This window comes from Actinomadura sp. NPDC000600 (assembly GCF_040492135.1).
Classification (GTDB): domain Bacteria; phylum Actinomycetota; class Actinomycetes; order Streptosporangiales; family Streptosporangiaceae; genus Spirillospora.
Window position 1 is genome coordinate 57,672 of the sequence record NZ_JBEUPD010000031.1, and the last position, 56,560, is coordinate 114,231.

Here is a 56,560-nt window from a genome sequence, read left to right on the forward strand (position 1 = left end):
CAGGCTGCTGTTGCCGCCGCCGCCGTTCTCGCTCACCATCCCCTGAAGGTCGAGAAGCGCCATGTTCTTCACCTCCTTTCGGGCTGGATAGAGGTGGCCTCCGTGGGGGCTCCCACGGAGGGTCGGTGCGCCGTCCCGAAGAACGGCAGTCGTGGGGCCGGGTCGTGCAGGGCCGCGCCGAGCGCGAGCAGCACCCCGGCGGTGCCGGTCGCGAGGTCCATCGACAGCCGGTACATGTGCTCGCCGGGCATCGCCAGCCCGCCCGCGTACGGCAGCGCGTGCCAGGCGAGGTCGCGGACGTGCCCCGCCACGCGGGCCGCGTCCTCCGGGCGGCCCTGCCGGGCCAGGTGGAGCAGCATCCCGGCGCGCCCGCTGAACAGGCTCGGCTGGGCGTAGTAGCGGGACATCGCGGCCAGGCGGACGGCGCCGCGGGCCGCCTCGAAGCTCTCGTCCGGCCGGTGCGCCAGGTACTCGTCCAGGACGAGGCCGATGCCGACGCTGCCGCGGCCGAGGTAGGGCAGCACCCGGCTGCCCTGGTCGACGTGCAGGGCGCCGTTGTGGTCGGTGACGCAGGCGGCGAGGTCGCGGCGCAGCGCGGAGGCCGCCAGGTCGAGCAGTTCGGGGTCGCCTTCGCGCTCGTAGGCGCGGACGAACATCAGCGCCGCCCCGGCGCCGCCGTGCATGAGACCCGGGCGCGCGCCGCGCCCGGCGTCCGACCGCCCGGCCACGATCTCGACGCACCTGCGGGCCGCCCCGCGCAAGGACGCGTCGCCGGTCATGTCGGCGAGGTGGTCCAGGACCAGTGCGAAGCCCGGGAGGCCGCCGTAGAGGTCGTCGCCGAGACGCTCCCACCGTTCGCCAATGCAGTGCCGGGCGGCGGCGAGCGCCGCGTCCTCGCGGCCGAACCGGGACAGCACGTACGCGGCGCCCATCAGGCCGTCGTAGAGGCCGATCCCGGTCCCGCGCCGCGGGTTCGAGGCCCGCTCCGCCAGCCACTCCTCGTGGGCCGGGAAGCGGCCGGCGCCCGTGGCGTCCAGCGCGTACAGGACGCCGGCGGCGCCGTGCGCGAGCCCGAGGGACGCGCCGGAGAACTGCTCCACGTCGCCGGGGAAGAGCCGGTCGGCGCGCTCGGGGGTGGCGCTCTCCAGGATCGCCCTCGACAGGGCGTCCCTGGCGCGCTCCCAGCCGGGGGCGTCCGGGACGAACACGGGCGCGGGGACGGGCGCCGTGTCCCGGGCGATCCGCGCGACCGCCTCGTCCAGGAACTCGCGGGGCACCGGGAAGTTCTCGGCGATCAGGTCGGCGAGCTGCCGCGCCTTGCCCCGGTCGATCACGAACAGGGTGGTCAGCGGGGTGAACAGGGCGAGCCGCAGGCAGGCGAGGCTGTAGTGGTCCACCTCGGTGCCGCGCCGGTCGGGCGGGGCGAGGAACGCGGGGTTGGCGAGGGTCTGCCGGCCGCCGGCCGACGCGGGCGCCGCCGTCTCGAAGTCGATCAGTGCGACCGAGTCGTCCGGGCGCACCATCACGTTGAACATGTGCAGGTCGTTGAACACCACGCCGCGCTCGTGGATCGCGGCGACGACGCGTTCCACCCCCTCGTGGACGCGCAGCGCCCACTTCGTGTACTCGGCGGTCCTCGCCGGATCGGGCTCGGGGTCGAGCATCGGATGCCGCTCGGCGAAGAAGGTGTTGAGCGTGCGCCCCTCGACGAACTCCTGGACGAGGAAATGGTGCTCGCCGAGCGTGAACCAGTCGAGAACGGCCGGCACGCCGTCGATTCCGTCCAGCTTTTCCAGCATTTCCCGTTCGCGTCGGAGGCGGGTCACCGCGTCCGCGTCGTCGGCGGCGAGTCCCGCGTAAGGGCGGCCCTCTTTCAGTACCACCTTCGTCCCGGTGCGGGTGTCGGTCGCCGCGTAGACGCCGCCCCCGTTGGAGAAATGGAGGGCCTTGTCGATCCGGTACGGCAGGTCGGTCGTCGTTGTGGCGCCGCGTGCCTTGAGATGCGATTCCAGGCAGGCGGGAAGGCTCACCCAATCGGGGACGGAGAAGACCGGTTCGCGCCGGTCCGGCACCAGCTCCCCGGAGCCGTCGCGCAGCGCGGGGACGAGCCGGCCCTGCTCGTCCAGGCACCGGCGCTCGGCGAAGCCGCCGTACCGGACGTGCAGCGGGCCGCCGCCGATGCGCAGGTCACTGAGGATGTACGGGCCGGGGAGGCCGTCCAGCCGGGCGCCGAGCCCGGCGAGCACCTCCGCCAGCTCGCCCTCGTCCGCGGGGTAGATCGTGACGAGCTTTCCGCTCGCCCCGCGCGGCGCGTACTTGGCGTTGCGCCTGCGGAGTGTTCCCGGACCGCGCAGATGCTTGAACTCGATCCCGCGGGCGACGCAGTACTCCCATGTTCCGGCCAGCGCCTCGTCGGCGCTTTCCGGGCAGCCGCCGACATGCACTTTCCAGCCCTGTTCGGGGGCGCGCTGCGTCGGCGGAACATAGACGACCCATTCGTCCCCGAAGACCTTCTCCCAACCGTCCGGGAGTTCGCGCCGGGTGATTTCGAAGTCGGTTCGACGGGTCACCGGCGGAGCGTCGTAGAAGAGCTCGTCCGCGAGGCAGTAAAGCTCATACCCCTTGTCCACCGCCGATTTCCCCTTCCTCGTGCTCCGCTCACCGGAACGCACTCAGGAAAGAATTGCAGGCATGTCGGAAATGGACTAGTAGCGGACATCACGAATGACCCGTGAAGATGTACCGCCCGCCGGCGTGCGCCCCTCACGCACCGCCCGTCCCGGCGGTATTGAAACAGGTTCTAGTTCCTGCGTAGGCTGTGCGGACGGTGAGGCGACGGACCGGAGGTGACGCCGGTGATCTCGGACCGGTTCCGAATCGACGGCAGGGCGGCGGTGGTGACCGGCGCGGGGCGGGGCATCGGCGCGGCCACGGCGGTCGCGCTCGCCCAGGCGGGCGCCGACGTGCTGATCGCCTCCCGGACGCGCGAGCAGCTCGACGAGGTGGCCGCGCAGGTCGCGGCGGCCGGGCGGCGGGCCCATGTCGTCCCGTCCGACCTGTCCGACCTCGACGCCGCCGCCGGGCTGGCGGACATCGCCGCCGCCGAGTTCGGCCGCCTCGACATCGTGGTGAACAACATGGGCGGCGCCATGCCCGCCGCCTTCCTGGACACCTCGCCCCGGCACATGGAGAAGGCGTTCCGGTTCAACGTCGCCACCGCGCACGCGCTGACCCGGGCGGCCGTCCCGCACCTGCTGAAGGCGGACGGCGGCGGCAGCGTCGTCAACATCTCCTCGGCCATGGGGCGGCTCGCGGGCCGCGGCTACCTCGCCTACGGCAGCGCCAAGGCGGCCCTCGCCCACTACACCCGGCTCGCCGCGTTCGACCTGGCGCCGCGCGTGCGGGTCAACGGCATCGCCGTCGGCTCCGTCGCGACGTCCGCGCTCGACATCGTGATGACCGACGACGACCTGCGCACCGAGATGGAGCGCCGGACGCCGCTGCGCCGCGTCGGCGAGCCCGAGGACGTCGCCGCCGCCGTCCTCTATCTCGCCTCGCCCGCCGCCGCCTACGTCACCGGCAGCGTCCTGCGCGTGGACGGCGGCATCGACGCCCCGAACCTCGACCTCGGCCTGGAGGACCTGTGACCTACCGCGTCGTCCAGTGGAGCACCGGAAACGTCGGGCGGCACGCGATCGCCGGCATCGACGCCCGCCCCGACCTCGAACTCGCGGGCGTGTGGGTCTCCAACCCCGCCAAGCTCGGCCGTGACGCCGGGGACCTGGCGGGCCTCGGGCGCGACCTCGGCGTCACCGCCACCGGCGACGCCGACGCGCTGCTCGCCCTGCGGCCCGACTGCGTCGTCTACACCTCCATGGCGGACGTCAGGCTGATGGAGGCGATCGACGACCTGTGCCGCATCCTGCGCGCCGGGGTGAACGTGGTCTCCAGCAGCCCGGTGTTCCTGCAGTTCCCGGACGGCGTCGTCCCGCCGGAGATGTCCGACCCGGTGCGGGAGGCGGCCGCGGCGGGCGGCGCGTCCATCTTCGTCAACGGGATCGACCCGGGCTTCGCCAACGACGTGCTGCCGCTCGCCGTCACCGGCATCAGCGAGCGCATCGACCAGGTGCGCTGCATGGAGATCCTCAACTACAACACCTACGACCAGGCCACGGTCCTGTTCGACATCATGGGCTTCGGCCGCCCGCTGGACGACGTGCCGATGCTCCTGCAGCCCGGCGTCCTCACCATGGCGTGGGGGAGCGTCGTCCGGCAGATCGCCGCCGGCCTCGGCGTGGAGCTGGACGAGATCGCCGAGTGGCACACCCGCCTGCCCGCGCCCGAGACCTTCGCCGTCTCCGCCGGGACCATCGAGAAGGGCACCGCCGCCGCCCTGCGGTTCGAGGTGCGGGGCATGCGCGGCGGCGAGGCCGCCGTGGTCCTGGAGCACGTCACCCGGCTCCGCGACGACCTCGCCCCCGACTGGCCGCAGCCCGCCGGCGCGGGCTGCTACCGCGTCGAGGTCCGCGGCGAGCCGAACTACACGGTGGACCTGCGGCTCCTCGGCACCGACGGCGACCACAACACCGCGGGCCTGAAGGCGACCGCGATGCGCCTGGTCAACGCCGTCCCCGCCGTCGTCGAGGCGCCGCCCGGCCTGCTCACCGCCCTGGACCTGCCGCTGATCGCGGGCCGCGGCCTCCTCTAGGCCCCGAGCAGCCGCCCGAGACCCCTGATGATCTCGTCGCGGGCGCCGCGGGCCTCCGGGACGACCTCGACGAACTCCAGGAAGCCGTGCACCGTCGCCGGCACCGCGATCTCCCGCACCGCGACCCCGGCCGCGCGCAGCCGCTCCGCGTACTCGGCGCCCTCGTCGCGGAGCGGGTCGTACTCGGCTGTCACGACCAGGGCGGGGGCGAGCCCGGCCAGATCCGGCGCGTGCAGCGGGCCGGCGCCGGGCAGTGTCCGCGTCGCCGGATCAGGGAGGTAGGCGTCGATGAACCAGCGCATGGCGTCCGCGGTCAGGTAGTGCCCCTCGGCGAACTCCGCGTATGACGCGCGGCTCATCGTCGGATCCGTCACCGGGTAGACGAGCAGCTGCGCGCGCAGCCGCACGCCCGCGTCGCGGGCCGCCAGGGCGACCGCCGCGGCGAGGTTGCCGCCCGCGCTGTCCCCGGCGACCCCGAGCCGGCCGGCGTCGACGCCGAAGGCGGCGGGATCGCCGGCCACCCGCCGGGTGACCGCCCAGCAGTCCTCCAGGGCCGCCGGATACGGGTGCTCGGGCGCCAGCCGGTAGTCGGCGGAGACCACGACCGCGCCGAGCCCGGCCGCGATGGCGCGGGCGTGGGCGTCGTGCGTGTCGAGGTCGCCGATCACCCAGCCGCCGCCGTGGAAGAACACGATGCCGGGCGCGGGCCCGGTGCTCGCGGACGGCCGGTAGACGCGCACCGGCACCCCGTCCAGGACGGTGTCCTCGCGGTCCAGGCCGGGCGCGGCGGGATCCGGTTCGCCGAAGAGGTCCCGGATGCGGGCGGCGTAGGCCGCGCGGGCGCCGTCCGGCCCCAGTTCGGTGAACGGGGGCTCCCCGGCGAAGCGGTCGACGAGCCGTCTGACGTCGGGTGGGAGCGGCATCGAGGTCCCTCCGTGCACCGGGGTGAGATACGACGAGGGACGTTAACAGTCGGAATGTTAAGTAATCAAGCCTCCGGCCCCGATTCGTCCAGGAGCCCCCCGCCGCCACCGACTCCACCGTCCTTCCTGATCGGGTTTGGTCTCATCGGCTGAACCCGAACTGCTCGGTGGCCGGATCCATCGTGGACGGGTGGCGTCGTGGCTCTTCTCAGACTCACGCCGATGTGTTAACAATCACTCCAGCGATGTTGGAAACACATCCAGCGACGTGACGAACCGTCGGAGGTAACAGGTCATGTTCACATCAAACCTCGACGCATCGCGCCGGGATCTGCTCAGGTCCGGCGCCCTCGGCCTGACCGGCCTCGCCGCCGCGCCGCTCCTGAACGCCTGCTCGTCCGGCTCCGCCGGCGCGGCGGCCGGCCGCAAGACGCTCGCGTGGGAGACCGGCTACCTGTCGTTCTTCTTCTTCGTCGTCCTCCAGGAGACGGCCAGGCGGGAGTCGAAGAAGCGCGGCCTGGGATTCGTCGGCAAGAACGCCAACGGCGACTCCTCCGCCCAGGTCAACGACTGGAACAGCCTCATCCTCCAGCAGCCGCGCTACCTGATCTCCGACGCGCTGGACTCGGAGGTCCTCGTCCCGCTCACCAGGAAGGCCGACACCAAGAAGATCCCCGTCGGCATGGTCGACACGCCGCTCACCGGAGGCGAGGTCGACATCTCCGTCACGTTCGACAACCGCCAGTCCGGCGTCATGGCCGCGGAGAAGACCGCCGAACTGCTCAAGGCCAGGAACGGCTCGCCGCGCGGGACCGTCCTGAACGCCTACGGCAGCCTGACGGCCGTCGCGCTGCGCCAGCGGAAGGAGGGCTTCGAGCAGACGATCCAGTCCAAGTACCCCGGCATCAAGGTCGTCTCGCGCCCGCAGAACAACGACCACGCGCAGGCGCTGTCGGTGGTGAACACGACGCTGCGCGAGTACCCCGACCTCGACGCGATCCACCTGCCGACCGACATCTTCCTGCCGGACGCGAAGAAGGCCATGCAGTCGCAGAACCGGTTCTTCAAGGTCGGCGACGAGAAGCACATCGTGCTCACCAGCATCGACGGCTCGCCGAACGCCCACGAATGGATCCGCGCGGGCGACCTGGACGCCGACATCGCCCAGGACCCGGTCGCCTACGTGCAGATCTGCATCGAGATGCTGGAGAAGTACTCGGTCAAGGGCAAGGACGTCCCGCTCGGCCCGTACCAGAACAAGAAGTACTTCTGGGAGAACGCGGCGGTCGCCAAGGGGCCGTCCGGCCCGATCATGACGATCCCGCCGTACTTCGTGACCAAGGACAACTCCAAGGACCCGCGGCACTGGGCGAACATCGTCACCGACCAGTGGGGGCTCAAGGAGACCCAGTCGTGACGAGGCCGCTGCTGGAGGCCTCGGGCGTCGTCAAGACGTACGGGGCCGCCCGCGCGCTCGACGACGTCACCGTCACCGTCGACCGGGGCGCGATCCATGGGCTGCTGGGCAAGAACGGGGCCGGGAAGTCGACGCTGGCGGGGATCGTGGCGGGCCTGGTGCGGCCCGACGCGGGCACGCTGGCCCTCGACGGGCAGGACGTCACGCACGACTCCGCGATGTCCCGCCGGCGCGCCGGCATCCGGCTGCTCGACCAGCATTCGGAGGTGCTGCCCGACCTGACCGTGACGGAGAACCTCCTGCTGGGGGCGCTGCCGCGGCGGCGCGGGCTGGTCGACTGGCGGGCGGCGGACGATCGGGCCGCGGACCTGCTGGAGGCCCACCACCTGCACATCCCGCCGCGCCGCCGCGCCGGGGAGCTGTCGCTGGGCGAGCGGCGCCGGCTGAGCATCGTCAAGGCCCTGGTCGGGAACGGCCGCCTCGTCATCCTGGACGAGCCCACCACCGGCCTCACCATGGGCGAGCGGCGCGACCTGATGGGCTGGGTGCGGCGGCTGGCCGAGCAGGGCCGCACGTTCGTCTACATCTCCCACCACAACGACGAGGTGCGCCAGCTCTGCACCGAGTACACCGTGCTGCGGGACGGGCGGGCGGTGCGGAGCGGCAAGCGGGTCTCCTCGCTCACCGCCGAGACGCTGTCCGCCCTGGTCAGCGGCGAGGCCGTGGACGAGTTCCACCGGGACCGGACGGCCGCCGGGGCGGGGCGGGAGCGGCTCGGCGTCCGCGGGCTGCGGTTCGGCGGGCACGGGCCCGTCGACCTGAGCGTCCGGGCCGGGGAGATCGTCGGTCTGGTCGGGCTGCCCGGGTCGGGCGCCCAGGAACTGCTGCGGGTGCTCGCCGGACTGGCCCCCGCCACCGCGGGCGAGGTCCTGGTGGACGGCCGCCCGGTCGCCGGCGGCCGGCCGCGCGCCGCGCTCCGCGCGGGCATCGCGTACCTCACCCACGACCGGATCGCGGAAGGCGTGGCGGCCCAGATGTCCATCGCCGACAACGTCCACCTCGGCCACTGGCCGCGCGGCCGCCACCGGCTGCTGGACCTGCGCCGGATGAGCGACGGGGCCGAGCGCGTGCGGCGGGACCTGGCGGTGGTGATGACCGGCCCGGACCAGCAGATCAACCGGCTCAGCGGCGGGAACCAGCAGAAGGTGCTGATGGGGCGGCTGCTGTCCCGCGAGCCCCGCGTCCTCGTCCTGGACGAGCCGACGGTCGGCGTCGACGTCGCCGCCAAGGAGGAGATCCACCGGCTGATCGACCGGGTGGCGCGGGACGGCGTGGCCGTCCTGGTGCGCGCCTACGACCCCGACGAGACCGCGCGGCTGGTGGACCGCGCCGTCCTGTTCTCCGGCGGATCGGTCGACGGGGAGCTCACCGGCGACGACCTGACGCTGTCCGCCGTCGCGACCGCCCAGCACGTTGGAGGCTGACCCATGACCCAGACCCTGGACGCCGCGCCGCCGCTGCGGCGGGACCGCTTCGACGTCCTCCGGTTCGGCCTCGACAACGTCGTCTGGGCCCTGATCATCATCTTCAGCCTGGTCACGGGGGTGTTCAACTCCTTCTTCCTGACCACCGCGAACCTGCAGAACATCCTCGTCCAGGCCACCTCCCTCGGCGTGCTGGTGCTGGCCGTGTCGTTCGCCCTGCTGGTCGGCGAGATCGACCTGTCGGTGACGGGGAACCTCGCGTTCAGCGGCATGGTCGGTGCGATGCTGATCCAGCACCTGCACGTCCCCGGCGTGCTCGCGATCCTCGCCGTCGTCGGGTCCGGAACGCTGATCGGGCTGCTCAACGGCGTCTTCGTCGCGCTGCTGCGGATGAACTCGCTGATCACGACGCTCGCGATGGGCCTGTTCCTGCAGGGCGCCGTGCTCGGGCTGACCAAGGCGCGGACCCTGGTGATCGACGACACGGCGTTCACCTACCTCGGCAGCGCGACGGTCGGCGGCTGGCCGCTCATGCCCGTCGCGCTGCTGGTGGCCTACGCCGCCGCCGCGGTCGCGCTGCGGCGCACCCAGTGGGGCCGCAACCTGTACGCGACGGGCGGCAGCGCCGGCGCCTCGCTGGTCGCGGGCATCCCGGTCCGCCGGGTCCGGCTGAGCGCGTTCGTCGCGGCGGGCGCGCTCGGCGGGCTGGCCGGCTTCCTGTCGGCCTCGTACCTGGGCGGGGTCAACGTCACCGTCGGCAACAGCCTCCTGCTGTACGCGGTCGCGGCGCCGGTGATCGGCGGCGTCTCGCTCACGGGCGGACGCGGGCGCATCGCGGGGATGCTGGGCGGGGCGCTGCTCATCAGCGTCATCCAGGTCGGGCTGCAGCTGATCAACCTGTCCGCCTACTACATCCAGATGATCGGCGGGGCCATGATCCTGGTGGCCATCGCCGTCGACGCCGTCCGCGTCCGCCGTACCGAGTAGCGGGCCGTCCCCCGGGAGGCGCGCTAGAACACGAGGGTGTCGAGGAGCGGGACGAGCCGCTGCTCCTCGTGGTCCAGGTGCGCCTCCAGGGCGGCGGTGAGCCGTTCGACCTCGGTGAGGAGCGAGTCGGCCGCACCGGAGTCGAGGGCCCGGCGCAGCTCGTCCAGCAACTCCGCCACCACCTCGTGCTCGTCTCGCAGGCGCGCCAGGGCCGGCGCGAGCTCGGGATGCCGCCGCTCCAGCAGCGGGAACATCTGCTGGTCCTCGCCCATGTGGTGATGGCCGAGCCCCTGGCACATCGTCAGGCAGTTGACCCGCAGCTGTGCGCCCACGGCGGCCCCGGACGCGGCGACCTCCCTGCGGATCAGCTCCAGCTCCCTGCGGAACGCGCCGTGCACCGCGAGGAGCATGGCGGACGGCGACTCCGGCCCGGTGGGCGGCCCGGCGGCGACCTGGACCAGCGCGACGACGGGCAGCGTCCGCCCGGACTTCGCCTCGTACTCGGCCCACCCGGGATCGGCCTCGGCGGCCCGCGCGAAGGCGCGGTCGCGCTCGCCGCCCTCCAGGACGACGGCGTCGGCCTCGTAGGTGAAGACGCCGCTCTCGACCGTGACGCGCGGGTTCGCGACCAGGTTGTGGAACCAGGCCGGGTTCCGCGGCGCGCCCCCGGCCGAGGCGATGACGAGGACGCGCCCGACGCCGTCCGGCAGGTAGCCGAGCGGCGTCGTGTGCGGCGCGCCGGTCCGCGCCCCGGTCGTGGTCAGCAGGAGCAGCCGCCCGCCCTCGAACGGGCCGCCGACCCGCCCGCCGTTCGCGCGGAACTCCTCGATGACCTGCTTGTTGAAATCCATCTGTCTCCTGTACCGATTTCGGGCATTGCTGTTCGCGGGCATGCTGTTTTCGGGCATGGCTGACAAGCCACGGAAAGGGCATGCGGCCGTGGCTTGGGAAAGGCGGGCCCAGGGCATGCCGAAAGAACGGGCATGCCCGATGACGTCGCGTTATGTGCGCGGAAGGCAAGGCGCTGCTCGCTCGGAGCGCAGCGCGCCGCTCGCGCGGAAAGTAAGAAAGAGGGGGAGTGGAAAGGCGGGCCTCGGGCCCGCGCCGGCCTCACTCGGAGGCCGGGAACCTCACTCGCTCGTGGCCCATGGCCGACCCGGCAGTCACGAAAAGCAGATTAGCGGCGCCCGGTCCGCCATTGCAAGATCAGATTCCTTCGCGGTGGGCGATGGCGGCGGCCTGGGTGCGGCTGGAGACGCTCAGCTTGCCGAGGATGTTCGACACGTGCACGCTCGCCGTCTTGGGGGAGATGAACAGCGCCGCCGCGATCTCCCGGTTGTTGCGGCCCTCGGCGACGAGCTTCAGCACCTCCCGCTCCCGCCCGGTGAGGGAGGCGAGCGGGCCGGACGGGCCGGTCCGGGCCGCGGGCCCCGCGCGGCCGGTCCCGAGCCGGGCGCGGGCGCCGAGGTCGCGCAGCGCGGCCAGCAGCGGCTTCGCGCCGAGCCGCTCGGCGGCCTGCACGGCCGCCCGCCACTGCACGGCGGCCTCGTCCCGGTCCCCGTTCTCGGCGAGGGCCTCCGCCAGCCGCCACCGCGACCGCGCCACCTCGTAGACGAACCCGCCGTCCGCGTCGCCGTAGGTGAACAGGTCGGCCGTCCTGCGCCACAGGTCGACGTCGTGGACGCCGTCCAGGCGGCGGTGCTCGGCCTCGGCGCGGGCCAGCCAGCCCTGCCCCTCCCAGCCGAGCCAGGTGCGGGGCCGCCCGTCCACGTTGACCGCCACGACGCTGCGCGCGACCCGCAGGAACGCGTCGCCGGCCTCCCGCGCCGCCCGCAGCGCCTCCTCGTCGCCGGCGGCGCGGGCGCGGGCCGCCCGGTCCGCTTCCGCCCACAGCCCGGTCGCCGCCACGCGGATCGCCCCGATCGTGTCGACGTAGATGGTGTCGAAGACGTCGCGGACGTGCTCGGCCGCCGTGTCCGGGTCGCCGCGCCACAGCGCGTGCTCGGCGGCGAGCCCTCGAGCGAGGTAGTTGAGGAACCCGTCCTGGCCCCACAGTGGAGCGATCCAGCGCAGCCGCTCCTCGACCGTCGGGGCGCCTTGCGCGACCTCCAGGAACAGGGCGTACGCCGACACCTGCGCCTCGGGCGTCCGCACGACCTGCACCGTGAACTCGTCGGCGAGCCGCTCCGCCTCCGCCCAGTTCCCCGACGTGTAGTGGACGAGGTACCGCAGGCACCGCAGCACGATGCCGAACGTGCTCCAGACGATCCCGTTGTCCACCGCGTACTTCACGCCCTCGTCGGCGGCGCGGACCGCGCCCGCGAGGTCGCCGCGGTCGAACTTCGACCGGGCGTGGTGGAAGAGCGCCCGCATGGCGATCATGGAGCTGTCGCCGGCCGCCGCGGCCAGCTCGTGGGCGCGGGCGAACAGCTCGGAGACTCCGGTGCCGGCCTCCCGCGACTCGCGGTACACGCCGAGCGTGACCAGCAGGCTGGCCTCGGCGCCCGGGGCACCCGCCCGGCGCGCGGTCTCGATGGCGCGCTCGGCGAACCCGGGCATCTCCCCGTCCGGGTCCCGGTACATCAGCGTCCGGGCGTAGGTGGCGAGCGCGCCGGCGCGCTCCACGGTCGGCGGGTCGGCCGGCAGCATCGCGACCGCCTCCCGCGCCACCGCCTGCGACTCCGCGTCCTCGTCGAGGTCGCCGAGGTAGGCGGCCAGGTGCTCGCGCATCAGGCAGCCGAGCCGCACGTCGGCGGGATCGGCCGAGGCGACCATCCGGCGCAGCCGGTGCACCGCCCGCCGCAGCTCGCCGGCCCGCGCGGACGCCTGGGCGGCGGCCAGCGACAGCCGCATCCGGTCCGTGCCCGCCGCGGCCTCCGGGTCCGGGACGGCGTCCCACAGCTCCAGCGCCCGGTCGTAGTGCTCGTACGCCTCGGCCGGCGCGGCGAGGCGGTCGGCCTCGCGGCCCGCCCGGACGGAGGCGGCGAACGCGGCGGGCAGGTCGTGCGCGGCGAGGCTGTGGTGCGCCAGCTCGGCGGCCGACCCGCGGGTGCCGGCCGGGAGGCCGGCGAGGAGCCGGGCGAAGTCGGCGTGCAGGCGGGTCCGCTCGCCGGGCAGCAGGTCGCCGTAGACGGCCTCCCGCAGCAGCGCGTGCCGGAACGTGTACCCGGCGCCGGACGGGACGAGCAGCTGGTGCGACACCACCTCGCGCAGCGCCTCGCCGACGGTCGCCTCGTCCAGCCCCGACACGCGGCGGACCAGCTCGTCGTCGACGCGGCGGCCCGCGACGGCCGCGACCCGCAGCACGCGCTGGCCCGCGTCCGAGAGCCGCTCGATCCGCGACAGCAGCAGGTCGGCGAGCGCGGACGGCAGCCCGGCCGCCCCGTCGTCCTCGACGTCCAGGCCCGAGGAGTACAGCTCGGCCGCGTAGAAGGGGTTGCCCTCCGACCGGCGGTGCACCCGCTCGACGGTCCGCGCCGTGACCCGGGCGGACCCGTGCGCCAGCTCGGCGAGGTACTGGGCGGTCTCGCCCGGCCTGAACGGGCGGACCTCGACCCCCGTGACGTTCGGCAGCCGCAGCAGCTCCGCGACGACGGGCCGCAGCGGATGCCGCCGGTGCAGGTCGTCGGACCGGTACGTGCCGACGAGGCAGACCCGCTCGCGCTGCAGGACACGGCTGAGGAACGTCAGCAGGTGCCGCGTCGACCGGTCGGCCCAGTGCAGGTCCTCCAGGACGAGCAGGACGGGCCGGTCGTCGCCCAGCTCCCCGAGCAGGCCGAGCACCGCGCCGAACAGCTGCTGCTGGCCCAGTTCGGAGCCCGCGCCGGGACCTCCCTCGCCGTCCGGCAGCAGGCGCGCGAGCGCGGGCCGGGCGTCGAGCGCGGCGCACAGCTTCTCCGACTCCGCCTTCCCGGCGTGCGCGGCCGCCCACAGCGCGTCGGTGAGCGGCAGGTACGGCATGCTCTCGCCCAGCTCGGCGCACTGCCCGACGAGCACCGTGCAGCCGCGGACCTGGGCGGCGGCGGTTAGCGCGGACACCAGGTGCGTCTTGCCGACCCCCGCGTCCCCGCTGACGAGCACGACGCCGGCGCTGCCCGCCGCGGCGCGGTCCAGCGCGGCGGTCAGCTCGGCGAGCTCCGCCGCCCTGCCGATCAGCACGAACTGCCCCTTCTGGTCATCCCGGTCGAGTATCCCACCCCGGGGGACGTGGACGGGCCCCGGATCCGAGGAGGGTCCGGGGCCCGTGGGGACGGTGCGCGTCAGCCGGCGAGGGCGGGGGCCTTGTCGCTCTCGTGCTCCGCCTCGTCCTCCTCGGCGGGCTCGGGGACGGGCAGCACCTTCAGGTACGCCCGGAGCGTCTCGGCGGCGATCCGCTCCAGCGAGTAGCGGGAGCGGGCGCGGTCGCCGGCGGCGATGGAGTAGCCGTGCAGCGTGGTCTCCTCGGACAGCAGCTGCCGGACGGCCCGCCCGATCACGACCGGGCGCCCCGGCGGGACGTGGATGCCGGTGATGTGGTCGAGGACCTCGTCGGCGTTGCCGCCGGCCGGGGTCGCCACCACGGGGACGCCGCAGGCCATGGCCTCCAGCGGCGCCGTCGGGGACGGCTGGAGCGGGGCCAGGGACAGCGCGAGGGCGGCGGTGCGCAGCAGCTTCGGCAGCGACTTGCGGGGCAGCCGCCCGAGGAGGATGACCCGGTCGGCGACGTGCAGCTCCTTGGCGAGCATCCGCAGCCGGTGGACGCCCGCGTCCTGCTCCAGGTCCTCGCGCTCCGGGCCGCCCGCGACGGCCAGCTCGGCGTCGGGGACGTGCACCAGGGCGCGCATGGCGGTCTCGACCTCGGCGCCGAGGTCGTCGACGACCATCACGAGGCGGGCCCGGCCGCCGTGCGGCATCGCGGGGCCGACCTGGCTGAACAGCTCGGAGTCGACGCCGTAGGGGACGACGGCGACCGACGGCCGCGGGACGCCCATCCGCACGACCGCGGAGGCCTCCTCGGTGTGCGCGGCGAGCACCAGGTCGGCGTCGCGCCCGATGGCCTTCTCCAGGCGGTCGCGGTGGGGGTGGACCTGGCGCCCGGCCTGCCGCTCGACGGCGGCGACGCCGTGGTAGCTCTGGACGAACGGGATGCCGAGCTCGCGGGCGACGGCGCAGGCGGCCAGGCCGCCGATCCAGCCGTGCGCGTGCACGATGTCGGGGCGCGCCGAGCCGGACCAGCGGCGGCGCAGCCCGTCGGCGAAGTCGCGAAGGTGCTGGAGCAGCTCGTCGTCGGACAGCGGGCGGGCCGGCCCCGCGTCGAGGTGCACCAGGGCGGCGCCCTGGGCGAGCCGGACGCGGCCGCGGGCGGACCTGTCCTGGCGGCGCGTGTAGACCGTGACCTGGTTCGGCTCACCGTCGGCGACGAGCGGACGGGTCAGCGAACGAGCGAGATCCCGGACGTGGACTGACTGCAGGTGCTCGCCGTCGAGGTCGGAGGCGGACACCAGAGCAATGTGAAGCGGGCGATGCATGACGGATCCTCCGGGACTACACAGGGGAAGCTCGGAGGTATCTGCGTCGTAGACACCTGCTCGGACAGTTTCCTATCCCTCCCTCCTGTTCGTCAAACCCGACGAAACGGAATACCTACCTCCGTGCCCCTCCGCGAGCGGCTCACCTGCGGCGATACTGGGAGAGGTGGACGACGAACCGATCTGGTACGTGGCGTACGGCTCGAACCTGTTCCGGGACAGGTTCCGCTGCTACCTGGCCGGCGGGCGGCCGAGCGGCGGGGCCCGCCACTACACGGGCTGCCGCGACCCCCGGCCCGCCCGCGCCGAGCGCCCGGTCACGGTCCCCGGCGGCATCTACTTCGCGCTGACGTCCCTGACCTGGGGCGGCGGCATGGCCTTCTACGACCCGGACCTCCCCGGGCGCGCCGCGGCCCGCGCCTACCTGCTCACCCGCCGCCAGTTCTGCGACGTCCTGTCCCAGGAGATGCGCCGCGGAGTCGGGGCCGACCACGACCTCGGCGAGGCGCTCGCCCGCGGCCGCCAGTGCCTCGGCCCCGGGCGCTACGAGACCGTCCTCAAGGTGGGGGAGCTCGGCGGCCGCCCCATGCTCACCTTCACCTCGCCCGAGCCGCACCCTCCGAACGCGCCCACCGCGCCCTACCTGGCGATGCTCGGCCGCGGCCTGCGCGAGGCGCACGGCTGGTCCGCCGCCCGCGCCGGCGCCTACCTCGCCGCCCGTCCCGGCGCGCGCGGCCACTGGGCCCCCGGGGAGGTCTCCGCCCTCCTCGGCTAGGTTCGAGCCATGAACCCCGGTGACGTCGTCGACGACTTCGAGCTCCCCGACGAGACGGGCGAGGTGCTCAGCCTGACCAGCCTGCTGGCGAAGGGCCCCGTCGTCCTGTTCTTCTACCCGGCGGCCATGACCCCCGGCTGCACCGCCGAGGCCTGCCACTTCCGCGACCTTGTCGCCGAGCTCGCGGAGGCGGGCGCCCACCCGGTGGGCATCAGCGCCGACCCGGTCGCGAAGCAGAAGGAGTTCGCCGACACGCACTCGCTCGGCTACCCGCTGCTGTCCGACCCGTCCGGCGAGGTCCGTGCGCGTTTCGGCGTCAAACGGTCACTGGCCCTCATGCCGACCAAGCGCCAGACGTTCGTGATCGACACCGACCGCCGCGTCCTCGCGGTCGTCAGGAGCGAGATCCGCATGAACGCCCACGCCGACAAGGCCCTGGAGGCGCTCAGGGCACGTCGGGGCTGACCCCGCCGGAGACGACCGGCAGCGTGATCGCGGACGGGTGGCCGGGCGCGTGGAAGATCTCCTGGTCCGCGGTGAGCATCTCGGTGGCCGTGCCGATGGGGGCGCCGGTGCCGGGGTTGCGGGCCACGCGGGGGTAGGCGCCGCTGGCCACCTGCACGCGGACGCGGTGGCCCCGGCGGAAGCGGTGGCCGACCGGCCAGAGCTCGACGGCGACGCGGCGGACGCCGTCCTCCCCCGGCTCCGGGGAGCCGGGGACGAGGCGGCGCATGCCCTCGCAGAGGTTGAGGGACTCGCCCTCGGGCGTGACGTCGCAGAGCCGCACGACGAAGTCGGTGTGCTCGCGGTTCGAGCGGATGTGCAGGTCGGCGGTGACCGGGCCGATGACCTCCAGGTCGTCGTCCAGGACGCCCGAGGTGTAGGTCAGCACGTCCCGGCGGCGCTCCAGGCGCCGCTGGTCGGTGGACGGGTGCGTCTCGCCGAGCAGGGTGGGCCCGCCGAGGAACGGCGTCGGGTGGTTCGGGTCGTAGCGGTAGGAGTCGGGCTCCGACTCCGGCGGCTCGCCGGGGGACAGCGCGCCCGCCGGCTGCAGGTGCCAGCGCTCCTCGCGCATGCCGGGGACGGGCCAGTCGGGGAACTCGCGCCACTCGTCCGCGCCGGTGACGAAGAGCCGGACGGGCTGCGCGCGGAGCCCGGACGGGTCGTCCAGCAGGTGGGCCCGGAACCATGCGATGGAGTCGTTGACCGAGCCGCGCATCATGCGCTGGTCGGCGTGGAACCAGGGGCCGATCGTCAGGTAGGGGCGCCGGCCGGCCGCGCGGAGCGCCGCATAGTCCTTCATCTGCCAGGGCAGGAAGATGTCGTACCAGCCGCCCGTCATGTTCACCGGCGCGGTGACCTGCGAGACGGTGGTGCTGAAGTCGCGCTTGTCCCAGAACGGGGTGTCGGGGCCGTTGACCAGCAGGTCCTGGAAGAACCGCTGCTGCCCGCCGGTCGCGAGCCGGTCGAGCTCGGCCAGCGGGCGGCCCGAGAGCGTGGCGCGGCGGGCGCGGCGCGGCGACATGATGCCGGTCGTGATGCCTGACAGGGAGTTCTTCATCCGCGCGGTCAGGTCGACCCAGATGAGCGCCGACTCGAGCGCGAACGTGCCGCCGACGTTGACGGCGTCCCGGAAGGTGGACGCCGTGACCTGCATCGACAGCGCCTTCAGCTCGGGTCCGGCCTCGGCGGCGACGGCCCACTGGACGTAGCCGAGGTAGCTCGGGCCGTGCATGGCGAACGTGCCGCCGAACCACGGCTGCGACCTCAGCCACTCGATGGTGGCGAGGCCGTCCTCGCGCTCGTCCAGCGCCTCGAAGACGCCGCCGGACCCGAAGCCGCCGCGCACGCTCTGCACCACGGCCTGGAAGCCGTGCGAGGCGAACCCCTGCCCGCACATGAGGCCGAACGGCCCGCGCCGCCCGTAGGGCGAGCGGACCAGCACCGTCGGCGCCCGCTCGACGTCGACGGGCGAGTACCGGTCGGCCAGCAGCGTCACGCCGTCGGCGGCGGGCACCTCCAGGTCCCGCTCGACCGTCACCCGGTGGGGGCCGTTCCGCAGTCCCAGCGCCGTGACCCCGAGCCGGCGCATCACTCCCACACTCACCACTTGATCGATCGTAACCGGCAGGTCCGCGGGCCTTGCAGTCACATGTCCCGTGATGTGCCTCGCAGCGCCCCCGGTCTTCACTACGATCGTGGACGCTAACTCCGCAAAACGGACCTTTTGCATGCGGCGCAGCCGCCGGACAGAGGAGGAATCTTCCGCGTCATGGGTGTTCACCTGGGCGATCTGAGCTGGCAGCGAGGGGCGGCCGCGGTCGCCGTGCTGGTGATCGCGGTCGGGATCGCGGTGATCCTGCGGCTGCTGACCGGCAGGCTGTTCCGGCGGGCGGGCGACACCCGCTGGGCGTGGGACGACCTGGCCGCCCGCCTGGTCAAGGACCTGGCGGTGCCCGTCTCGGTGCTGCTCGGCCTGTGGGGCGCGGCCAGGGTCCTCCAGCTGCCCGACGGCACGCTGGCCGTGATCGCCAAGGTGCTCACGGCCACCGCCATCCTCGTCGTCTCGCTGGCGATGGCCCGCCTGATCGCGGGCTCGGTCACCTCGATCGCGCTGGCCCGGCAGGGCGTCGCGGCCAACGTGACGATCTTCGCCAACATCACCCGGGTCGTGGTGATGGGCGTCGGAGTCCTGGTCATGCTGCAGAGCCTCGGGGTCTCGATCTCACCGCTGCTCGGCGCCCTCGGCGTCGGTGGCCTCGCGGTCGCGCTCGCCCTGCAGGACACGCTGGCCAACCTCTTCGCGGGCGTGCACGTCCTGGCGTCCAAGACGATCGAGCCCGGCGACTACATCAGGCTGAGCAGCGGCCAGGAGGGGTACGTCGTCGACATCAACTGGCGCAACACCTCCATCCGGACGCTGTCGGACAACATCGAGGTCATCCCGAACCAGCGGTTCTCCGACACGATCCTCACCAACTACCACCGCCCCGCCGAGGACATGTCGCTGCTGATCCAGGCCAGCGTGGCCTACGAGAGCGACCTGGAGCGCGTCGAGAGCGTGGTCGTCGAGGTCGGCCAGGAGGTCATGAGCGAGGTGCAGGGCGGCGTGAAGGACGCCGAGACCCTCGTGCGGTTCCACACCTTCGCCGACTCGGGGATCGACTTCACCGTGATCCTCCGGACCAGCGAGTTCGGTGACCAGTTCCGCCTGAAGCACGAGTTCGTCAAGCGGCTGCACCGCCGCTTCATGAAGGAGGGCATCGAATTCCCCTACCCCCGCCGCCAGCTCATCCTGCCCGACGGCGAGGGGACGCACGGCCTGGTCAGCCGATGAACCGGACGTCGGGGTGCCGGGCCGACGGGCGGTCGAGGACCGGACGGTGCCGCCCGCGCAGCGCCCGGTCGAAGAACGCCGTGACGTAGGCCCGGAGCGACGCCGTCATCCGGGCCGGATCGACCGTCCCGACGAGGGCGGCCCGCTCCTCGGCCGGGATGTCGAGCTTCTCGTCCAGCGCCGGCAGGACGGACTGGACGTCGGTGTAGGAGTAGTGGCTCGCGGCGGGCACGTTCAGGTCCCGCTTCCAGCCGGTCGAGCGGCTCCAGAACGAACCCCAGGACGGGCTGGTCAGGTGCGTCTGCGGGGAGCCGCCCGTGGCGGCCCCCATCAGCATGAACGGGCGGTCGACCCCGGTCTTGGCGACTTCCACGAAGTCGTTCTCCGCGTACTGCATGGTGCCGTCCATGTCGATGCCCGCGTCCACCCGCCGGTCGGTGCGCATGGCCTCGGCCGCCTCGATGCCGCCCGCGGAGTGCCCGACCATGCCCACCCGGGACAGGTCGAGCGTCCGGCCGAGGCCGCGGGGGAGGGGCCGCCCCTCGGCGTCTGGGTTGCGGCCGCCTCGCAGGGCGGCGAGCCGGTCGAGGACCAGCCGGGTGTCCTTGACGCGCGCGTCCAGCGCGGTCCTCAGCCGTTCGGGGCCCTGCGGGGGGAGGCGCTGCGGCTCGACGCGCCCGCCGGGGAACTCGACCGGGGCCGTCTCGTAGGTGTGGTCCACGGTCACCACCACGTACCCGCGGCTGGCCAGTTCCTCGGCGAGCGTGGTGCCGAGCGCGCGCGGGACGCCGAACCCGGGGGAGTACAGCACGACGGGCCTCGCGCGGCGCGCGTCGGCGGGGGCGCCTTCCGCGGCGTGGGTGCGGGTGCCCGCCCAGTCGACCGTTCCGGCCTTGAACACGCCGAGCGCGTCGACCTGGGAGAGCGCCCGCGCGACCCCGGGCCGCAGGTAGGGCGCCGCCGGCCCCGAGGCCCGGGCGGCCGGGTACCAGACGCCGACCATCAGCTCGCGGGTCCGGCCGGGCACCCACGGGTCGGGGCGCCCGGCGTCCACGAGGTGCAGCTCGGTCGTCCCGACGGCCCGGTGCGGGCCGGTGGGGCGGGGCAGTTCGAACGTCGCGGGCGCGGCTCCGGCGGTCTTCACCGCGTGGGCGGAGGCGCCGCACGCGGTCAGGACGAGCGGAAGGACGGCCGCGGCCGGGAGCAGGCGGCGGGAGACAGGTGATCGCATCCCCGCAGCCTCGCGGCCGCGGCCCCCTCCCGGTCATGGACGAACGGCCGCCGCGGCCCCCGACTTTCGTCAGGGCCGGAGCCCCCGGTCGGGACCGAGCTCTCGTCAGGGCCGGACGATCGGCATCAGCACCTCGTCGACGAGCGTCGCCAGGTCGTCGTCGGTGATCGGGCCGCCCTCGGTGAGGTTCCGGTACACCATCACGGACGGGCCGACGTCCGAGATCAGCCGGGTCGCGGCCTCCGGCCGGATCTCCCCGCGGGCGGCGGCCTCCTGGAGCGCCTCGTAGAGCAGTTCGCGGACGGGCCTGGACAGCCGGTCGCGCACGACGTCGTGGACGAGGCCCATCCCCTCGTCGCTCTCCGTCTTCAGCACCCGGAACGCGGCGCCGCGGCAGGCGATCAGCGTGTCGCGCAGGCAGCCCAGGATCTGGAGCATGTCCTCGCGCACCGAGCCGGTCGCCGGGGCGGTCGGCGGTTCGGGCAGGACGTGCTTGAGCGCGTCGGTGATCAGCTCGTCCTTGGACCGCCAGCGCCGGTAGAGCGCGGCCTTGCCGGTGCGGGCGCCGTTCGCGACGCCCTCCATGGTCAGCCCGCGGTAGCCGACGGCCTCCAGCTGGGCGAACACGGCGTCGAAGATCGCCGCCTCCAGGTCGCCGCCGCGGCGCCGGGTCGCGGGCGCCGCTCCGGTCGCGGCGGTCTCCGGGTTCCCGAGGTTCGCAGGAGTCACGGCACGATCCCGAAAATAGTGAACGCTAGCGTTCTCTTTCGCGCGCATCGGTGGTACGTTCCCCACATAGTGTACTTCGCCGTTCCTTATTTCCGGAGAGGTTCCCCTTGACCGCAGCCCACGGGCGGACGGCCGCACCCCGGGAGTCGACACCTCCCGGCGCCGCCGCGCCGCCCCTCCATCATCGTGCAGGAACCGTCCTCGCCGTCATCGTCGGCTGCCAGCTCATGATCGGCCTGGACACCTCCGTCGTCACCATCGCGCTCCCGGACGTCCGGGCGGGCCTCGGCCTGACCACCGGGGGCCTCGCCTGGATCCAGAACTCCTACATGCTCGCATTCGGCGGCCTGCTCCTGCTCGGCGGGCGCGCCGGGGACGTGTTCGGGCGCCGCCGCGCCTTCACCGCCGGGATCGTGCTGTTCACCGCCGCGTCGCTGGCCGGCGGGCTCGCGGAGGCGGGCTGGTGGCTGCTGGCCGCCCGCGCCGCCCAGGGCGTCGCCGCCGCCGTCGCCGCGCCGAGCGCGATGGCGCTGATCGCCACGAACTTCGCGGGAGCGGCCCGCGTCCGCGCGCTGAGCGTCTTCTCCGCGGTGACCGGCGCGGGCGCCGCCGTCGGCATGATCGTCGGCGGGGTGCTGACCGAGGCCGGGTCCTGGCGCTGGGTGTTCTTCGTGAACGTCCCGGTCGGCCTGGCGCTGGCCCTGGCCGCGCCGCGCGTCCTCACCGAGACGCCGCGCCGCCCCGGCCGCTTCGACGTGCTCGGCGCCGTCGTGTCCACGACCGGCATGACCGCCCTCGTCTACGCGCTGATCCGGGTCGGGTCCGACGGCTGGGGCGACGGCCGGGCGGTCGCGGCGTTCGGGGCGGCGGCCGCCCTGCTCGCCGCCTTCGTGGCGGTGGAGTACCGCGCCGGCAGCCCGGTCATGCCGCTGTGGCTGCTGACGGGCCGCGACCGCGCCGCGTCCTACCTGACCCAGCTGTGCCTGGCGGCCGCCATGTTCGGCTCGTTCTTCTTCCTCACCCAGTACCTGCAGCAGGTGCTCGGCTACGGGCCGCTGCGCGCCGGCGCCGCGTTCCTGCCGATGGTGGGGATGCAGTTCCTCGTCGTGCGGACCGCGCCGCGGCTGCTGGCCCGCCTCGGTGCCCGCCCGCTCGTCGTCGCCGGGACGCTCCTCGTCGGCGCCGGGCTGCTGTGGCTGTCGCTGCTGTCCCCGGGGGACGGCTACGCCGGCGCGCTGCTGGCGCCGTTCGTCCTGATGGGGGCGGGCGGCGGGCTGTCGATCCTGCCGCTGAACGCGACGATCCTGGGCAGTGTCGAGCCGGAGCAGTCGGGTGCGGCGGCGGGGGTCGCGCAGACCATGCTGTGGTCGGGCGGATCGCTCGGCTCGGCCGTCATGGTGACGGCCTACGGGTCCTCCTCGTCCGGCCGCGGCCTCGCGGGGACCGTCGACGGGATGGACGCGGCGTTCGCGACCGGCGCGGCCTTCGCCGCCGCCGCGCTGCTGGTGGCGCTGGTCGTGCTGCGCGTCCGGCGCTGAGGCTCACGCGGGCGGGGGAGCGGCCTCCTCGAACCAGGCGAGCAGTTCGGTGTCGCCGACCAGCCTCGCGGTGTCGGCGGCCGACGGCGACCCCGCCAGCGGGTCGGCCCCCGCCTCCAGCAGGGCCCGCACGACCTCGGTCTCCCGCTTGAACACCGCGCCCGCGAGCGGCCGGTGGCCGAGGTCGTTGGCCCGGTCGGGGTCGGCGCCGCGCAGCGTGAGCGCCCGGACGGTCTCCGGATGCCCGTGGCAGGCCGCGTGCATGAGCAGGGTCTCGCCCCGGTGGTCGGACAGGTTCACCGGCACCCCGGCGTCCACGTGGGACAGGATCCCGCGCGTGTCGCCGGCGCGCGCCATCTCGAACAGCCGCCTCGCGATCTCGTCGGAGCCGGGCCGGGAGCCGTCTCCGAGGGGGAGTTCGCTGTCGGCGGTGAGGAGCCCGCCCAGGCTGTCCTCCCCGTAGGTGAGCCGCTTCTCCAGCGCGACCAGCGCCCCGTCCTCGGGGAACGAGGCGAACCGGACGTCGTCGGCCAGCGCCCGCATGATCATCAGTCCGCGCCCGTTCTCCGCGGACGGGTCGGGCGGCGCGAAGCGCGCGGCGTCGAACCCCGTGCCGGAGTCGATCACCTTGATCACGCAGCGCCGGTCCTGGATCATCGCCCGCACGGTGTAGTCCGCCCCGTGCTCGGCGTGCTTGATCACGTTGGTGCACGCCTCGGTCAGCATCATCTCGATGTCGTCGCGGATGTGGCCCTCGACACCGAGCGCGGCGAGCGCCGCGTCCAGGAGCTTTCGCGTCGCCGGAACGCTGGCCACGTCCCGCGGAAGCACGAGGTCCATGGTGATTTCCACATCATCTCCATCCGTCCCCATGAACTGTGCCCCACCGGCCGCGATGAAACATGGGACGGACGGTCAGCGCGGGTCGGCGGGCCTCGGCGCGTACTCGTCCACGTACTCCTGGCCCGACAGCCGCTGGATCGCCTCCATGATCTCGTCGGTGACCTCCCGGGCCGCCCGGCCGCGCGGCACGCCCTTGTCCCGGTCGCGGAAGTCCATCGGCGCGCCGATGCGCAGCCCGATCCGGCCCGGCCGCGGAACGGCCTGCCCCCGGGGCTGCACCTTGTCTGTCCCCTCGATCGCCACCGGGACGACGGGCGCCCCGGTCCGCATCGCCAGGCGCGCCACGCCCGTCCGGCCGCGGTAGAGCCGCCCGTCCGGCGACCGCGTGCCCTCGGGGTGGATCGCGAACACGCCGCCGCGCTCCAGCACCGCCGCCGAGGTCTCCAGCGCGTCGAGCGCGGCCCGCCCGCCGGACCGGTCGACCGCGATCGCGCCGACGCTGCTGAAGAACGTCGCGGTGGCGCGGCCCCGCAGGCCCGTCCCGGTGAAGTACTCGTGCTTGCCGAGGAAGTGGACCCGCCGCGGCACCATCAGCGGCAGCACGAACGAGTCGAGGAACGCCAGGTGGTTCGCCGCGAGGATCACCGGCCCGATCCGCGGGACGTGCCGCAGGCCGCGCACGCTCGGCAGGAACGCGACGCGCATCGCGGGTCCCATGACCACATGCTTCATGAGGGGATAGATCAGGCGTTCGGGGTCCATGTCCGAGCAGGCTATGGGGCGCGCCGTACCGCCGCCGTTGGCGCCCGATACAAGTTCGGCGGCCGGGATCTTGTAGGAACCCGCACTTGCCCCGCCCCGCGGGTCAGCCCCCGGCGGCGGCCGCGTTCAGCTGCCGGACCAGCTTGCGGACCGCGACCGCCGCCGGCCCGGTCCGCGCCGTCAGCTCGTCGATCCGCCGCCGGTGCCGCCGCCGGTCCGCCCCCGGCAGGACGGTCTTCAGCTCGCCCGCCGCCGCCAGCGCCACGGCCGCGGCGTCGTAGCTGTTCACGTGCGCCACCGGACGCCCCCGCAGCGCCGACGACGCCCCGCCCCACAGCGCCTTCACCACCCGGGGGTCCTTCACGGTGACCTCGTGGCGCGGGAACAGCCCGAGGACCCTGCGCGAGCGGACCCTGATCCAGCCGCCGCGCACCAGTTCCTCGCGCACCACCGGCACGATGGCGCGGGCGTCCTTGCGCACCCAGTGCTGCCACGACCGGGGCCGCGACGCCGCGATCTGAGCCAGCACCCCGTACGGGTCGTCGCCCGGCGTCCCCGGGACGGGCCTGCGCCGCTCCTCGCCGAGCCGCCCGTCCAGGTACAGCTCGGTCAGCGCGGCGGCGCGCAGCACGTAGCCGAGCCGCGCGCCGCCCCTGGTCATCCGCTGCTTGCGCAGGTCGTACGCCAGCAGGTACATCCGCGCCGGCAGCGAGTCCGGAACATCGACCATGGCTAGTCCTCGCCCCCGCCCTCCGGCGGGCTCCCCTCGTCGTCGTCCCGGGCCTTGCGCGGCCGCCCGGGCCTTCGCATCCGTCCCGCCGACCCGGGCATCCGCCCCGCGTCCGCGAGCGCCTTGCGCAGCAGGAACTCGATCTGCGCGTTGGTGCTGCGCAGCTCGTCTCCGGCCCACCGCGCCAGCGCGTCGTGCACGGCCGGGTCGAGCCGCAGCAGGATCTTCTTGCGCTCCGCCACCGGTCGCCGCGGTCACTGGTAGAGCGAGCCGGTGTTGACCACCGGCTGGGCGTCCCGGTCGGCGCACAGCACCACCAGCAGGTTGCTGACCATCGCCGCCTTGCGCTCCTCGTCCAGGTCGACCACGTTCTCCTCGTCCAGCCGGTCGAGCGCGAGCTGCACCATGCCGACCGCGCCCTCCACGATCCGCTGCCGCGCCGCCACCACCGCGCCCGCCTGCTGCCGGCGCAGCATCGCCTGCGCGATCTCCGGCGCGTACGCCAGCCGGGTGATCCGCGACTCGATGATCTTCACGCCGGCGGACGCGACCCGCTGCGCCAGCTCCTCCGACAGCTGCCCGGTGATCTCGTCGGCATTGTCGCGCAGCGAGGTCCGGTCGTGGGCGTCATAGGGGAAGCTGCCCGCGATGTGCCGGACGGCGGCCTCGGTCTGGAACGCCACGAACTCCACGAAGTCGTCCACCTCGAACACGGCCCGCGCGGTGTCGGCCACCTGCCACACCACCACGGCCGAGATCTCGATCGGGTTCCCGTCCAGGTCGTTGACCTTCGCGAGCCCTGTCTCGTGGTTGCGGATCCGCGTCGACACCTTGCGCCGCTCCGTCAGCGGGTTCACCCACCGCAGCCCGTCGGTGCGGACCGTCCCCTTGTACCGCCCGAGCAGCTGCAGCACCCGCGCCTCGCCCGGCGCCACCGGCGTCAGCCCCACCGAGACGACCAACCCGGCCACCCCCAGCAGCGATCCGATCACGACCCCCACCGAGAAGGCGGCGGCCCCGCCGACAAGCACCCCGGCGACCACCGCCGCCGCCCCCGCCAGGACCAGCAGCAGCGCACCCCCGAGCATCCCCCACCCGCTCCGGTCCGCCGCCGCCCGCTCACTGGTCTTCGGCCGTGGCATCTCCACCCCCGCCGCCGCGTCCCCCATCCGTTCCTCCCTCTCCCGAATCAACGACATAGCAAAGTGATATCACATTTTTCGGTCCGGGGGAACGGCCGGGATCCTCCGGGCACACCGTGATCCCGCCCGTCGTCCGGGCGGGACCAGGGAGGTCAGCGGGCCGAGACGAGCTCGGGCTCCTCGGTTTCGGGGATTACCTTGGGGACGTTCCGGAGGGTGATCAGGGCGAAGGCCGCGACCAGGACGGCGAAGCCGGCGCTGCAGGTGAGGGCGGCGTGCATGCCGTCCGTGAAGGCGTCGCGGGCGGCGGCGGCGACCTCGGCGGCGAGGGCGCCGGGCAGGTTCGCGGCGGTCTGGAGCGCGGCGCCGAGGGAGTCGCGGGCGGCGGAGGCGGCCGGGGCGGGGACGCCGGCGGGCAGGTCCAGGACGTTCCGGTACACCGCGTTCAGGACGCTGCCGAGGACGGCCATGCCGAGCGCGCCGCCGAGTTCGGTGGCCGTCTCGGAGATCGCGGACGCGGCGCCGGAGCGGTCCTTCGGGACCGACGCGAGGACGGTGTCGGCGGTGACCGTCATCGCGAGCCCCATCCCGATGCCGGACAGCAGCATCGCGGGGACCATCGCCCAGTATGAGGTGTGCAGGCCGATCGTCGTGAAGAGGGCGAAGCCGCCGGCGGAGACCAGCATGCCCAGCGCGACGACGCGGGCGCGGCCGAGCGCGCCGATGAGCGGCGGGGCGAGCGCGGCGCCGCCGATCATGGCGCCGGCGGCGCCGGGCAGGCCCGCCAGGCCCGCCTTCAGCGGCGACCAGCCGAGCGCGAGCTGGAAGAACAGCGAGAAGATCAGCGACTGGGCGACCAGGGTGAACATCGCGAACATGTTGGTGCCGATGGAGCCGGTGAACGCGGCGCGGCGGAACAGCCGGACGTCGATCAGCGGCTCGGCCGCGCGGGTCTGCCGGACGAGGAACGCGGCGAGCGAGACGGCGCCGACCAGCGCCGCCACCGGGACCTGGAGCTCGTCCACGCCGTGCGCGGCGGCCTCCTTGATCGCGTAGACGAGGCCGAGGACGCCGAGCACCGACAGCGGCACGCTGAGCAGGTCGAGGCGGCCGGGCCCGGGGTTGCGCGACTCGGGCAGCACGGCCGCGCCGGCGACGAACGCCACCGCCATCAGCGGCACGTTGATCATGAAGACGGAGCCCCACCAGAAGTGGTCGAGCAGGGCGCCGCCGATGACGGGGCCGAGCCCGACCGCGAGCCCGGCGACGCCGCTGAACGCGCCGACCGCCATCGTCCGCTCCTTCGGCTCGGTGAACGCGCGCCGCAGCAGCGACAGGCAGGACGGCATGAGCGTCGCCCCGGCGACCCCGAGCAGCGCGCGGGCCGCGATCAGCAGTTCGGCGCTCGGCGCGTAGGCGGTCACGGCGGACGCGGCGGCGAACACCGCGGTCCCGATCAGCAGCAGCCTCTTGTGGCCGATGCGGTCGCCGACGCCGCCCATGGTGATCAGCAGGCCGGCGAGCGCGAACCCGTAGGCGTCGGCGATCCAGAGGATCTGCGTGGCCGAGGGGTGCAGGTCCGCCGACAGGTGCGGGACGGCCTGGTTCAGCGCGGTCAGGTCGATGTTCGGCACGAGCGCGACGAGGAGGCAGATCGCGAAGGTGCCCCACTTGCGGGCTGAGGAGTTCATGCCCGTGAGGTTCGCGGGCCGCGCTGACCGTCCGCGCACCGTCCGCTGACGGCGCCGGCGCCGGCCGGTCAGCCGCCGGTGAGTAGGGCGAGGGCCTTCTCGCGGGGGAGGGCGGCGCCCCGGGCGTAGGCCGCCTCGTAGACGTCGCCGCCGAGGAGGGCCCGGGCCTGCGACGTGACGCGCTCGGTGTCGGGGTCGCCCGCCGCCTCGACGCCCCGCAGCGCCATGGCCGCGCCGAGGAGCAGCGCCGCGCGCTCCCCGTCCCCGTCCCGCGCGGCCAGGCCCGCCAGGGCGACCGCCGCGTCCGCCTGGTAACCGAAGATCGGGTGGTCGAACGACATGTCGACCGCCTCGCGCAGCAGGGCCCCGGCCCGTGCGGCGTCGCCCTCGTCCGCCGCGAGCCATCCGAGCCCGACCAGCGCCGCGCCCCGCACGCCGGCGGCGATGAAGCGCTCGGACGAGTAGCCGGTCACCGCCGCCTCGTACATCCGGCGCGCCTCGGAGGCGTCCCCGCGCAGCCGCGCGACGTCGCCGAGCCCCTTGCACCCCCCGGCGATCTTGTCGGGTGTGCCGGCCCGGCGGGCCAGCTCGACGCCGCGCTCGTAGTCCGCCCGCGCCGCGTCCAGGTCGCCGGCGTGGACGTGGACGGCGGCGCGCTGGTAGAGCAGGTCGGCGGTGTCCTCCAGCGCGCCGAGCTCGCCGACCAGCTCCAGCGCCTCGTCCAGCAGCGCGAGGGCCCGCTCCCGGTCGCCGCGCCGGTCGGCGAGCTGGGCGAGCGGGTCGAGCGAGTTGGCGGTGCCCCAGCGGTCACCGCAGGCCCGGAACCCGCGCACCGCCTCCTCGCACGCGCTCTCCACCTCGGCCAGGTCGCCGCTGAACTGCGCGAGGAACCCGTCGCTCATCCGCAGCAGCGCGCGCGTCCACGGGTCGTCCCCGACCTGCCGCAGGAAGAGGTCGTAGTCGGTGCGTCCGGGGCCCGCGGTCAGCGCCCACAGCACGATGACCGCCGGGTAGCGCACCGGGCGGTCGATGCCGCGCAGCAGCTCCGCGGCCCGGTCGAGCCACGCCACCGCGCGCTCGCCCGTGGCGCCGCCCGACACCGCGTTCGTGACGCACAGGACGTACTCCTCGTCGAGCCCCTCCGGCGGATCGGTGCCGACCACGTCCAGCAGCTCCGACGCCAGCGGCGCGCCCTCGACGCGTCCCCGCAGCCACCAGTACCACGACAGCGGCGCCATGAGCCGGAGCGCCAGTGCCAGGTCGGCGCGCGTGCACCGCCGCAGCGCCGCGTGCAGGTTCCCGTGGTCGGCGGCCAGCAGCCCCAGCCACTCCAGCTGGCCGGCGCCCCGCAGGTGGGGCTCCGCGCGGCGGGCGAGGTCGGCGAAGTACTCGGCGTGGGCCCGTTCGAAGCGTTCCGCCTCACCGGCCGCGGCGAGCCGCTCGGCGCAGAACGCCCGCACGGTGTCGAGCATCCGGTACCGGGACCCGTCGCTCTGCACCAGCGACTTGTCGGCCAGTTCCACCAGCAGGTCGTCGGCGTCGTCCAGGCCGCACACGCCCATCGCCGCCTCCAGCGTGAACGCCCCGGCGAACACCGTCAGCCGCCGCGCGAGGGTCTGCTCCGCCTCGTCCAGCAGGTCCCAGCTCCACTCCACGACCGCCCGGAGCGTCTGGTGGCGCGGCGGCGCCGTCCGGTTGCCGCGCGACAGCAGCCGGAACCGGTCGTCCAGCCGCGTCGCGACCTCCGCCACCGGCAGCGACCTGAGCCGCGCCGCCGCGAGCTCGATCGCGAGCGGCAGCCCGTCCAGCGCCCGGCAGATCGCGAGGACGGCCCCGGCGTTGCCCCCGTCCACCGCGAAACCCGGCCGCACCGCTTCGGCCCGGTCCAGGAACAGCCGCACGGCCGGATAGCCGGGCAGCTCCTCCGGGCGCGCGTCCGCGGGCGGGACCTCCAGCGGCGGCAACGGCCGCAACGCCTCACCCGTGATCGCGAGGGCCTCCCGGCTGGTCGCCAGCACCCGCAGCTCCGGGCACGCGCTCAGCAGCCGGTGCGTCAGCTCCGCGACGGGCGCGACGACGTGCTCGCAGTTGTCCAGGACGAGCAGGACCCGCCGCCCCTCCAGCGCCGTGACCAGCCGCTCCACCGCGTCCGGCGGCTGCTCGCCGGGCATCGGCCGCATCCCGCCCTCGCGCAGCCCGAGCGCCGCGAGCACCGCGTTCGCCACCTCGCCCCCGGAGACGGGCGCGAGGTCGGCGAAGCACGCCTCGCCGCCGTACCGCCCCGCCGCCTCGATCGCCAGCCGCGTCTTGCCCGCGCCGCCCGGCCCGAGCAGGGTGACGAGCCGCCCGTCCGCGAGCATCCTCCCGACGCGGCGCAGCTCCTCCTCCCGCCCGATGAAGCTCGTGAGCTGCGCCGGCAGGTTCGGCCGGACGGCCGCCGGAGCCTCCCCGCGCAGGATCGCCAGGTGGACGTCCGCCAGCTCCCGCGACGGGTCGGCGCCGAGCTCCTCGGCCAGCACCGTCCGGCCGTCCTCGAACACCGCGAGCGCCTCCGCCTGCCGCCCGCTGCGGTGCAGCGCCCGCATGAGCAGCGCCCGCGCCCGCTCCCGCAGCGGCTGCGCGTCGACCAGGTCGCGCAGCACCGGGACGACCGCGCCGGGGTCCTCGGCGAGCATCGCCTCGCCGTACTCCTCGACGGCCGAGGCCCGCTCCTCCTCCAGCCGCGCCGCCTGCCCGGCCGCGAACGGCGCGGACACGTCGGCCAGCGCGGGCCCCCGCCACAGGCCGAGCGCCTCCCGGAGCAGCCCGGCCGCCTCGTGCCGCCCGGCCGCCTTCGCGTCGGCCACGAGCCGCTGGAACCGGTGGACGTCGACGTCCTCGCGCCGCACGGCGATCCGGTACCCGGCGGCCGTCCCCTCGACCAGCGCCGCGTCGCCCAGCCCCCGCCGGAGTCGCGACACCTGCGACTGCAGGGCGTTGGCCGCCCCGCTCGGCGGGTCCTCCCCGTACAGGCCGTCGATGAGCCGCTCGGTCGGGACGATCCGCCCCGCGTCGAGGAGGAGCATCGCCAGCAACGCCCGCACCAGCGGCCCGCCCACCGGCACGGCGGCCTCGCCGGCCCGGACCTCGACGGGTCCCAGAACGCCGAACTGCATCCCAGGATTCTCCCGCATTACGGTGGTTCCACCGACCTTCGGAGGGACGCGCCATGACCGAGATCGAGATCGTCACCGACTTCCTGTCCGCACTGGAGGACCTCGACGTCGACCGCGCCATGACCCATGCCGCCCCGGGCATGGTCTACCAGAACGTCCCGCTCCCGCCCGCGCGCGGCAGCCACGCGGTCGAGAAGACCCTGCGCGCCATGACCCGCTACGGCACCGGCTTCGAGGCCCGCGTCCACAACATCGCCGCGAACGGCCCCGTCGTCCTCACCGAGCGCACCGACGTCCTGGAGAGGGGCTCCTGGCGCGCCGAGTTCTGGGTCTGCGGCACCTTCGAGGTCCACGACGACCGCATCACGCTGTGGCGCGACTACTTCGACTGGACGACCTTCCTGGCCGCCTCCGCCAAGGGCCTCGGCGGCGCCCTCCTCACCGCCCTCAACCCCCGCCCGAAAACCGCCGCCCGCTGACTCCGCGCACCGTAGGACGGCCCCCGGCGGCGGCCCTCTCACGATGTCGAACTGAGGGCCGCCGGGGGAGCGCCGCGGTGGCGGTGGGTACGGCTCAGCAGGTGGGGATCTGGCAGCGGAAGTAGAAGGTGTCGTCGTTGTAGAAGTGCCTGTAATCGATGGTGAACAGGCCTCCGGCCCTGACGTCGTGGGCGAAGTCCCCCCCAACAGCGTGGGTCCAGCTCATATAGGCGTATCCCTGGCCGCCGGTTCGGTCGACGGTGTAGGTCACGTATCCGGAGTTGGCGCCTGGACCCGGCCGGGCGATCCAGGTGACCATGGTGCGCGGGGGGATGTGGTCGGGTGGCCGCGGGTTCCAGGTGACCCCGCAGCAGAGGTGCTCGGCCTTGAGAGTGAGCGAATACGTGGTCTCGTTGTAAAACCAGCCCTGCACGAGGATCCCGTCAGTGCGGACCGCCGCCGGAGCCGCAGGACCCCGGGGGGTGGCCGAGGCGGTCGAGGCCGCCGCGGTGAGGGCGAGTGCTGTCATGGCCAGCAGCGCGGCCGACCGGCGTCCAAGGGCGTAGGGGGACCTGAACATGGGAGCTCCCGACTTCGGTGAGTGCGGCGCGAGGTCGAATGCATGTTGTCATCGAGCGACTTCGGAGAGTATGCGCCCTGAGGTGACTCGATGCTCACCGACGTGTTCCGACAAGTCAGGCATGCACCAGTTCCAGGCGTTCCCCCGTAGAGTGCCTGCTTCGGGAGGAGCAGCATTGGAGAAGACCGACACGCTCGTCATCGGTGCCGGGCAGGCGGGCCTGTCCACCAGCTACTGGTTGTCGAAGGCGGGGGTCGAGCACCTCGTCGTCGACCGGCGGGACCGCCTCGGCGGCGGCTGGAACGACCGCTGGGACAGCCTCCACCTCGTCGCGCCGAACTTCACCGTCATGCTGCCCGGCATGCCCTACGCGGGCCCCGACCCGGACGGGTTCATGCCGCGCGCCGAGGTCGTGGAGCACCTCATCGAGTACGCCGCCGTGATCGACGCCCCCGTCCGCCTGGGCGTCGACGTCGAGCGGCTGGCGCCCGCGGACGGCGGTTTCGTGGCGCGCACCGGCTCCGGCGCGATCGCGGCCCGCAACGTCGTGCTCGCGACCGGCCCGTACCAGCGTCCGAAGACCCCGCCCCTGTCCCGGCAGATCCCGGCCCACGTCCGGCAACTGCACTCCGCCGACTATCGGCGCCCGCAACAAGTCGCGGACGGCGCCGTCCTCGTGGTCGGGACGGGCCAGTCCGGCGCCCAGATCGCGGAGGAACTTCACGACGCCGGACGCGAGGTCCACCTGGCCGTCTCGGAATGCTCCGCCGTGCCTCGCCGCTACCGGGGCCGCGACTCCCACTGGTGGCTGACGCAGGTGTTCCTGCACGGCGCCGAGGTCGGCGTGCCGTTCCCGACCGCGGCGGACCTGCCCTCGCCCGCCGCCCGCTTCGCCTGCAACGCGCACGTCTCGGGCAAGGACGGCGGCCACGACATCGACCTGCGGGAGTTCGCGCGCCGCGGCATGCACCTCTACGGACGCCTGGAGTCCGCCGACGGCACGACCGTGCGGTTCAGCGACGACCTGAACGAGCGGCTGGCCCGCGCCGAGACCGGGTTCGAGGAGAAGGGCCGTCCGCTCATCGACGCCTACATCACCGCCGCCGGCCTCGACGCGCCCCCCGACGACCGCCCGCCCGCCGGCACCTTCGCCCCGCCCACCGCCACCGAACTCGACCTCGACGCCGCCGGGATCGGCACCGTCCTGTGGGCGACCGGCTTCCGCCTCGACTTCTCCTGGGTGGACGTCCCCGTCTTCGACGAGTGGGGCTACCCGCGCCACACCAGAGGCGTCACCGAGCACCCCGGCCTCTATGCCGTGGGCCTCCCATGGCTGCACTCCGAACCGTCGTCCATCTTCCTGGGCATCGCCGCCGACGCCGCCCACATCGTCGACCGCATCACCTTGACCTCCTGGACGCCCCGTGCGGGGTAGCGGCCCGTGGCGGACGCTTGGTGCGTCCGCCACGGGCTGCCGGGGGTGGAGGGGTCAGGTGGAGGCGGACAGTTCGAGGTCCTTGACCCTCGGGTCGCCTTCGTCGGCGAGGTAGTCGGCGGCGCGGGTGGCGTCCTCGCCGTCGGCGAGTCTGGCGGCGCGGCAGATCAGGGTGCCGGCGATCGCGACGATGACGTTGACGGCGAGTGCGAGCATGCCGGTGTAGATCGCCATCTTGGTGTCGAGGCCGAGGTCGCTGAGGGGGTAGGCCGAGCCGCCGAAGTGCTCTTTGCCCTTGGCGGGGTTGGGGATCTGGTAGAGCATCCACAGGCCGGCGGTCATGCCGGCGGCCCAGCCGGCGATGAGGGCGCCGCGGTGGAACCAGCGGGTGAGCAGGCCGAGCCCGACGGCCGGGAGGGTCTGCAGGATGATGACGCCGCCGATGAGCTGCAGGTCGATGGAGAACTGCGGGTCGAGCGCGAGGATGCACAGGACCGCGCCCGCCTTGACGATCAGCGAGACCAGCTTGCTGACCGTGGCCTCCTGCTTCGCGGTGGCGTCCCGGTTGATGTACTCCTTGTAGATGTTGCGGGTGAACAGGTTCGCCGCGGCGATCGACATGATCGCGGCCGGGACCAGCGCGCCGATGCCGACGGCGGCGAACGCCACGCCGGCGAACCAGTCGGGGAACATGTGGTCGAACAGCAGCGGGACCACGGTGTTGGTGTCGGGTTTGCCGTCGGTGCTGACTGGTTTGACGCCGGCGGCGATGGCCATGTAGCCGAGCAGTGCGATCAGGCCGAGCACGAAGCTGTAGGCGGGCAGGGCGGCCATGTTGCGCTTGATGACGTTTCGGCTGCGGCTGGCCAGCACGCCGGTGATGCTGTGCGGGTAGAGGAACAGCGCCATCGCCGAGCCGAGCGCCAGCATCGCGTAGTTGAGCTGGCCGGTGCCGGCGATGGTGATGCCGTCGCCGGGGGCGGGGGTCTTGTCGAACTTGGTCTTGGCGGCGTCGAAGATGTCGCCCCAGCCGCCGAGTTTGGCCGGGATGTACAGCACCGCGACGATGATGACCAGGTAGATCAGCACGTCCTTGACGAAGGCGATCAGCGCGGGTGCGCGCAGCCCGGACTGGTAGGTGTAGGCGGCGAGGATCACGAACGCGATGATGATCGGCCAGTGCCCGTTCACGCCCATCGCCTTCAGCACCGCCTCGATGCCGACCAGCTGCAGCGCGATGTAGGGCATCGTGGCGACGATGCCGGTGATCGCGACGACGAGCGCCAGTGTCGGGGAGCCGAACCGGGCCCGGACGAAGTCGGCGGGGGTCACGAAGCCGTGCACGTGCGAGACCGACCAGAGTTTGATCAGGACCAGGAACACCAGCGGGTACACCACGATGGTGTAGGGGACGGCGAAGAACCCGGCGGCGCCGGCGCCGAACACCAGGGCCGGGACGGCCACGAACGTGTAGGCGGTGTAGAGGTCGCCGCCGATCAGGAACCAGGTGATCCAGCTGCCGAAGCTGCGGCCGCCCAGGCCCCATTCGTCCAGGCTGTGCATGGAGTCGGGCCGCCGCCACCGGGCGGCGACGAAGCCCATCCCGCTGACCAGCAGGAACAGGACGGCGAACACGATGATCTCGGTGAGGTGGTCGCGTGCCATCGGCTCAGCCCCGCTTCTTCGTCATCTGGTACACGAGGACGGTGCAGGCGACGCCCAGCGGGATGAAGGCCAGCTGGATCCAGTAGAAGGCGGGAAAGCCCGCGAGGCGGGGCTTGTCGCTGTTGTAGAGCAGGGTGAGCAGCGGGATCGCCACGGGGATGATCAGCAGCCAGTTCCACGGACTCCGATCGGAGCGGTCCGAGCGGCCGTCCGGGGACGGCGACGGCCGCGGGTCCCGCGGCGGGTGGGCATCGTTTCTCGGCATGGGTGATCTCCTCGCGAGCTGAGGGATGGGACGGCCTGGACCGCGAAGGCGCCGCGGTCAGGCACTCGGCCGGGGGGCGTGGTGGGGAAGCCTGCACAGGCCCTCCCGCCGGTCGTCATCGGCGGGGCGGGCGGTCCCGGTGCCCGTGGAGCAGCAGGTACGCGACCAGCATGCAGACGACGACGCCGGGGATCCAGGCGAACTGGTACCAGTAGAAGAACTCCACCCCGGCCAGGCGCGGCGTCGAACGGGCGTACCACGGCACGCACAGCAGCGCCACGACGGGCAGGGCCAGGCAGACTCCGGCGGCGACACGTCGCGCCGGTCGGATCGGCTTCGGCATCACGCCTCCGGTTTCACGGCTTCGTGGCAGAGTTGCCGACGCTCGCGATCCGGTTGACATCGAATTCCAGCGAATTTGCCGCCGGACCGTGTCAACCATGCACGTAACCTGCGCAACACAGAGGCAATGCAGGACGGATGCGGTGGTGACGGATGATCGAGCCGGTGAGCGTGGTGGCCTTCGCCGCCGTGGTCGGCGGGACGTCGCTGGCCGCGGTCGCGGCCCGCCGGTTCCACCCCGCCCCCGAGCTGCCCACCCTGGAGAGCTGGGCGCTCGCCGACCGGCGGATCGGCGCGCCCGCGATGTGGTTCCTGCTCGGCGGCACGATCTACACCGCCTACACCTTCGCCGCCGTCCCGGGCCTGGTGTACGGCATCGGGGCGCTGGCGTTCTTCGCCCTGGCCTACACCGTGATCGTGTACCCGATCGCCTTCGTGCTGCTGCCCCGCCTGTGGGCCGCGGCGCGGCCGCACGGGTACGTCACGGTGGCCGACTTCGTCCGCGGTCGGTACGGCTCCCCGGCGCTGGCGCTGGTCGTGGCCGTCACCGGTGTGCTGGCCACGATGCCGTACCTCGCACTGCAGCTCCTGGGCATCCGCGCCGTCCTGGCCGCGGGCGGGCTCTACCCGCGCGGGGCCGCGGGCGATCTCGCACTGATCGCTGTGTCCGCCGTCCTGGCGATGGCGACCTGCCGGCACGGGCTGCGCGCCCCCGCGGTGATCTCGCTGGTCAAGGGGACGGCGATCATCGGCTCGGTGGTGGCCGTGGTCGTGCTGGTCATGGGCCGCCTCGGCGGGCCCGGACCGATGTTCACCGGTGCTGAGCACCGCCTGTCGGCCGGTGGGAACGCCGGGGCGTCGCTGGTCCTGGAGCCGCAGATGTACTCCAGCTACGCCACCCTCGCGCTCGGGTCGGCGATGGCGCTGCTGATGTACCCGCACGTGCTGACCGCGGCCTTCGCCGCCACCGGACCGGACGTACTGCGCCGCACGTCGATCGCGCTTCCCGCCTGGACGGCGGTGCTCGGCCTGTTCGCGGTGCTGGGCGTCGCGGCCCTGGCCACCGGGATCGCCGCACCGCGGGGCAGCGCCGAGATCGCGGTGCCGCTGCTGGTCGAGGAGGTGACGCCGGCGGTGCTGACCGGGCTGGTCTTCGGCGCCCTGGCCGTCGGCGTGCTCGTTCCGGCGGCGGTGATGTCGATCGCGGTGGCGACCCTGTTCGTCCGCAACATCTACGTCGAGTTCTTCCATCCGACGGCCACGCCCAAGCACCAGCGGCGGATCGCGCAGACGGTCTCGGTCGCGGCCAAGGCCGGAGCCGTGGTGTTCGTCCTCGGGCTGCGCGACCAGGACGCCATCAACCTCCAACTGCTGGGCGGTGTGTGGATCCTGCAGACCTTGCCGGCGGTGGCTGTCGGCCTGTACACCCGGCGGCTGCACCATGTGGCGCTGCTCGGCGGGTGGGCGGTCGGCATGGTCGCGGGGACCCACATGGTGGTCAGCGCCGGGTTCACCTCGGTCATTCACGTGGGGCTGGGCGGGTGGCAGGTGCAGGCGTACGCCGCGGTCGTCGGCCTCGGGCTCAACCTGCTGACCGCCGCGGTGCTGACACCGCTGCTCGACTGGATGGGCGTGCCGCGCGGCCCGGACCTGACATCGTCGGCCGACTCCCGGCCCGGACTGGAGACGACTGCATGAGTGCTCTGCGATCTGGCGTCCCGGTGCCCGCACCGCAACTTTCTCCGGACGTCGCCGCGCTCGCCCCGCCCCGCGGCGCGGCGCCGCCGGTGTCGTCCGCGCAGGCGCCCGCCACGGGGCAGACCGACGCCGACATGCGCGCCTTGGACCGCGAGGCCGTGCTGACGAGGCTTTTTGACCTGCACTATCCCGGGCTCCTGCGGCTGGCCGTGCTGCTCGGTGCCGACGACGCGGAGGACATCGTCTCCGAGGCGTTCTGCCAGTTGCACCGCCGATGGAACAGGTTGCGCACCCCGGACGCCGCGCTGCCCTACCTCCGATCGGTGGTCTGCAACCTGACCCGCATGCGGCTGCGTCACCTCCAGGTCGTCCGCAAGCACATCGACCGGGGGATGGACGCGGTGCAGTCGGCCGAGAGCGCCGCCCTGCTGCACGAAGACCAGCGGGCGCTGGTCACGGCGCTGCAGCGCCTGTCGGCGCGGCAGCGCGAGGCGCTGGTCCTGCGATACTGGCTGGGGCTGAGCGAAAGCGATATCGCCACCTCGATGGGCATCTCGCAGGGCGCCGTCAAAACGCACGCCGCCCGCGGCATGGCCACTCTGACCAAGCTCATGCAGGAGCGACGATGAGAAGCGGTCCCGCCCCTACAGGAGATCAGTTGCGCGCCGCCCTCGACGCGCTCACCGACGGCGTCCACCCGGCGCCGGACGCCTACCAGCGGGTCCGGCGCGAGTGGCGGCGCCGGGAACGCCGGCGCCGCCGGATCGTCGCCACTCTCATGGCCGTCCTGTTCGTCTGCGCCGACGCCGTGGGCCTGTGGGCGCTCAACCAGGCCGATGACCGGCCCCACGTCATCTTCAACGATTCAGTGCCGCCCCAGCACCGGACTCCGGCGATCGACCCGCCGTGAGCGAGCCCGGCGACCGCCGCAGGGAACGGCGGACCCGTCGCGCGTGCTCGGAGGCGGCCCCCGACCCGCGAAGCACGCTACGAGCATCCGTCGTACCTTGACCTGCGGCGGGCGGGGCCCCATGTGGTGAGGTGGGAAGTGTGACCACCGGAGACGCCCTTGAGTTGGGCCGGAGTTCGTTCGCCGGCGGGCGGTGGGCGGAGGCGTGCGCCCACCTGTCCGCGGCGGACCAGGAGGCGGGCCTCGAACCCGCGGACCTCGAACGGTTCGCCACGGCCGCCTACCTGATCGGCAGGGACGCCGACAGCGCCGCGCTCTGGGAGCGGGCGCACCGGTCGCTCGCCGGGCGCGGCGAGACCGCACGGGCCGCGCGGTGCGCGTTCTGGCTGGCGTTCCAGCTGCTGAGCGGCGGTGACGCCGCCCTCGTCGGCGGCTGGCTCGCGCGGGCAGAGCGGCTGCTGGACGACGGCGGCCACGACGGCGCCGAACGCGGCTACCTGATGGTGGCTGCGGCCCAGCAGCGGGTCGTGGAGGGGGACGAGGAAGGCGGCGGGGCCCTGGCGGCGCGGGCCGCCGACACCGGTGAGCGGTGCGCCGAGCCCGACCTCGTGATCCTCGCCCGGCAGGTCCGGGGACGGGCCCTCATCCGCCAGGGGAGGGCCGCCGAGGGGGTGGCGCTGCTCGACGAGGTGATGGTCGCCGTCACGGCCGGGGAGGCGTCGCCGATCGTCGCGGGGAACGTCTACTGCAGCGTGATCGAGGCGTGCGAGGAGACCCTGGACGTCCGCCGCGCGACGGAGTGGACGAGGGCGCTGACCCGCTGGTGCGAGTCCCAGCCCGACCTGGAGCCGTTCCGCGGCCAGTGCCTGGTGCACCGGGCGGAGATCATGCAGCTGCACGGCGCCTGGCCGGACGCGGTCGAGGAGCTGCGGCGCGCGTGCGAGGTCTTCGGGCGCAGGACCGGCGACCCGGCGGTCGGCGCCGCCTACTACCGGCGGGCGGAGCTGGACCGGCTGCGCGGCAGGCACGCGGAGGCCGAGGAGCTCTACCGGACGGCGAGCAGATGGGGCCGTGAACCGCAGCCGGGCTTCGCGCTGCTCCGGCTCGCCCAGGGGCGGACGGACGCGGCGTCCGCGGCGATCCGCCGGGCCGCGGGCGAGCGGCCCGACCCCGGGTCGAGGGCCGGGGTCCTCGCCGCGTGCGTGGAGATCATGCTCGCCGTGGGCGACGTCCCGGCCGCCCGGTGCGCCGCCGACGAGCTGGCGGGCATCGCCGCCGAGCTCGGCGCGCCGCTGCTGCGCGCGACGGCGGGCCAGGCGCGGGGCGCGGTCGCGCTCGCGGAGGGCGACGCCCGGGCGGCCCTCGTGGAGCTGCGCCGGGCGTGGGCCGGCTGGCGGGAGCTCGACGTGCCGTACGAGTCCGCGCGGGTCCGGGTGCTGATCGGCCTGGCCTGCCGGGCGCTCGGGGACGAGGACGGCGCCGAGATGGAACTGGACGCCGCCCGCTGGATCTTCCGGCAGCTCGGCGCCGCGCCGGACACGGCCCGGGTGGAGGCGTTGTCGGGCCGCCGCGCGGCGGGGGTGCTGACCGCCCGCGAGACCGAGGTCCTGGCGCTCGTGGCGACGGGGCGCACGAACCGCGCGATCGCCGCCGACCTGTTCCTCAGCGAGAAGACGGTGGCCCGCCACGTCAGCAACATCCTCGGCAAGCTCGGCCTGTCCTCCCGCGCGGCCGCCACGGCGTACGCGTACGAGCACGACCTACATAGATCTGCCCACGAGCGCCCAGGCTGATTTGCACCCTCCTCCCGAAGCGCCGGACGGCCGCCCGTGCCTAGCGTCGTCAGTAGAGGCCCGGTCTTGGGAGGAGCCGTCATGGAAGAGACAGACACACTCGTCATCGGCGCGGGTCAGGCGGGGCTGGCCACCAGCCACTGGCTGACGAAGGCGGGCGTGGAGCACCTGGTGGTCGACCGGCGGGACCGGCTCGGCGGCGGCTGGAACGACCGCTGGGACAGCCTTCACCTCGTCGCGCCGAACTTCACCGTCATGCTGCCCGGCATGCCCTACGCGGGCCCCGATCCGGACGGGTTCATGCCGCGCGCCGAGGTCGTGGAGCACCTGACCGAGTACGCCGCTGTGATTAACGCCCCCGTGCGCCTGGGCGTGGGGGTCGTGCGGCTGGAGCCCGCGGACGGCGGTTTCGTCGCGCATACGGGCTCAGGTGCGATTGCGGCGCGCAATGTCGTGCTCGCGACCGGCCCGTACCAGCGTCCGAAGACCCCGCCTGCCGCCAGGCGGCTCGCGCCCCACGTCCGGCAACTGCACTCCGCCGACTACCGGCGTCCCGGACAGTTGCCGGACGGCGGGGTCCTCGTGGTCGGGACGGGCCAGTCCGGGACGCAGATCGCGGAGGAACTGCACGATGCCGGACGGGAGGTCCACCTGGCCGTCTCGGACTGCTTCGCCGTGCCCCGCCGCTACCGGGGCCGCGACTCCATCTACTGGCTGCTCCAGGCGTTCCTGCACGGCGCGGAGGTCGGTGTGCCGTTCCCGACCGTGGCGGACCTGCCCTCACCCGCCGCCCGGTTCGCTTGCGACCCGCACGTCTCGGGCAAGGACGGGGGCCACGACATCGACCTGCGGGAGTTCGCGCGCCGCGGCATGCACCTCTACGGACGCCTGGAGTCCGCCGACGGCGCGACCGTGCGGTTCAGCGACGACCTCGCCGAGCGGCTGGCCCGCGCGGAGACGAGGTTCGAGGAGGAGTTCCGTCCCCTCTTCGACGCCTATATCGCCGCGGCCGGGATCGACGCGCCGCCCGACGACCGCCCGCCGGCGAGCACCCGCGTCCCGGACACCGCCACCGAACTCGACCTCGACGCCGCCGGGATCGGCACCGTCCTGTGGGCGACCGGCTTCCGCCTCGACTTCTCCTGGGTGGACGTGCCCGTTTTCGACGAGTGGGGCTACCCGCGCCACACCAGAGGCGTCACCGAGCACCCCGGCCTGTACGCGGTGGGCCTCCCGTGGCTGCACTCCGAACCGTCCTCGGTGTTCGCCGGGGTCGGCGCCGACGCCGCCCACATCGTCGACCACATCGCCGCCCGCTGATCGAGCCGCCCGGCTCCGCGGCGCGGCTCGCGCGGTCGCCGCGTGCCGGATGCGCGCGGCCGTGTGCTTCAGACTCCGGCCAGTGTGATCCGGTTGGGAAAGCCCTGGATGCGGTGTTCTTTCTGGAGTCGACGAAGGTCGTCCGAGAGAGCCCTGGCGATGTCGGGCCCCCGGCGGCTCCAGCCGAAGAAGCGGGCCGTGTGGATGGTCAAATCGTCCTCGTCGATGCCGGGCGACTCGCCGATGACGCCGAGGAGGGCGAGGCGCCGCTCCGCGGGAGGAACCTCGGAGACCTTGCGGAGCACCCCGTCCCCCGGCGCCCGGGCCACGACCTGGCGTCCTCGCAGGGTGATGGTGTCGCCGTCCTGTTCGACATCGGCATCGCGCCTGATCAGGTCGCCCAGCGCCTTGTCGAGGTTCGCGCGGATGCGCGGGCCGAGCCGTTCGACGCCCCACACCGCCGCCGTCCTCCGGTACAGGACGTCGCGCTGGATCGGTGCCTCGACTTCCAGCGCCTCCCGGAACAGCCTCTGGAGAAGGCTGCGTGATTCGGGCTCGTGCATCTCGTAGTAGTAGAGGTGGCCTTCGAGGCGCGCACGGCGGTAGGGAGCGGCCCAGCCGCGTTCTCGCCCGTCCTCCGCGGATTCCATGGTCACCCGTGCCGGTTCCGCCTGAGGCGGTTCGGGGACGGCCTCGGCCGGGCCTTCATCGTCGGGCCCGTCCTCCTCCGACAGGGCGATGGCCGATTCGACGGCCCCGCGCAGCCTGGCCTCCGCCTCGGGGCGGTTGCGGTACCAGTCGGTGCCCCAGATGCGGTGCAGCTTCCAGCCGAGGCCGCGAAGGACCTCCTCCCGCAGGCGGTCGCGGTCCCTCGCGGCCTTGGACGAGTGGTACATCGCGCCGTCGCACTCGACCCCCAGTGCGTACCGGCCAGGGCGGGCGGGATGGCGTACGGCCATGTCGATCCGGTAGCCGCCCACCCCGACCTGCGGCTGGACGTCGAAGCCCCAGCCGGTGAGGACGTCCAGCACGGACTCCTCGAACGGGCTCTCGGGCCCCGCGTCTTCGCTGAGCGGTCTGTGCTCCAGGACGGCGGGGCCGTGTTCGGCGTAGTCGAGGTACTTCTTGAAGAAGTCGCGGCTCCTCGGGCCGCCCTCCCGGATCTCTGAGCCGGAGATGGACGAGACGACCTCGACGCGGTGCCGGGCGCGGGTCACGGCGACGTTGAGGCGCCGCCAGCCGTTCTCCCGGTTGAGCGGGCCGAAAGCCATGGTGAGTCGCCCGTCGGGGCTCGGCCCGTAGCCGACCGAGATGATGACGACGTCCCGTTCGTCGCCCTGCACGGTCTCCAGGTTCTTGACGAAGAACCCGTTGAGCCGGTCTCCGGAGAAGAAGGGTTCGAGTTCCGGAGCGCCGGCGCGGGCCCGCTCCACCGCGTCCTCGATGGCATGCGCCTGCGCTTCCGACATCGCCACTACGCCGAGGCTCATGTTCGGGCGCGTGCGGTAGTGGTGCAGGACGCGTTCGGCGACGGCGTCCGCCTCGATCGGGTTGCGGCGGGTGCGCCCGCGCTCGTAGACGCCCGGGACCTTGGTGAAGGTGACGCCGACGTCGTCGCCGGACTCGGATGCCCCGGGGAAGGTCACCAGGCTGTCACCGTAGAACCAGCGGTTGCTGAAAGCGATGAGCCCCTCGTGGCGGCTCCGGTAGTGCCACGACAGCGGCAGGCTGCGGATGAGGCCGCTGCCCTTGCACATGTCGAGCAGCGAGTCGAAGGAGTCGGGGACCTCCTCGTCGTACTCGTCGTCGCCCGAGTCGTCGGCCTGGGCGAAGAAGTCGGTCGGCGGCAGCTGCTTCTGGTCGCCCGCGACGATGAGCGAGCCGCCCCGGTAGACGCAGTTCACGGCGTCCTGCGGGAGCACCTGCGACGCCTCGTCGAAGATCACGACGTCGAAGCGGTATCCGGTGGGCAGGAACTGGCTGACCGTCAGCGGGCTCATCATGAAGCAGGGCTTCACCAGCGGGACGATGTCGGCGGTCCGGTCGAGGAGCGTCCGCACCGGCATGTGCCTGCTGCGCTTCTCGGCCTCCCGCTGGATGACGGCGGCCTGCCCGACGTTGGGCCGGGGACGCCGCGCGTTGCACGCTTCGATCACCTGGGCGTGGGCGCCCGCGACGAGGGCCCGGTCGAGGTCGCGGAACAGCTCGACGAGCCGGTCCCGCTCGACCGCCCGGACGGGCGCGAGCCGCGAGTCGGCGGTCATCACCTCTTCCGCCCAGGCCTCCAGGACGGCCCGCTCGACGGCCCGCGGGAAGCCCGCGCCGTCCAGGCCCTTCGCGGCGGCCCGCTCGACCAGCCCGTCGAGGCCGTGGCGGCGCAGGGTCGCCCGAGCATCCTGGTAGGAGCCCCACTCGTCGGGTCCGGACCGGTCGGCGGCGAGCAGGCCGGTGAGATCGCCGAACGCCCCGGGCGTGCCGGTGAGCCGGGCGTGCAGGTCGTGCCGCCGGTCGGCGGCGAAGAGCTGGGCGAAGTCGGTGACGGCGGCGCGGAACGCGGTCCACGCCCTGCGCAGTTCCTCGTCGGGCCCGGCCGCGAGGAGCGCGCGTGCGGCGCGCCCGGGCATGGGTTCGTCCGGCCCCCGGACACCGGCGACCCAGTCGAGCGCGCCGGAGAGCGCGGCCAGGTCGGTGTCCAGTCCGGAGTAGAGGGCGCCCAGCAACCGCTCGTCATCAGCCCCGCGGGACAGGACGGCCTCGCGCTCGGCGCGCACCGCCTCCACCTGGGCGGCGGCGCGGCGGGCTCGCCCGAGGGTGGGCGGCGCGGGGCTCGCGAGCACGGGCCGCACCGCGGCGACGAGGTCCGCGGCGCCGGCCAGAGGCCGCAGATGGGCCGAGTACCAGGCGATGGCCTCGGCGAGGGTCCCGTTCGCCAGCCTCGGGCGCCCACCGTGCCGCGGCGCCGGGACGAGCGTCCGCCGCCACCCGTCGAGCAGCTCTCGGACGTGGTCGGCGCTGGCGCAGATTCCGGAGTCCGGGCGGCCGTCGGCGCTGACCTGCCCGGCGAGGGCGGAGGGGATCCGTACCGCCGCGCCGATGCGCCCGATCTCCTCGGCGGCCGCCAGCAGCTCCCGGACGAGCGGGAAGTCGGTGCGTTCGCCCTGCCAGTAGCGCCCGAGGAGCCGGCCCTGGGCGGCGGCCGCCCGGTCCAGGGCCTTCGCGGCGTCGTACCAGGCCAGGGCCTGGGGGAGCAGTGCGGCGGCCTCCTTGCTCCACTCGCCGGACGCGGTCAGCTCGGCCAGCCGCCGCTTGTCGCCCCGGTGGGCGCCGGAGAGCTTCCCGAGCCCGTGGGCCTCGCCGAACCGCCGGACGAGGTCCGGGAACTCCGGCGCACCGAGGATCTCCTCGGTGAAAACCCGGCCGGCCACGGCCCTGGCCTGGGCGAGCGCGGCCGCCAGACCTTCCAGTTCGGCGGCGGCGCGGGTGGCGGAGGCCCGGCCCTCGCTCGTCAGCCAGGCCGCTTCGGGGCGGTGCGGCCGCCGCGCGAAACCGGTCAGCTCGCACAGGGCGTGCGCCTGCTCGAAGGTGTCCGGGGCGGGCATCCCGTAGACGGCGGCGACGTCGGCGAGGGACGACTCGGCGGTGCGCAGCTTCTCCACCGCGTCCCGGAAGCCGGCCCCGAGTCCGCGGAGCTCCTCCTCGGTCAGTTTCGGCAGGTCGAGTCCTTCCGGGGCCAGCCCGGCGAGCGAGGTCTCCTCGGGCGGCGGCCCGGTGGGGAGCCCGGCGGGCAGCCCGTCCCAGCCCGGGCCGACTTCGGCGGCGACGGCGGCGGCCGCGGCCCGCAGTGAGGTCAGCCGCCTGCGGAACCCGCTGACCTCGGCCTCCAGCGCGGGCAGGCTCGGTGCGGTGAGCCAGGCCTCCGGGACGCCGGGGCGTCCGGCCGCCGCGTCGAGCAGGGCGAGCAGCCCTTCGGCGGCGCCGAGTTCGGTGAGGCCGAGGGGCTCGGTCAGGTCGGCGTGCGCGGCGACGCGGTGCTCCAGTGCGTCGGCGCGCTCCCGCAGCATCTGGAGCCGCGCCTGCGGGCGCCCGGCGCCCGTGAGGCCCCGCCACGCGAAGCCGGGGCCTTCGGCGACCGGCCGCCAGGCGTCGCCCAGCCTCTGCGCGGCGGCGCGGATCTCCTGGAATCCCTCGGCGGTGAGACCGTCCGGCAGCGCCGTCGGCAGCGGTGGGACATCGGCCAGCGCGCTGAGCCGTCCGAGCACGTCGTGGAGGGGCAGGCCGAACGGCGGCCGGGTCTCGTTCATGGCCGCGGCGTACGCCGACAGTTCCCGGCGGGTCCGCAGCAGGCGCTGCCGGTCCTCCTCGGCCCCGCTGCGGACGGCCTTCGGGCGTTGGGAGAGGGCGTCTCCGAGCGTCTTCGCGACCTCTTTGCGGCTCGCGTGGTGGCTGTGCAGGGCGAGGACGAACGATCCGAGCCCCGCGGAGTCGAGGCGATCGCGGACCACGTCCAGCGCGGCGGCCTTCTCGCTGACGAAAAGGACGCTGCGGCCCTTGTGCATGAGCGCCGCGATCATGTTGGCGATGGTCTGGCTCTTGCCGGTGCCGGGCGGGCCGTCCATGACGAACGACCGGCCGTCGAGCGCCGCCGCGACGCACTGGCGCTGCGAGGAGTCGGCGTCGAGCACGAGCGGGGTCTCCTCGGGCGGCTGGAGGTCGTCGATCCGGTCGGCGTCGAGGGGCTCGAAGTACAGCTCGTCCGCGGGCAGTCCGGCGGCCTCGCCGAGCCCGATCGCGCGCACCAGGGGATGGGCCAGGATCTGGTCCTCGTTGTCCAGCAGGTCCCGGTACATGGCCTCCTTGTGGGAGCGGAACGTGGCGAGCACCACGTCCTCGGTGACCTCCCAACCCGGGCGCCCCGCTGTCGCCGCGCGCACCGCGTTGAGCGTGCTCGGCAGGTCCTTCATGTCGTCGGGGTCGGGCCAGTCGAGCCCGAGGTCGGCCATCTTGACCGCCAGGGCCGGGTTGGGCGCGCTCTCCTCGCTCGCCTCGGCGACCAACCGGTAGGCGCCGGGACCGAGGCGGTCGAGCCGGACGGGCAGGAGCAGCAGCGGCGCCGAGCTGAATCCCTCGGCGCCGGGCTCCTTCCACTTGAGGAAGGCCACTCCTAGATGGAGAGGCCACAGGCCCGTGTCGTTGAAGACCTGGTTGGAGTCCCGGTAGAGCCTGCGCAGGGCGGCGTCCAGAGCGGGCTGGGTCGTCTTCTGCGTGACGATGCCGCCGGCGGCTCCGGCGGCGGCGAGGATCTCGTCCTCGTCCTCGGCATCGAACGGGGCGTCGGGACCGTCCTCGGGCAGCGGGGCGAACGCGAGGCCGGTGTCGAGGCCGACGATCAGCGGCCCGGCGGCGGGCGATCTGATGGCGAGCGTGGCGGTCCGGGTGTGCCGGAAGTTGAGCAGCCGGTTCCGGCCGCTGAGATCGATCAGTTTGTCGCGCCACGCGCCGAGGACGTTCCTCATCCGTGCCCGCTGCATCGGGCCCGCCTCTGGCACCCCCGGCATCGCGCTCCCCTTTCCGCCAGGCGTGTCCGGCGAGGCCGTGGCCGGGCCGCTCTGGTGTTCTCGGCGTTTCGATTCCTGTGCGCACGGGACCGGACAAGGGCACGGGCACAGGCACGAAGTTGGGACGCGGGTCACCGGGGTCCGGTTGCCCGCGGGACGCCGGCCGCGAACCCCCTCCACCGGCGGCACCCGAAGCGGTCTCCCGCCCGATGGGCAGGGCGGTCCATGGCTCTACCAGGGGTGATGTCCTGGCGGTGGATCGCGGCGCGGCGGGCGTCGGCGTGAAGGCCCCGTTGGCATCCGGGTTTTACCGGAGAGGCTGTCCGAATACGGTCAGCCTCTTCGCGCGTCCCGGAAGAACCGGCGACCGAAATCCGTCCCACCGGCTCTACCTGGGATGACGCTTCCCCGACAGGAAAGGGCAGCACGCCCTTTTCCATAAGGGGTCTCGGGTGGCCCACCGTCACCGCGCCGCGACGGGCGGAGAACGCTGCCACGGCCACCTGCGCGGACCTATCCTGACTGCCCGGCCCGATGTGGCCGGAGTGTCCTGGTCCGCTCCGTCCGGCGAAGGCAGGTGGCGATGAAGCCGCTCGAACCGTCCGATCCTCGGGAGATCGGCGGCATAGAGCTGCACGGCAGGCTCGGCCAGGGCGGAATGGGCGTCGTCTACTTAGGGGTCACCCCTGACGCGGAGCAGGTCGCGGTCAAGGTGATCCGGGACGGCCTCGCGAACCAGGAGGGCATCCGCGAGCGGTTCGACCGCGAGGTCCTCGCGCTGGGGATGGTCCAGGGGCCGCGCGTCGCGGGGTTGGTGGCCGCCGCCGAGCCGGGCGCCGAGACGCCGTGGCTGGCGATGGAGTACGTGCGGGGCGAGACGCTCAGGGAGTACCTGGAGACGCGCCCGGCCCTCAGCACCGAGATGGGCGCGATCCTGGGCGTCCTTCTGGCGGAAGCGCTCACCGAGATCCACGCCGCCCGGATCCTGCACCGCGACATGAAGCCCGCCAACGTCCTGCTCGGCCCGGACGGCCCGAAGGTCATCGACTTCGGCCTGGTCGACCTGACCGAGGCCGACGAGAGCCTCACCCAGACCGGCCTGCGGCTCGGTACCCCCGTCTTCATGTCGCCCGAGCAGGTCGAGTCGGCGAAGGACCTGACGCCCGCGACAGACGTGTACTCGCTGGGCGTCACGCTGCTCTACGCGCTGACCAAGCACCTGCCCTACCAGGCGATGAACGGGCACGCGCTGTACTTCGCGATCGCCGACCCGGACAAGAAGCCGGACCTGTCGGGGCTGCCCGCCTCGCTGGCGCCGGTCGTCGAGGCGATGACGGCCCACGACCCGCGGGTCCGGCCGACCCCCGCCGAGGCCTCCAGGGAGTTCCGCCAGGTGCTCGCGAGCGCCGGACTGTCCCTGCACGACGCCCGCGTCCACTTCGCGACGCTCACCTACGTGGAGCGGCCCGACGACCCGCCGCCCGGCATCGAGCCGCCCCGCCGGCCCGCCCGGCCGCGACATCGGGAGCGCTCGGTGCCCCGCCCGGTCGTGGCGGCGCTCGCGGACCGGTTGGCCCTCGCCTACGGCCCCGGCCCCACCCTCTGACCCCCGCGGCTGCCTCCCCCGGGCAGTCACCCCCCGGCGACAACGAAACAAGGAGCCCCCCGAGTGATCTCCTCCGCAGAGACCGCGACCCCGTTCGCGCCCGGCGCGCGCATCGAGGTCCGTGACGCGGAGTGGATGGTGCGCACGTGCACCCCCATCCGCCGCGACGTCTTCAAGATCACTGCGGTGGGGGTCTCGGAGTTCGTGCGGGACGAGGACGCGGTCTTCTTCACCGACATCGAGCACCCCGTCCAGCTCCGCCCCGAGGACACCCAGCTCGTCGCCGACACGTCCTCGGCGTTCGCGCGCAGCCGCCTCTACCTGGAGTCGGTGCTGCGCCGCACGCCGCTGCCGCAGTCGGAGCGGGGGCTCGCGCTGGCCGACCGGTTCCTGCTCGACCCGCTCACCTACCAGCAGCGCCCGGCGGAGCTGGCGCTGAAGGGGCTCCGGCCTCGCATCCTCCTCGCGGACGTCGTGGGGCTCGGCAAGACCCTGGAGATCGGGCTGATCCTGGCGGAGCTGATCCGGCGGGGACGCGGCGAGCGCATCCTCGTGGTCACGCCGCAGCAGGTCCTCGAACAGTTCCAGCACGAGCTGTGGACGCGGTTCGCGATCCCACTCGTCCGCCTCGACTCGGTCGGCATCGAGCGGATCCAGCGCGACATCCCCGCCGGACGCAACCCGTTCCTGTACTACAAGCGCGTCATCATCTCCGTCGACACCCTCAAGAACCAGGGCAAGTACGGGCAGCACCTGGAGAACATGCAATGGGACGCCGTCGTCATCGACGAGTCCCACAACCTCATCAACGAGGGCAACCTCCGCAACAAGCTCGCCCGCCTGCTCTCCAAGCGCACCGACGCGCTGCTGCTGGCGAGCGCGACCCCGCACAACGGCGACGCCAAGTCGTTCGCCGAGCTGATCAACCTGCTCGACCCCGCCGCCATCGCCGACCCGAAGGACTACTCGGCCTCCGACATCGACCACCTCTACATCCGCCGGACGAAGATCAGCGACGAGGTGAGCGACCACATCAGCGCCAAGTGGCCCGACCGGGGCCCGTCGGTGGCGGTGCGCAGCCCCGCCACGCCCAGGGAGGAGGCGATCTTCGCCGAGCTGGCGGAGGTCTGGCTGCCGCGTCCGGACGGCGCCGGCGGCTCGGTGGTCGACCGTGACCGCCGCCTCTTCCCCTACACCCTCGCCAAGGCGTTCCTGTCCTCGCACGTCGCGCTCGGCGCGACCATCGGCAAGCGCCTGAAGAAGGCCGAAGAGCCCCGGGAGATCGAGGCCCTCAACGACCTGGCCTTCCTCGTCCAGCAGATGGACGACGACGACTCCGCCAAGCGCAGGGCCCTCGTGGACGAGTTGAAGCGCATCGGCGTGAAGGCCAAGGGCACGATGCGCGCCGTCGTGTTCTCCGAGAGCATCCCGACCCTGGAATGGCTCGCGGAGACCGTCCCGGCCGAGCTCGGACTCGCCGCCGACCAGGTGCAGGTCATGCACGGCGGCTTCTCCGACCAGCGCCAGCAGGAGATCGTGGAGGACTTCTCCCTCGCCGACAGCAAGGTCCGCCTGCTGTTCACGGGCGATGTGGCGTCCGAGGGCGTGAACCTGCACCGCCAGTGCCACCACCTGATCCACTACGACCTGCCGTGGAGCCTCATCCGGATCGAGCAGCGCAACGGCCGCATCGACCGCTACGGGCAGGAGCACCAGCCGCAGTTCCGCGCGCTCATCCTGACCTCGCAGACAAAGGGAGCCCTGGACGACACCACGGTCGCCGAGAAGCTGCTGAGGCGCGAGGAGGCGGCGCACCGCAGCCTCGGGACGGCCGAGGCCGTGACCCGCGAGTTCACGGCGAAGAAGGAGGAGGACCGCCTCATCCAGGACCTCCTCCACGGCAAGTCGGTCGAGGAGTCCCTCGCGGAGGGGCCGCCCGTCGACATCATGGCCCAGCTGCTCGGTGCCGTGGAGCAGGGGGAGGCCCGTGCCGAGGTCAGGCGGGCCCGCGTCCCGAAGCTGTTCGGTTCGACGGAGGAGTTCGTCCGCGAGGCCCTGCGGACCGTCTGCCCGGACCTGCGGATCGACGACGACGGCGAGCTGCTCGCGTTCGAGCCGCCCGGCGACCTGGTCCACCGGCTGTCCGCGCTCCCCGCGTCCTACCTGCGCACCCACAAGATCAAAGAGCGGATGAAGGTCACCTTCGACCGGGACCTCGCGCAGCGCAAGCTGGACGAGGCCCGCCGCACCAAGACCATGTGGCCCGACATCGCCTACCTGTCGGACCTGCATCCGATGGTGGAGTGGCTGGTGGACAAGGTGCAGGTGCAGCTCGTCCGCCGGGCGGCCCCCGTCATCGCCGCGAAGGTGGACGAGCCGACGTTCCTCGTCCAGGGCATCTACTCCAACGCGCTCGGCCAGCCCACGGTGGTCGAGTGGATGGCGATCAGCGGCCTGCCCGGCGCTCCGCTCGTCCGCGACATGACCGAGGTCCTCGCCCAGGCCGGCGTCGGCCCCAAGATGATCAACACTAACCGGGCGCCCGGCCTGGACCGCCTCACCCCGCTCATCGAGCCCGCGGTCGCGGCCGCCCGCCGCCACCTGGACGAGCAGCGCGACCGCCACGACGACGAGGTGGCCCGCCCGCTGCGCGAGTACGACGGGCAGCTCGAGATGTGGGAGCGGCAGAGCCTGGAGAGCCTCGCCGGGACATCGAACGGGACGAAGAAGCGGAGCCAGGTGAACGACACCGTCGCCGACCAGAAACGGCTGCTCCAGAGCTTGGAGACGACCGGGGAGCCGCTGCTGCGCATCCTCGCCGTGCTTGAGGGGGACTCGTGACCTACGACTCGATCGTCAACCGCGGCGACTACTTCTCGGCCCACTACCTGGCCGAGGTCCTCCCCAAGGACCTGAAGAAAAAGGATGGACTGCTCGCCCGCTGGGCCGAGGCCGAGAAGGACGGCGAGCACACCCCGCGCACCGGCCTGCGCACCCTCAAGCGCGACTACTTCAAGCAGCGCCCGTTCTTCGCGGAGAGGTTGGAGACCGTCCGCGAGGGCGGCGAGATCCGCAACGCCGAGGAGTGGGAGAAGAACCTCCACGAGCTGCACGGCGACATCCTGCGTGCCCTCGGATTCCAGGCCGAGCCGCGCGTCCTGACCGTCGAGCGGTCGGACAAGCGGTACGGGGTCGCCGTCGCGCATGCCGAACCCGCCGACCGCCCCAGCGTCGTCGCGGTCGAATGCGGATGGGCCCCGGACGTCGATGCCGCCCTCGACATCGCCGAGGCCGGGCGGCTCCTCACCCCCGTCGAACTCGACCACCCGCACATGCTCCGCACCGGCGACAAGCTCGCGTCCTGGCTGTTCGCCACCGACGAGCCGCCCCGCTACGTTCTGATCCTCGCGGGCGGCGTCGTCATCCTCGCCGACCGCATGACCTGGGGCGAGGGCCGCTACCTCGCCGTCAGCCTGGACGTCGCCCTCGGCCGCAGCACCGCCGCGTCCGCCGAGATCGACACCATCGCCGCCCTCTTCGGCGCCGACTCGCTCCTGCCACCCGAGGAGGGAGGAGCCGAACCCCTCGCCGAACTGCTCTCCGGCTCCCGCCAGCACGCCGTCGGCGTCTCGAAGGAGCTTCGAGAAGGACTCCGCGAATCCGTCGAGATCATCGCGAACGAGGTCCTCGACCGGATGAGAGAACAAGGCGTCCGCCCCGAAGAGGTCATGGAACCGGCCGCCTTCGCCAAGAGACTCGGCCGCGAATCCCTCCGCTACCTCTACCGGATTCTCTTTCTCCTGTACGCCGAGGCCCGCCCGGAACTCGGCATCCTCCCCACCAACGACGAGGCGTACATCAAGGGCTACAGCATGGCCCGCCTCGGAGACCTCGTCATCCGGGACCTGGTGTCGGAGGAGTCGCGCCGCAGCGTCCACCTGTACGAGTCGCTCGACCTGCTGTTCCGCATGGTCAACGAAGGCCACAACCCGCGCGCCGCGGGCGTTCCCCTCGGCTCCGAGGGCGAGGGGCTCCGCTTCGAGCCCCTCAAGTCGGACCTGTTCGACCCCGCCCGCATCCGCCTCATCGGCAAGGCCGCGATCGACCTGGACGAGGACGACCCCGACGCGCAGCCCATCGATACACGACTCCGCAACGAGGCGCTCTACAAGGTGCTGCGCCTCCTCATGCTCGCGAAGGGAAAGCGCAAGGAGCGCGGCGGATTCATCTCGTACGCGCAACTCGGCATCAACCAGCTCGGCGCGGTGTACGAGGGGCTGATGTCCTACACCGGGTTCATCGCCAAGGAGGAGCTGTACGAGGTCGCCAAGAACGGCGACGCCAAGGACGGCTCCTGGATGATCCCCGCCTCCAAGATCGACGACTACGAGGACGCCGTCTTCGTCCGCCGCGTCGATGAGAACGGAATCAAGACCGACGAGCGCGTCCGTTACAGGCCCGGCGCGTTCGTCTACCGGCTCGCCGGCCGCGACCGCCAGACCAGCGCCTCGTACTACACGCCCGAGTCGCTGACGCAGGTCACCGTGCAGTTGGCGCTTCGCGAGCGACTCGACCAGGACGGGACGACCACCAAGGCCCGCGAGATCCTCGACTGGACGATCTGCGAGCCCGCCCTCGGCTCCGGCGCCTTCCTCAACGAGGCCATCAACCAGGTCGCCGCCGAGTACCTCAAGAGGCGCCAGGCCGAGAAGAACCAGAGCCTCGAACCCGACATCTACGCGCACGAGCTCCAGAAGGTCAAGGCGTACATCGCCCTGCACAACTCGTACGGGGTCGACCTCAACGAGACGGCCGTCGAGCTGGCCGAGGTCTCGATCTGGCTGAACGTCATGCACGAGGGCTTGCAGGCCCCGTGGTTCGGCCTGCACCTGCGCCGGGGCAACTCCCTCATCGGCGCCGGCCGCCGCCTGTACGAGACGGACCATCTCAAGAAGAAGGCGTGGCTCACCACCGCGCCGAAGGACCACCCGTTCCGCGACGGCCCAATCCCCGACGGCCACATCCATCACTTCCTGCTGCCCGCCCAGGGCTGGGGAGCGGTCGCGAGCGAGAAGGAAGCCAAGAACCTCGCCCCCGAGGACGCCAAGCGCCTTGGCGACTGGCGGAAGGGGATGCTCAAGGACCCGTCCACCAAGAAAAAGAAGGGACAGAAGCTCACCCAGGTCCAGCGCCTCCAGGGTCTGGCCCGCCGCGCCGAGTACCTGTGGGGCTTGGTCATCGAGCGCTTGGAGCTGTCGGAGAAGGACATCAGCCGCCGCATCCATGTCTGGGGCGCTGAGGATCTACGCGACCCGGGGGAGGAGGTCGTCTCCAGGGAGCAGATTCTTGAAGACCTGACCTCGCCGGGCACGCCATACTGGCGTCTCAAGACGTTGATGGACGCATGGTGCGCACTCTGGTTCTGGCCGCTCGACAAGGCCGGCCTGCTGGACGGCTCCGACGGTATCTACGAGCGGCTGAAGGACAACGTCCTCGACAGCGTGCCGCCTGCACCCGCCGAGATTGAGGCACCGGACCCCGAGCCGACCGGATTCCCGCAGGCGTGGGAGCCCGCAGCGCTCTTCGGTGAGGCCCCGGTCCAGATGCCCATCAACCAGCAGAAGCCGCGCCCCAAGTCACCGCGCAAGCCCGCCCGCGTCGAGCGCCGCCAGGTGATCCCGCTGGCGGACCTGGACGACTGGCTCGACTTCGCCGAGGCCCTCCTCGGCACCGACGACATCCGCGATGACTCTCTCGGCGCCCACTTCGCGTCCTTGGGCGAACTGGGTGAGCATGAAGACCAGCTCGGCCTGTGGATGGGCATGGACAACGAGTTCAAGCTCAACGAGCGCTTCCCCTGGCTGAACACAGCCGAGGAGATCGCCAAGCAGCAAGGCTTCTTCCACTGGGAACTTCAATTCTCCCAGATCTTCAACAAGGGGGGCTTCGATATTCAGGTGGGCAATCCTCCTTGGGTTCGGCCATACTGGGATGAGGGAGCAGTGCTGGCGGAGTTGGAACCCTGGTTTAAGCTTGCCGAAAAACCCACAATAAATGAATGGAATCGCCGTAAAATCGGTTTGCTTTCTGCTCAACGCACGCGATTTATTTTCCTGTCGGAAGTCGAACGACAGTCTGGTGCAGAGAGATTCTATGGCTCCATCGTTAACTATAAGCTACTTGTCGGCTTGAAGCCAAATCTATACCGCATTTTTATGATTCGAACATGGCTGAATCAAAGAGATAGCGGTATTACTGGCTTGGTGCACCCGGATCTGCATTTTGGTGGAATGGAAGAGGGGGACCTGCGTGCAGCGTGCTACTCTCGCTTGAAATTTCATGTCCACTTTATCAATAAGCGTCAGATCTTCGTTGAGATCGACCGAAACGCACAATTTGGTGTTCATGTATACGGGGAATATGGCGAGCCTTCCTTTACCAGTATGAGTTGGGTGTTTGAGCCGAGAACAATAATTGACTCCATCCTGGGAAATTCTTCGAGTGAGTTGCCTGGAATTAAAGTCAACGGGCAGTGGGATGTTAGGGCTCACGCGGCACGCTTGGTAAATGTCAATCGTGAAACGTTGGCTGTGTGGCGAGATCTGTCTGGCGATCTCTCGCTCTCTGTCGATCAGGCGAAACTCTTCTATCCGCTGACAACTTCAGAACAGGACGCCATCACTGTGTTCGCCAGAAGAAAGCAAAGGGTGGCAAGTCTTAATCCTCGGACGAGTACAGGATTCGATGAGGGGCAGGCTAAGAAGAATGGCCTCATCGTTTGGGATACGCATCAACCCGACGATTGGAATGAAGTAATACTCCAAGGCCCCTTGTTTGGTATTGCGACACCATTTTCCAAGCGGCCAAACATGCCTTGTAGGAGTAATCGCGACTATTCGGCATGGAACCTGTCCGATCTGTCGGTTGCGACTATTCCGCGAAGTAATTATCGGCGAGCCGTCGATGCTATGTCATATGAAGCAGCACAAGATCACTGGGGCGGCGTTCCCTATAGTAAATTTTTCCGCATCGCCTGGCGGGAGATGGTTCCTCCAAGTAATGAGCGCAGCCTCTTTGCGGCGATATTCCCCCCGGGCCCTACGCATATCCATGCTGTTCATACTATGGCCTTCACTGAAGCCCGAAATACTGCTTTGGTCGCTGGGTTCCTTGCAGCACTTCCCATGGACTATATCTTGCGAATCACGGGCCGCGGGCATCTAGGTGCGAACGAAGTTAGGAACCTGCCAGCGCCAGAGTCTATTCATCCCCTTGCAGATGCGTTGCTAGTGAGGGTGATGCGTCTAAACTGCCTGACAGAGGCTTATGCGGAGTTCTGGAATCGAGTTTTTAGCGAAAAGTGGCGTTCGGAAGAGTGGGCTTTTTCGTGGCCGATGAATGAACGTATTCAGGTGTCCAATGAATCGTGGGGGGAGGCCACCCCGCTTCGATCAGAGTTGGCTCGTCGCGCTGCCCTAGTGGAACTAGATGTCATTGTGGCAATCTGGCTCGGACTCGATATCGAGGCGCTGCTTGCAGTGTACAGGTCTCGTTTCCCGGTCCTAGCGGACTATGAGGCTTTCACCTGGTTCGATGCGAATGGTCGGAAAGTCGCTGGCAATCATAGGGCATATGGAATCGATCAAGAGAAAGGCGACTTCTCGTGGCTGACTCGGCACCTTGAAGAGCCGTACTCCGTACCGCCCCCAGACGGGTATGCTCCTCCCTTTTATAAGGCTGACCGCGAGAAGGAATACCGGCAGGCACATGCTGTGTTCTCGGAGCGGTTGGAGCGGGCGAGGGCTGTGGGGTGGGCCCCCGATGGTGAAAGCTCATCTGTGTGACAGTGGCTCGGAGCGCTTCCCAGTCGCGCCTTGCGGAACGCGGGGAGCGGTGCAGGGGAGGGTGTTTGACTTGTGGCGTGTTGCCCCGATGGGACGTCCCATCGGGGCA

At 72.4% G+C, this 56,560-nt stretch carries 40 protein-coding genes (1 of these 40 running past the window's edge); 19 read left to right on the plus strand and 21 right to left on the minus strand.

The window, feature by feature from the left end; genetic code table 11:
• Both ABWI07_RS33470 and lanKC read right to left on the minus strand, forming a co-directional pair.
• On the minus strand, window positions 1–63 hold the 5' portion of the coding sequence (locus ABWI07_RS33470) for a SapB/AmfS family lanthipeptide (RefSeq protein WP_179847703.1). The gene continues 45 nt to the left of window position 1, outside the view; only the first 63 of its 108 coding nucleotides appear in the window; it begins with the start codon at window positions 61–63; its stop codon lies beyond the left edge, outside the window.
• Between the two features lie 5 nt (window positions 64–68).
• A complete protein-coding gene (gene lanKC / locus ABWI07_RS33475) occupies window positions 69–2,630 on the minus strand; it encodes a class III lanthionine synthetase LanKC (protein ID WP_353821008.1) in 2,562 nt (853 codons plus the stop codon).
• Between the two features lie 225 nt (window positions 2,631–2,855).
• Between lanKC and ABWI07_RS33480 the strand changes: the two genes are divergently transcribed.
• Together ABWI07_RS33480 and ABWI07_RS33485 are read left to right on the plus strand one after the other, a co-directional pair.
• The gene (locus ABWI07_RS33480; protein ID WP_353821009.1) at window positions 2,856–3,647 is read left to right on the plus strand and encodes an SDR family oxidoreductase; all 792 of its coding nucleotides are present in this window, start codon (window positions 2,856–2,858) and stop codon (window positions 3,645–3,647) included.
• The gene (locus ABWI07_RS33485) at window positions 3,644–4,708 is read left to right on the plus strand and encodes an NAD(P)H-dependent amine dehydrogenase family protein (RefSeq protein WP_353821010.1); all 1,065 of its coding nucleotides are present in this window, start codon (window positions 3,644–3,646) and stop codon (window positions 4,706–4,708) included. The genes ABWI07_RS33480 and ABWI07_RS33485 overlap by 4 nt, the downstream gene beginning before the upstream one ends.
• Here ABWI07_RS33485 and ABWI07_RS33490 read toward each other — a convergent pair.
• On the minus strand, window positions 4,705–5,631 hold the full coding sequence (locus ABWI07_RS33490; RefSeq protein WP_353821012.1) for an alpha/beta hydrolase: 927 nt from the start codon (window positions 5,629–5,631) through the stop codon (window positions 4,705–4,707). The genes ABWI07_RS33485 and ABWI07_RS33490 overlap by 4 nt on opposite strands.
• Before the next feature lie 295 nt (window positions 5,632–5,926).
• On the opposite strand from ABWI07_RS33490, the gene ABWI07_RS33495 reads away from it, so the two are divergent.
• The 3 genes from ABWI07_RS33495 to ABWI07_RS33505 are packed head-to-tail and all read left to right on the plus strand — an operon-like array spanning window position 5,927 to window position 9,519.
• Window positions 5,927–7,048 carry a sugar ABC transporter substrate-binding protein gene (locus ABWI07_RS33495; RefSeq protein WP_149263603.1) on the plus strand — a complete coding sequence of 374 codons (1,122 nt, stop codon included), beginning with the start codon at window positions 5,927–5,929 and terminating at the stop codon, window positions 7,046–7,048.
• The gene (locus tag ABWI07_RS33500; RefSeq protein WP_353821013.1) at window positions 7,045–8,532 is read left to right on the plus strand and encodes a sugar ABC transporter ATP-binding protein; all 1,488 of its coding nucleotides are present in this window, start codon (window positions 7,045–7,047) and stop codon (window positions 8,530–8,532) included. The genes ABWI07_RS33495 and ABWI07_RS33500 overlap by 4 nt, the downstream gene beginning before the upstream one ends.
• 3 nt (window positions 8,533–8,535) lie before the next feature.
• Complete coding sequence (locus tag ABWI07_RS33505) at window positions 8,536–9,519, plus strand: ABC transporter permease (RefSeq protein WP_353821014.1); 984 nt, start codon at window positions 8,536–8,538, stop codon at window positions 9,517–9,519.
• Window positions 9,520–9,542: 23 nt separating this feature from the next.
• Here the strand turns inward: ABWI07_RS33505 and ABWI07_RS33510 are convergent, their stop codons facing one another.
• The 3 genes from ABWI07_RS33510 to ABWI07_RS33520 all read right to left on the minus strand — a co-directional run bounded on the left by ABWI07_RS33510 (window position 9,543) and on the right by ABWI07_RS33520 (window position 15,026).
• Window positions 9,543–10,370 carry a nitroreductase/quinone reductase family protein gene (locus ABWI07_RS33510; RefSeq protein ID WP_149263600.1) on the minus strand — a complete coding sequence of 276 codons (828 nt, stop codon included), beginning with the start codon at window positions 10,368–10,370 and terminating at the stop codon, window positions 9,543–9,545.
• A gap of 355 nt (window positions 10,371–10,725) precedes the next feature.
• Window positions 10,726–13,677: a helix-turn-helix transcriptional regulator gene (locus tag ABWI07_RS33515; RefSeq protein ID WP_149263599.1), complete on the minus strand. Its 2,952-nt coding sequence runs from the start codon at window positions 13,675–13,677 to the stop codon at window positions 10,726–10,728.
• A gap of 101 nt (window positions 13,678–13,778) precedes the next feature.
• On the minus strand, window positions 13,779–15,026 hold the full coding sequence (locus ABWI07_RS33520; RefSeq protein WP_149263598.1) for a glycosyltransferase: 1,248 nt from the start codon (window positions 15,024–15,026) through the stop codon (window positions 13,779–13,781).
• A 166-nt stretch (window positions 15,027–15,192) separates the two neighbouring features.
• Here ABWI07_RS33520 and ABWI07_RS33525 point away from each other — a divergent pair, with 166 nt between their 5' ends.
• Both ABWI07_RS33525 and ABWI07_RS33530 read left to right on the plus strand, forming a co-directional pair.
• Window positions 15,193–15,801, plus strand: a complete 609-nt coding sequence (locus ABWI07_RS33525) for a histone deacetylase (RefSeq protein ID WP_200842319.1) — start codon at window positions 15,193–15,195, stop codon at window positions 15,799–15,801.
• 9 nt (window positions 15,802–15,810) lie between these two features.
• Complete coding sequence (locus ABWI07_RS33530; protein WP_149263596.1) at window positions 15,811–16,266, plus strand: peroxiredoxin; 456 nt, start codon at window positions 15,811–15,813, stop codon at window positions 16,264–16,266.
• Here the strand turns inward: ABWI07_RS33530 and ABWI07_RS33535 are convergent.
• On the minus strand, window positions 16,247–17,911 hold the full coding sequence (locus ABWI07_RS33535) for a CocE/NonD family hydrolase (protein WP_353821015.1): 1,665 nt from the start codon (window positions 17,909–17,911) through the stop codon (window positions 16,247–16,249). The genes ABWI07_RS33530 and ABWI07_RS33535 overlap by 20 nt on opposite strands.
• A 162-nt stretch (window positions 17,912–18,073) precedes the next feature.
• Between ABWI07_RS33535 and ABWI07_RS33540 the strand changes: the two genes are divergently transcribed.
• The gene (locus ABWI07_RS33540) at window positions 18,074–19,138 is read left to right on the plus strand and encodes a mechanosensitive ion channel family protein (protein WP_149263595.1); all 1,065 of its coding nucleotides are present in this window, start codon (window positions 18,074–18,076) and stop codon (window positions 19,136–19,138) included.
• On the opposite strand, the gene ABWI07_RS33545 is transcribed toward ABWI07_RS33540, so the two are convergent.
• Window positions 19,128–20,369, minus strand: a complete 1,242-nt coding sequence (locus ABWI07_RS33545) for an alpha/beta hydrolase family protein (RefSeq protein ID WP_353821016.1) — start codon at window positions 20,367–20,369, stop codon at window positions 19,128–19,130. The genes ABWI07_RS33540 and ABWI07_RS33545 overlap by 11 nt on opposite strands.
• A 105-nt stretch (window positions 20,370–20,474) precedes the next feature.
• On the minus strand, window positions 20,475–21,098 hold the full coding sequence (locus ABWI07_RS33550; RefSeq protein ID WP_200842318.1) for a TetR/AcrR family transcriptional regulator: 624 nt from the start codon (window positions 21,096–21,098) through the stop codon (window positions 20,475–20,477).
• A 107-nt stretch (window positions 21,099–21,205) separates the two neighbouring features.
• Between ABWI07_RS33550 and ABWI07_RS33555 the strand changes: the two genes are divergently transcribed.
• A complete protein-coding gene (locus ABWI07_RS33555) occupies window positions 21,206–22,636 on the plus strand; it encodes an MFS transporter (protein ID WP_235037296.1) in 1,431 nt (476 codons plus the stop codon).
• 3 nt (window positions 22,637–22,639) lie between these two features.
• Here the strand turns inward: ABWI07_RS33555 and ABWI07_RS33560 are convergent, their stop codons facing one another.
• The 7 genes from ABWI07_RS33560 to ABWI07_RS33590 all read right to left on the minus strand — a co-directional run bounded on the left by ABWI07_RS33560 (window position 22,640) and on the right by ABWI07_RS33590 (window position 30,959).
• Window positions 22,640–23,488 (minus strand): ATP-binding protein, encoded by an 849-nt coding sequence (locus ABWI07_RS33560; protein ID WP_308800947.1) that lies wholly within the window; start codon window positions 23,486–23,488, stop codon window positions 22,640–22,642.
• A 63-nt stretch (window positions 23,489–23,551) separates the two neighbouring features.
• Window positions 23,552–24,241: a lysophospholipid acyltransferase family protein gene (locus tag ABWI07_RS33565; protein WP_149263592.1), complete on the minus strand. Its 690-nt coding sequence runs from the start codon at window positions 24,239–24,241 to the stop codon at window positions 23,552–23,554.
• Window positions 24,242–24,344: 103 nt separating this feature from the next.
• Window positions 24,345–24,971, minus strand: a complete 627-nt coding sequence (locus tag ABWI07_RS33570) for a GOLPH3/VPS74 family protein (protein ID WP_149263591.1) — start codon at window positions 24,969–24,971, stop codon at window positions 24,345–24,347.
• A 2-nt stretch (window positions 24,972–24,973) separates the two neighbouring features.
• Entirely contained in the window at window positions 24,974–25,213 is a 240-nt protein-coding gene (locus ABWI07_RS33575) for a type II toxin-antitoxin system antitoxin (RefSeq protein ID WP_149263590.1), read from the minus strand.
• Between the two features lie 12 nt (window positions 25,214–25,225).
• Window positions 25,226–26,140: an SPFH domain-containing protein gene (locus ABWI07_RS33580; RefSeq protein WP_353821017.1), complete on the minus strand. Its 915-nt coding sequence runs from the start codon at window positions 26,138–26,140 to the stop codon at window positions 25,226–25,228.
• A gap of 125 nt (window positions 26,141–26,265) precedes the next feature.
• The gene (locus ABWI07_RS33585) at window positions 26,266–27,804 is read right to left on the minus strand and encodes an MFS transporter (protein ID WP_353821018.1); all 1,539 of its coding nucleotides are present in this window, start codon (window positions 27,802–27,804) and stop codon (window positions 26,266–26,268) included.
• A gap of 68 nt (window positions 27,805–27,872) precedes the next feature.
• Window positions 27,873–30,959, minus strand: a complete 3,087-nt coding sequence (locus ABWI07_RS33590; protein ID WP_353821019.1) for an ATP-binding protein — start codon at window positions 30,957–30,959, stop codon at window positions 27,873–27,875.
• Window positions 30,960–31,012: 53 nt separating this feature from the next.
• On the opposite strand from ABWI07_RS33590, the gene ABWI07_RS33595 reads away from it, so the two are divergent.
• Window positions 31,013–31,438: a limonene-1,2-epoxide hydrolase family protein gene (locus ABWI07_RS33595; RefSeq protein WP_200842316.1), complete on the plus strand. Its 426-nt coding sequence runs from the start codon at window positions 31,013–31,015 to the stop codon at window positions 31,436–31,438.
• A 94-nt stretch (window positions 31,439–31,532) separates the two neighbouring features.
• On the opposite strand, the gene ABWI07_RS33600 is transcribed toward ABWI07_RS33595, so the two are convergent.
• Window positions 31,533–32,018, minus strand: a complete 486-nt coding sequence (locus ABWI07_RS33600; RefSeq protein WP_353821020.1) for a hypothetical protein — start codon at window positions 32,016–32,018, stop codon at window positions 31,533–31,535.
• 175 nt (window positions 32,019–32,193) lie between these two features.
• Between ABWI07_RS33600 and ABWI07_RS33605 the strand changes: the two genes are divergently transcribed.
• Complete coding sequence (locus ABWI07_RS33605; RefSeq protein ID WP_353821021.1) at window positions 32,194–33,453, plus strand: flavin-containing monooxygenase; 1,260 nt, start codon at window positions 32,194–32,196, stop codon at window positions 33,451–33,453.
• Between the two features lie 54 nt (window positions 33,454–33,507).
• Here the strand turns inward: ABWI07_RS33605 and mctP are convergent, their stop codons facing one another.
• The 3 genes from mctP to ABWI07_RS33620 form a co-directional block, all read right to left on the minus strand.
• Window positions 33,508–35,118, minus strand: coding sequence for a monocarboxylate uptake permease MctP (gene mctP, locus ABWI07_RS33610; RefSeq protein ID WP_353821022.1), 1,611 nt, complete (start codon window positions 35,116–35,118; stop codon window positions 33,508–33,510).
• Window positions 35,119–35,122: 4 nt separating this feature from the next.
• Complete coding sequence (locus ABWI07_RS33615; RefSeq protein ID WP_353821024.1) at window positions 35,123–35,383, minus strand: DUF3311 domain-containing protein; 261 nt, start codon at window positions 35,381–35,383, stop codon at window positions 35,123–35,125.
• A gap of 115 nt (window positions 35,384–35,498) precedes the next feature.
• On the minus strand, window positions 35,499–35,726 hold the full coding sequence (locus tag ABWI07_RS33620) for a DUF3311 domain-containing protein (protein WP_353821025.1): 228 nt from the start codon (window positions 35,724–35,726) through the stop codon (window positions 35,499–35,501).
• A gap of 152 nt (window positions 35,727–35,878) precedes the next feature.
• On the opposite strand from ABWI07_RS33620, the gene ABWI07_RS33625 reads away from it, so the two are divergent.
• The 5 genes from ABWI07_RS33625 (at window position 35,879) to ABWI07_RS33645 (ending at window position 41,446) form a co-directional block, all read left to right on the plus strand.
• On the plus strand, window positions 35,879–37,423 hold the full coding sequence (locus ABWI07_RS33625; RefSeq protein WP_149263581.1) for a sodium:solute symporter family protein: 1,545 nt from the start codon (window positions 35,879–35,881) through the stop codon (window positions 37,421–37,423).
• Window positions 37,420–38,052, plus strand: a complete 633-nt coding sequence (locus ABWI07_RS33630; RefSeq protein ID WP_149263580.1) for an RNA polymerase sigma factor — start codon at window positions 37,420–37,422, stop codon at window positions 38,050–38,052. The genes ABWI07_RS33625 and ABWI07_RS33630 overlap by 4 nt, the downstream gene beginning before the upstream one ends.
• The gene (locus ABWI07_RS33635; protein WP_149263579.1) at window positions 38,049–38,333 is read left to right on the plus strand and encodes a hypothetical protein; all 285 of its coding nucleotides are present in this window, start codon (window positions 38,049–38,051) and stop codon (window positions 38,331–38,333) included. Before ABWI07_RS33630 ends, ABWI07_RS33635 begins: the two co-directional genes overlap by 4 nt.
• Before the next feature lie 140 nt (window positions 38,334–38,473).
• Window positions 38,474–40,126, plus strand: coding sequence for a LuxR C-terminal-related transcriptional regulator (locus ABWI07_RS33640; protein ID WP_353821026.1), 1,653 nt, complete (start codon window positions 38,474–38,476; stop codon window positions 40,124–40,126).
• Between the two features lie 81 nt (window positions 40,127–40,207).
• On the plus strand, window positions 40,208–41,446 hold the full coding sequence (locus ABWI07_RS33645; RefSeq protein WP_353821027.1) for a flavin-containing monooxygenase: 1,239 nt from the start codon (window positions 40,208–40,210) through the stop codon (window positions 41,444–41,446).
• Window positions 41,447–41,514: 68 nt separating this feature from the next.
• Here ABWI07_RS33645 and ABWI07_RS33650 read toward each other — a convergent pair whose 3' ends face one another.
• Window positions 41,515–47,001, minus strand: coding sequence for a DUF3320 domain-containing protein (locus tag ABWI07_RS33650; RefSeq protein ID WP_353821028.1), 5,487 nt, complete (start codon window positions 46,999–47,001; stop codon window positions 41,515–41,517).
• 583 nt (window positions 47,002–47,584) lie between these two features.
• On the opposite strand from ABWI07_RS33650, the gene ABWI07_RS33655 reads away from it, so the two are divergent.
• The 3 genes from ABWI07_RS33655 to ABWI07_RS33665 all read left to right on the plus strand — a co-directional run bounded on the left by ABWI07_RS33655 (window position 47,585) and on the right by ABWI07_RS33665 (window position 56,451).
• Entirely contained in the window at window positions 47,585–48,607 is a 1,023-nt protein-coding gene (locus tag ABWI07_RS33655) for a serine/threonine-protein kinase (protein ID WP_353821029.1), read from the plus strand.
• Between the two features lie 63 nt (window positions 48,608–48,670).
• Window positions 48,671–51,448, plus strand: a complete 2,778-nt coding sequence (locus tag ABWI07_RS33660; RefSeq protein ID WP_353821030.1) for a DEAD/DEAH box helicase — start codon at window positions 48,671–48,673, stop codon at window positions 51,446–51,448.
• A complete protein-coding gene (locus tag ABWI07_RS33665; protein WP_353821031.1) occupies window positions 51,445–56,451 on the plus strand; it encodes an Eco57I restriction-modification methylase domain-containing protein in 5,007 nt (1,668 codons plus the stop codon). Before ABWI07_RS33660 ends, ABWI07_RS33665 begins: the two co-directional genes overlap by 4 nt.
• Window positions 56,452–56,560 lie beyond the last annotated feature (109 nt).

Coding starts and splice junctions, on each gene's coding strand:
- ABWI07_RS33530 (WP_149263596.1), top strand. CDS start 15,811: ATGAACCCCGGTGACGTCGTCGACGACTTCGAGCTCCCCGACGAGACG.
- ABWI07_RS33595 (WP_200842316.1), top strand. CDS start 31,013: ATGACCGAGATCGAGATCGTCACCGACTTCCTGTCCGCACTGGAGGAC.
- ABWI07_RS33495 (WP_149263603.1), top strand. CDS start 5,927: ATGTTCACATCAAACCTCGACGCATCGCGCCGGGATCTGCTCAGGTCC.
- ABWI07_RS33505 (WP_353821014.1), top strand. CDS start 8,536: ATGACCCAGACCCTGGACGCCGCGCCGCCGCTGCGGCGGGACCGCTTC.
- ABWI07_RS33590 (WP_353821019.1), bottom strand. CDS start 30,959: ATGCAGTTCGGCGTTCTGGGACCCGTCGAGGTCCGGGCCGGCGAGGCC.
- ABWI07_RS33545 (WP_353821016.1), bottom strand. CDS start 20,369: ATGCGATCACCTGTCTCCCGCCGCCTGCTCCCGGCCGCGGCCGTCCTT.
- ABWI07_RS33540 (WP_149263595.1), top strand. CDS start 18,074: ATGGGTGTTCACCTGGGCGATCTGAGCTGGCAGCGAGGGGCGGCCGCG.
- ABWI07_RS33630 (WP_149263580.1), top strand. CDS start 37,420: ATGAGTGCTCTGCGATCTGGCGTCCCGGTGCCCGCACCGCAACTTTCT.
- ABWI07_RS33620 (WP_353821025.1), bottom strand. CDS start 35,726: ATGCCGAAGCCGATCCGACCGGCGCGACGTGTCGCCGCCGGAGTCTGC.
- ABWI07_RS33510 (WP_149263600.1), bottom strand. CDS start 10,370: ATGGATTTCAACAAGCAGGTCATCGAGGAGTTCCGCGCGAACGGCGGG.
- mctP (WP_353821022.1), bottom strand. CDS start 35,118: ATGGCACGCGACCACCTCACCGAGATCATCGTGTTCGCCGTCCTGTTC.
- ABWI07_RS33580 (WP_353821017.1), bottom strand. CDS start 26,140: ATGGGGGACGCGGCGGCGGGGGTGGAGATGCCACGGCCGAAGACCAGT.
- ABWI07_RS33565 (WP_149263592.1), bottom strand. CDS start 24,241: ATGGACCCCGAACGCCTGATCTATCCCCTCATGAAGCATGTGGTCATG.
- ABWI07_RS33570 (WP_149263591.1), bottom strand. CDS start 24,971: ATGGTCGATGTTCCGGACTCGCTGCCGGCGCGGATGTACCTGCTGGCG.
- ABWI07_RS33520 (WP_149263598.1), bottom strand. CDS start 15,026: ATGCATCGCCCGCTTCACATTGCTCTGGTGTCCGCCTCCGACCTCGAC.
- ABWI07_RS33625 (WP_149263581.1), top strand. CDS start 35,879: ATGATCGAGCCGGTGAGCGTGGTGGCCTTCGCCGCCGTGGTCGGCGGG.
- ABWI07_RS33645 (WP_353821027.1), top strand. CDS start 40,208: ATGGAAGAGACAGACACACTCGTCATCGGCGCGGGTCAGGCGGGGCTG.
- ABWI07_RS33615 (WP_353821024.1), bottom strand. CDS start 35,383: ATGCCGAGAAACGATGCCCACCCGCCGCGGGACCCGCGGCCGTCGCCG.
- ABWI07_RS33655 (WP_353821029.1), top strand. CDS start 47,585: ATGAAGCCGCTCGAACCGTCCGATCCTCGGGAGATCGGCGGCATAGAG.
- ABWI07_RS33585 (WP_353821018.1), bottom strand. CDS start 27,804: ATGAACTCCTCAGCCCGCAAGTGGGGCACCTTCGCGATCTGCCTCCTC.
- ABWI07_RS33600 (WP_353821020.1), bottom strand. CDS start 32,018: ATGTTCAGGTCCCCCTACGCCCTTGGACGCCGGTCGGCCGCGCTGCTG.
- ABWI07_RS33635 (WP_149263579.1), top strand. CDS start 38,049: ATGAGAAGCGGTCCCGCCCCTACAGGAGATCAGTTGCGCGCCGCCCTC.
- ABWI07_RS33650 (WP_353821028.1), bottom strand. CDS start 47,001: ATGCCGGGGGTGCCAGAGGCGGGCCCGATGCAGCGGGCACGGATGAGG.
- ABWI07_RS33490 (WP_353821012.1), bottom strand. CDS start 5,631: ATGCCGCTCCCACCCGACGTCAGACGGCTCGTCGACCGCTTCGCCGGG.